Source organism: Arthrobacter sp. UYCu511, from assembly GCF_040547105.1.
Classification (GTDB): Bacteria; Actinomycetota; Actinomycetes; order Actinomycetales; family Micrococcaceae; genus Specibacter; species Specibacter psychrochitiniphilus.
On the sequence record NZ_JBEPPB010000018.1, the window covers coordinates 1 to 56383 of the forward strand.

The 56383-nt window shown below is 60.5% G+C and carries 42 protein-coding genes and 1 pseudogene; 27 read left to right on the forward strand and 16 right to left on the reverse strand.

Annotation, left to right across the window (positions count from 1 at the left end):
• Nucleotides 1–126: 126 nt before the first annotated feature.
• A complete protein-coding gene (locus tag ABIB48_RS17560) occupies nucleotides 127–666 on the reverse strand; it encodes an inorganic diphosphatase (RefSeq protein WP_315914305.1) in 540 nt (179 codons plus the stop codon).
• Nucleotides 667–1155: 489 nt separating this feature from the next.
• Between ABIB48_RS17560 and ABIB48_RS17565 the strand changes: the two genes are divergently transcribed.
• Nucleotides 1156–1323 (forward strand): hypothetical protein, encoded by a 168-nt coding sequence (locus ABIB48_RS17565; protein WP_308467758.1) that lies wholly within the window; start codon nucleotides 1156–1158, stop codon nucleotides 1321–1323.
• Nucleotides 1320–2230: pseudogene (locus ABIB48_RS17570) on the forward strand (enolase C-terminal domain-like protein). The gene ABIB48_RS17565 and the pseudogene ABIB48_RS17570 overlap by 4 nt, the downstream one beginning before the upstream one ends.
• Here ABIB48_RS17570 and ABIB48_RS17575 read toward each other — a convergent pair.
• A complete protein-coding gene (locus ABIB48_RS17575) occupies nucleotides 2195–3553 on the reverse strand; it encodes an MFS transporter (protein WP_354213771.1) in 1359 nt (452 codons plus the stop codon). The pseudogene ABIB48_RS17570 and the gene ABIB48_RS17575 sit on opposite strands and share 36 nt — an antisense overlap.
• 295 nt (nucleotides 3554–3848) lie before the next feature.
• Between ABIB48_RS17575 and ABIB48_RS17580 the strand changes: the two genes are divergently transcribed.
• Genes ABIB48_RS17580 through ABIB48_RS17595 form a run of 4 tightly spaced genes read left to right on the forward strand, consistent with a single transcriptional unit; the run spans nucleotide 3849 to nucleotide 7467 of the window.
• Entirely contained in the window at nucleotides 3849–5402 is a 1554-nt protein-coding gene (locus tag ABIB48_RS17580; RefSeq protein ID WP_354213772.1) for a MutS-related protein, read from the forward strand.
• Nucleotides 5399–6784 carry a MutS-related protein gene (locus tag ABIB48_RS17585; RefSeq protein ID WP_354213773.1) on the forward strand — a complete coding sequence of 462 codons (1386 nt, stop codon included), beginning with the start codon at nucleotides 5399–5401 and terminating at the stop codon, nucleotides 6782–6784. The genes ABIB48_RS17580 and ABIB48_RS17585 overlap by 4 nt, the downstream gene beginning before the upstream one ends.
• Nucleotides 6768–7184: a hypothetical protein gene (locus ABIB48_RS17590; protein ID WP_315914299.1), complete on the forward strand. Its 417-nt coding sequence runs from the start codon at nucleotides 6768–6770 to the stop codon at nucleotides 7182–7184. Before ABIB48_RS17585 ends, ABIB48_RS17590 begins: the two co-directional genes overlap by 17 nt.
• A gap of 52 nt (nucleotides 7185–7236) precedes the next feature.
• Nucleotides 7237–7467 (forward strand): biotin/lipoyl-containing protein, encoded by a 231-nt coding sequence (locus ABIB48_RS17595; RefSeq protein WP_146212980.1) that lies wholly within the window; start codon nucleotides 7237–7239, stop codon nucleotides 7465–7467.
• Nucleotides 7468–7554: 87 nt separating this feature from the next.
• On the opposite strand, the gene ABIB48_RS17600 is transcribed toward ABIB48_RS17595, so the two are convergent.
• Nucleotides 7555–9036, reverse strand: coding sequence for a sodium:solute symporter family protein (locus ABIB48_RS17600; RefSeq protein ID WP_110104955.1), 1482 nt, complete (start codon nucleotides 9034–9036; stop codon nucleotides 7555–7557).
• A 186-nt stretch (nucleotides 9037–9222) separates the two neighbouring features.
• Here ABIB48_RS17600 and ABIB48_RS17605 point away from each other — a divergent pair, with 186 nt between their 5' ends.
• On the forward strand, nucleotides 9223–9810 hold the full coding sequence (locus ABIB48_RS17605) for a helix-turn-helix domain-containing protein (protein ID WP_315914298.1): 588 nt from the start codon (nucleotides 9223–9225) through the stop codon (nucleotides 9808–9810).
• Nucleotides 9811–9860: 50 nt separating this feature from the next.
• Here the strand turns inward: ABIB48_RS17605 and ABIB48_RS17610 are convergent, their stop codons facing one another.
• Complete coding sequence (locus ABIB48_RS17610; protein WP_354213774.1) at nucleotides 9861–11840, reverse strand: APC family permease; 1980 nt, start codon at nucleotides 11838–11840, stop codon at nucleotides 9861–9863.
• A gap of 298 nt (nucleotides 11841–12138) precedes the next feature.
• Here ABIB48_RS17610 and speB point away from each other — a divergent pair, with 298 nt between their 5' ends.
• The 3 genes from speB to ABIB48_RS17625 all read left to right on the forward strand — a co-directional run bounded on the left by speB (nucleotide 12139) and on the right by ABIB48_RS17625 (nucleotide 18405).
• Nucleotides 12139–13221, forward strand: a complete 1083-nt coding sequence (gene speB / locus ABIB48_RS17615; RefSeq protein ID WP_354213775.1) for an agmatinase — start codon at nucleotides 12139–12141, stop codon at nucleotides 13219–13221.
• The gene (locus ABIB48_RS17620; protein WP_354213776.1) at nucleotides 13218–14873 is read left to right on the forward strand and encodes a thiamine pyrophosphate-binding protein; all 1656 of its coding nucleotides are present in this window, start codon (nucleotides 13218–13220) and stop codon (nucleotides 14871–14873) included. Before speB ends, ABIB48_RS17620 begins: the two co-directional genes overlap by 4 nt.
• 322 nt (nucleotides 14874–15195) lie before the next feature.
• On the forward strand, nucleotides 15196–18405 hold the full coding sequence (locus ABIB48_RS17625; RefSeq protein ID WP_354213777.1) for a family 16 glycosylhydrolase: 3210 nt from the start codon (nucleotides 15196–15198) through the stop codon (nucleotides 18403–18405).
• A 142-nt stretch (nucleotides 18406–18547) separates the two neighbouring features.
• Here ABIB48_RS17625 and ABIB48_RS17630 read toward each other — a convergent pair whose 3' ends face one another.
• From ABIB48_RS17630 to ABIB48_RS17645, 4 genes are read right to left on the reverse strand one after another with little or no spacing between them, the layout of a single operon-like run.
• Nucleotides 18548–20017 (reverse strand): sulfatase-like hydrolase/transferase, encoded by a 1470-nt coding sequence (locus ABIB48_RS17630; RefSeq protein ID WP_354213778.1) that lies wholly within the window; start codon nucleotides 20015–20017, stop codon nucleotides 18548–18550.
• Nucleotides 20014–20931 carry a carbohydrate ABC transporter permease gene (locus ABIB48_RS17635; protein WP_245932022.1) on the reverse strand — a complete coding sequence of 306 codons (918 nt, stop codon included), beginning with the start codon at nucleotides 20929–20931 and terminating at the stop codon, nucleotides 20014–20016. The genes ABIB48_RS17630 and ABIB48_RS17635 overlap by 4 nt, the downstream gene beginning before the upstream one ends.
• Nucleotides 20928–21830: a carbohydrate ABC transporter permease gene (locus ABIB48_RS17640; RefSeq protein WP_354213779.1), complete on the reverse strand. Its 903-nt coding sequence runs from the start codon at nucleotides 21828–21830 to the stop codon at nucleotides 20928–20930. The genes ABIB48_RS17635 and ABIB48_RS17640 overlap by 4 nt, the downstream gene beginning before the upstream one ends.
• A complete protein-coding gene (locus ABIB48_RS17645; protein WP_354213780.1) occupies nucleotides 21817–23139 on the reverse strand; it encodes an extracellular solute-binding protein in 1323 nt (440 codons plus the stop codon). Before ABIB48_RS17645 ends, ABIB48_RS17640 begins: the two co-directional genes overlap by 14 nt.
• Before the next feature lie 175 nt (nucleotides 23140–23314).
• On the opposite strand from ABIB48_RS17645, the gene ABIB48_RS17650 reads away from it, so the two are divergent.
• The 5 genes from ABIB48_RS17650 (at nucleotide 23315) to ABIB48_RS17670 (ending at nucleotide 30508) form a co-directional block, all read left to right on the forward strand.
• The gene (locus tag ABIB48_RS17650; protein WP_354213781.1) at nucleotides 23315–24508 is read left to right on the forward strand and encodes an ROK family transcriptional regulator; all 1194 of its coding nucleotides are present in this window, start codon (nucleotides 23315–23317) and stop codon (nucleotides 24506–24508) included.
• Between the two features lie 93 nt (nucleotides 24509–24601).
• Nucleotides 24602–26443, forward strand: a complete 1842-nt coding sequence (locus ABIB48_RS17655; protein ID WP_110104793.1) for an HSP90 family protein — start codon at nucleotides 24602–24604, stop codon at nucleotides 26441–26443.
• Nucleotides 26444–26533: 90 nt separating this feature from the next.
• Nucleotides 26534–29425: an ATP-binding protein gene (locus tag ABIB48_RS17660; protein ID WP_315914291.1), complete on the forward strand. Its 2892-nt coding sequence runs from the start codon at nucleotides 26534–26536 to the stop codon at nucleotides 29423–29425.
• Between the two features lie 66 nt (nucleotides 29426–29491).
• Nucleotides 29492–30127: a CG0192-related protein gene (locus ABIB48_RS17665; protein ID WP_315914290.1), complete on the forward strand. Its 636-nt coding sequence runs from the start codon at nucleotides 29492–29494 to the stop codon at nucleotides 30125–30127.
• A gap of 39 nt (nucleotides 30128–30166) precedes the next feature.
• Complete coding sequence (locus ABIB48_RS17670; protein ID WP_354213782.1) at nucleotides 30167–30508, forward strand: hypothetical protein; 342 nt, start codon at nucleotides 30167–30169, stop codon at nucleotides 30506–30508.
• Here the strand turns inward: ABIB48_RS17670 and ABIB48_RS17675 are convergent.
• The 3 genes from ABIB48_RS17675 to ABIB48_RS17685 form a co-directional block, all read right to left on the reverse strand.
• Nucleotides 30505–30873, reverse strand: a complete 369-nt coding sequence (locus ABIB48_RS17675; RefSeq protein WP_354213783.1) for a hypothetical protein — start codon at nucleotides 30871–30873, stop codon at nucleotides 30505–30507. The two genes, ABIB48_RS17670 and ABIB48_RS17675, sit on opposite strands and share 4 nt — an antisense overlap.
• 101 nt (nucleotides 30874–30974) lie before the next feature.
• The gene (locus tag ABIB48_RS17680; RefSeq protein ID WP_354213784.1) at nucleotides 30975–31493 is read right to left on the reverse strand and encodes a hypothetical protein; all 519 of its coding nucleotides are present in this window, start codon (nucleotides 31491–31493) and stop codon (nucleotides 30975–30977) included.
• A 10-nt stretch (nucleotides 31494–31503) separates the two neighbouring features.
• On the reverse strand, nucleotides 31504–32076 hold the full coding sequence (locus tag ABIB48_RS17685) for an RNA polymerase sigma factor (RefSeq protein WP_354213785.1): 573 nt from the start codon (nucleotides 32074–32076) through the stop codon (nucleotides 31504–31506).
• 300 nt (nucleotides 32077–32376) lie between these two features.
• Here ABIB48_RS17685 and ABIB48_RS17690 point away from each other — a divergent pair, with 300 nt between their 5' ends.
• Nucleotides 32377–32583: a hypothetical protein gene (locus ABIB48_RS17690; protein WP_146212979.1), complete on the forward strand. Its 207-nt coding sequence runs from the start codon at nucleotides 32377–32379 to the stop codon at nucleotides 32581–32583.
• A gap of 108 nt (nucleotides 32584–32691) precedes the next feature.
• Here the strand turns inward: ABIB48_RS17690 and ABIB48_RS17695 are convergent, their stop codons facing one another.
• Entirely contained in the window at nucleotides 32692–33306 is a 615-nt protein-coding gene (locus ABIB48_RS17695; RefSeq protein WP_110104785.1) for an RraA family protein, read from the reverse strand.
• A gap of 566 nt (nucleotides 33307–33872) precedes the next feature.
• Between ABIB48_RS17695 and ABIB48_RS17700 the strand changes: the two genes are divergently transcribed.
• From ABIB48_RS17700 to ABIB48_RS17715, 4 genes are read left to right on the forward strand one after another with little or no spacing between them, the layout of a single operon-like run.
• Complete coding sequence (locus ABIB48_RS17700; protein ID WP_245932021.1) at nucleotides 33873–34538, forward strand: TetR/AcrR family transcriptional regulator; 666 nt, start codon at nucleotides 33873–33875, stop codon at nucleotides 34536–34538.
• Nucleotides 34535–35428, forward strand: a complete 894-nt coding sequence (locus tag ABIB48_RS17705; protein ID WP_110104784.1) for a TIGR01777 family oxidoreductase — start codon at nucleotides 34535–34537, stop codon at nucleotides 35426–35428. The genes ABIB48_RS17700 and ABIB48_RS17705 overlap by 4 nt, the downstream gene beginning before the upstream one ends.
• Nucleotides 35421–35954: a hypothetical protein gene (locus tag ABIB48_RS17710; RefSeq protein WP_110104783.1), complete on the forward strand. Its 534-nt coding sequence runs from the start codon at nucleotides 35421–35423 to the stop codon at nucleotides 35952–35954. The genes ABIB48_RS17705 and ABIB48_RS17710 overlap by 8 nt, the downstream gene beginning before the upstream one ends.
• Nucleotides 35955–35997: 43 nt before the next feature.
• On the forward strand, nucleotides 35998–38025 hold the full coding sequence (locus ABIB48_RS17715; protein WP_354213786.1) for a DUF5107 domain-containing protein: 2028 nt from the start codon (nucleotides 35998–36000) through the stop codon (nucleotides 38023–38025).
• A gap of 60 nt (nucleotides 38026–38085) precedes the next feature.
• Here ABIB48_RS17715 and ABIB48_RS17720 read toward each other — a convergent pair whose 3' ends face one another.
• On the reverse strand, nucleotides 38086–39297 hold the full coding sequence (locus ABIB48_RS17720; protein WP_354213787.1) for an FAD-dependent oxidoreductase: 1212 nt from the start codon (nucleotides 39295–39297) through the stop codon (nucleotides 38086–38088).
• A 148-nt stretch (nucleotides 39298–39445) separates the two neighbouring features.
• Between ABIB48_RS17720 and ABIB48_RS17725 the strand changes: the two genes are divergently transcribed.
• The 4 genes from ABIB48_RS17725 to ABIB48_RS17740 all read left to right on the forward strand — a co-directional run bounded on the left by ABIB48_RS17725 (nucleotide 39446) and on the right by ABIB48_RS17740 (nucleotide 44262).
• Nucleotides 39446–40147 carry a FadR/GntR family transcriptional regulator gene (locus ABIB48_RS17725; protein WP_315914282.1) on the forward strand — a complete coding sequence of 234 codons (702 nt, stop codon included), beginning with the start codon at nucleotides 39446–39448 and terminating at the stop codon, nucleotides 40145–40147.
• Between the two features lie 2 nt (nucleotides 40148–40149).
• Entirely contained in the window at nucleotides 40150–41121 is a 972-nt protein-coding gene (locus ABIB48_RS17730) for an asparaginase (protein WP_354213788.1), read from the forward strand.
• A 108-nt stretch (nucleotides 41122–41229) separates the two neighbouring features.
• Complete coding sequence (locus ABIB48_RS17735) at nucleotides 41230–42651, forward strand: aspartate ammonia-lyase (RefSeq protein WP_315914280.1); 1422 nt, start codon at nucleotides 41230–41232, stop codon at nucleotides 42649–42651.
• Nucleotides 42652–42723: 72 nt separating this feature from the next.
• Complete coding sequence (locus tag ABIB48_RS17740; RefSeq protein ID WP_354213789.1) at nucleotides 42724–44262, forward strand: amino acid permease; 1539 nt, start codon at nucleotides 42724–42726, stop codon at nucleotides 44260–44262.
• Nucleotides 44263–44399: 137 nt separating this feature from the next.
• Here ABIB48_RS17740 and ABIB48_RS17745 read toward each other — a convergent pair whose 3' ends face one another.
• Nucleotides 44400–47360 carry a glycoside hydrolase family 2 TIM barrel-domain containing protein gene (locus ABIB48_RS17745; protein WP_354213790.1) on the reverse strand — a complete coding sequence of 987 codons (2961 nt, stop codon included), beginning with the start codon at nucleotides 47358–47360 and terminating at the stop codon, nucleotides 44400–44402.
• A gap of 303 nt (nucleotides 47361–47663) precedes the next feature.
• Between ABIB48_RS17745 and ABIB48_RS17750 the strand changes: the two genes are divergently transcribed.
• Nucleotides 47664–51437, forward strand: a complete 3774-nt coding sequence (locus ABIB48_RS17750; RefSeq protein WP_354213791.1) for a right-handed parallel beta-helix repeat-containing protein — start codon at nucleotides 47664–47666, stop codon at nucleotides 51435–51437.
• A complete protein-coding gene (locus tag ABIB48_RS17755; RefSeq protein WP_110104776.1) occupies nucleotides 51437–52219 on the forward strand; it encodes a peptidylprolyl isomerase in 783 nt (260 codons plus the stop codon). The genes ABIB48_RS17750 and ABIB48_RS17755 overlap by 1 nt, the downstream gene beginning before the upstream one ends.
• A gap of 80 nt (nucleotides 52220–52299) precedes the next feature.
• Here ABIB48_RS17755 and ABIB48_RS17760 read toward each other — a convergent pair whose 3' ends face one another.
• Together ABIB48_RS17760 and ABIB48_RS17765 are read right to left on the reverse strand one after the other, a co-directional pair.
• A complete protein-coding gene (locus ABIB48_RS17760) occupies nucleotides 52300–53901 on the reverse strand; it encodes a sulfatase family protein (RefSeq protein WP_354213792.1) in 1602 nt (533 codons plus the stop codon).
• 10 nt (nucleotides 53902–53911) lie between these two features.
• Nucleotides 53912–54520 carry a PadR family transcriptional regulator gene (locus tag ABIB48_RS17765; protein WP_110104774.1) on the reverse strand — a complete coding sequence of 203 codons (609 nt, stop codon included), beginning with the start codon at nucleotides 54518–54520 and terminating at the stop codon, nucleotides 53912–53914.
• 162 nt (nucleotides 54521–54682) lie between these two features.
• Between ABIB48_RS17765 and ABIB48_RS17770 the strand changes: the two genes are divergently transcribed.
• Nucleotides 54683–56221 (forward strand): ABC transporter substrate-binding protein, encoded by a 1539-nt coding sequence (locus ABIB48_RS17770; protein WP_110104773.1) that lies wholly within the window; start codon nucleotides 54683–54685, stop codon nucleotides 56219–56221.
• The last annotated feature ends 162 nt before the right edge of the window (nucleotides 56222–56383 follow it).

Below are 56383 nucleotides of genomic sequence, written 5' to 3' on the forward strand. Positions count from 1 at the left end.
GGGTGGGTTTGGGGTGGGTGTTTGTGGGGGGGGTTTTATTGTTTGTGTCACACCACCTCTTGGCGTTCTTTTGGGGGGGGGGTTTTTTTTTTTTTCCCCCCCCCCCCCCCCCCCGCCGCTGCAGGCCTAAACGGCCTGGCTTGCTGCCCAGCGATCGCTGCAGGCAGCCACAATGACAATGGCGTCCTCGAGTCCGCCCCACCCCAAAACCTGTGTCTGTGTGTCCGTCTGAAAGTCCTTGTAATGGTTGAAATGGTGTTCGATTTGCTGCTTCAGACGCGAAGGAACATCATCGATGGAACGAATGGCGCCGCCGGAGTCACGGTCGTCCACCGGGACGGTGAGAATTTTGTAGTCCATGTCCTCCCCGTCGCGGAAGTTCAGCAGGCCCAAGATCCGTAAGTGAACAACTACCCCTGTTACGAGCGGCTCCCGGGTGATGCACAGAATATCGAGTTCATCGCCGTCCTCATCCAAGGTCTGTGGAATGAAACCATAGTTGACAGGCTTGGCGAAGATGCCCGGATCTACCCGGTCAAGATGGAACAGGCCAGTGGTGCGGTCCCATTCGATCTTGTGGCTGGAACCATGCGGGATGTCGATGACGCCGGTGAGAAGTCCTTGCTGATAGTCGCCGCAGCTTAGAAGCTTGTTGTAGTCAGGCATGGAAAGTTCCTCTCACCCGGATGGCCCGGAGCTTGTCCTTGCCGCAGGGCCTGCCGTCCTGGTGATGGAGGCTGCCCGCTACTTGTTGACCGTTGCTGGTAGCCGCTTCTGCGCAACCCTGTGGCGTAGAACTTCAATCAATCACAACCACCACGTTTCTGACAAGATGCGCAAAGCTGAGAAATGCCGCTCCCCACCGGAAAGCGAATGAAGCATCGTAAGCGACTCAATGGCAGCCAATGACCACATCCAATTATCTGGATCGTTTGCACCATCTCAACTGACACTGGAAAGGCGAGGGGATGGGGGGAGTAGCCTCAAAAGCGAAGGCATGAGGACCGTGCAAGCGAAATATTCTCGAAAAGGAGCCGATGATGGGTGACCTGCGGATAACAGCCGTGAAGGCCATGCAAATTCTTGATTCCAGAGGTTTTCCCAACGGTGCAGGTCCAACTGCGTGACGGCGGTGTGCGCTGGTCCGGGCGCGGAGTGAGCCAAGCCGTTGCTGCTGTCACGGGTGAAATGGCCGGGTTGCTTGGCTCCCAGGCGTGGGGCTCGCTGGCACAGCTGTATGCCGCTTTGTGCGAGCTGGACGGAACGGCAAACAGGGGCAGACTGGGAGCGAGCAGCGGCTGCCCATTCCCCACTTCAACGTGATCAACGGCGGCGAGCACGCGGCAAACGAACTGGCATTCCAAGAATTCATGATCGCCCCGTTGGTGCAAGCAGCTTTCCGGAAGCGTTGGAATGGGGCTCCGATGTCTACCACGCATTAGCGCGAGTGTTCCGTGGCAGGGGTTTGGCCACGGGCCTCGGCGATGAGGGCGGTTATGCGCCGGAGATTGCACGCCTGGAGGAGGCGCTGGACCTGATTCTGGCAGCTATCGAGGCCTCGGGACGTACTGCCGGGGAAACCGGCATCATGATCGCTCTGGACCCAGCAGCTAATTCTTTCTTCGCTGACGGGGCCTACCGTGTCAACGACCAGGTACTTACACCTGAACAGATGACCGACTATTACGGAAAGCTCCTGGATAATTACCCGATCCGCAGACTGGAAGACCCCCTGTCAGAGGACGATCGCCAATCATGGCCCGCGTTGGTCCAGAGCCTTGGGGCCCGCGTGCCGATTGTGGGTGATGATCTCTTCGTCACCCAAGCAGCCCGTGTCCGCGACGGCATTGCGGTAGGGTCCGCCACGGCGGTACTGATCAAGCCCAACCAGGTGGGCACAGTCACCGAAACCCTCGAAACAATGACGGTTGCAAAAGCCGGTGGATTCACCGCAATGGTCTCCCACCGCTCTGGGGAAACCCTCGACAGCTTCGTCGCCGACCTTACCGTGGGTTCCGGCTGCGGCCAGCTCAAGTCAGGGCCCCAGCTCGAGGTGAAAGACTCGCCAAATACAATAGATTGTTGGAAATTGCAGAAGCCAACCCGTCGTTGGCTTTTGGCCTGGCGCCCGTGCCAAGCCGTAGCTGAGTGGCTCAGACAGCGCCAGCGTGCGTGTCGTAGTAGCCGCCCGCCGTCACGAGATCTGGCTTTCGGCCTGCTGCTCCCGTGAGGGGCGCAGCAGACCGGAAGCGGCGATCGAGGCGGCCATCCAAGCAGCCGCATAAGTGAAGGCTACAGCCGGGGAAAAAAGGGCCCACAGAATGCCGGCAGTCATTGTTGCGCCCAGATCGCCAAATGATTGCACCAGGCCCAACAGGCCGTAACCATTGCCGCGGAGCCTCTCTGGTAGCGCTAGTGCAACAGCAGTGGACTCCGCTGTTTCGGCAAAGCCGATGCCCACCCCGGCCAGCAGGAACCCGGTCAGAATCAGTGCCGATGACGAGGTGCTGAAAGCGAACAGTAGGTAGGCGCCCACATACACTGCACTGCCAGCAGCGAACACGGGACCCGCACCGATCTTGTCCACTAGCGGACCAGCTACGAGTGAAGCAGCAGTGGCTGCCGCATTATGGGCGGCGTAAAAGAAAATGGCCAGTGCTGCGGCCGCAGTCGCAGTTCGTCCGCCGCTGCTGAGCACTTCCGTGGCACGCAGAATCAGAAGCGTTGTGGCCAGGTTCCCAAGCTCGAAAAAAGCAACCGGCACTAGTGCACGGGCCGCACCACTGCGGCGAAGTTCTCCAAGGTTGAAGCTTAGCCGGGTCCTGTTGGCTGGTGCCGACAGCATGGTCCGGGCCTGGCGTGCGGCGATGGATACGGCAACGGCAGCTAACACGCCAGGGATGATAGAGAAAAAAATTGCTTGGCGGATGCCGATCACACCCACGAGGAGCCCCGCCACGAGCGGACCGGCAATGGCGCCGGCATTGTCCCCAGCCCGTTCAATGCCAGCTGCCCGCCCATAGGCGGCGCGCGGCGCCAAGGAAACCAACATAGTGTCTCTGGCGGGGGACCGAACGCCACGCGCGGACCAGGCAAGGGCACGCAATGCAGCCACCTGCCACACCATGGTGCAGAGGCCGATCGCCGCCGTGGCCACGGCTGTCAGCAAGTACCCGGCTGAGGCCACTTTGGACCGGCGCGAGGGTTCATTGGCCAATGGGCCACCAGCCAATTTACTCAGTCCAAGCAATGCATCGGATGCTCCTTCAATGGCGCCCAAGGCAGCCGGTCCGGCATGCAGCGTGGAGGTCAAAAAAGATGGGAGTAACGAGGTGACGAGTTCATGCCCGGAATCACTGAGAAATGATGTGCCACCAATGGCAAGAATGCCCCTGCTGAGCCACTTTTTCGGGGCTGTGGAGGATGACGGGCTGGGTTCCATGCTGGGAGATGGGCGATCATCACCTCGCCCATCGATTGAAGCATCCCCATTCATGGCAGCATCCCCACCCTTGTTCTCATCCACCGCCAGTGCCGGATTCGTTAGTGCCACATTCCATGATTTCTTTTCCTCTCACGGCAGTGGTGTGAACAACTAGTTGTCATGATCCGCGCCCCCGGAGTAGTAGACAAGATGCCGACTAAGGAAAACTTTTTCTCACGCGCAGACGCCTGCTGCGATAAAATAGCAATTACCGGCGATGGACCCCGCCCGAACCACAACTCGGTTCGAACCGCCTCTTGGCTCATGGTTCCTGTCTCAACTGCAGGATAGAGGCACGGTCATGTTCACGGATGAAGGAATCTTGGGGACGAGGAAACCAGCCCCAGAGAACTTAGCAACACTCGTGGGAAGAGAGCCGAAACCTGAAGGTTTTGTCAGCATTCTTTTCCCCACAGGCAGCCCAAGGGAGCTCGTAGAAGGACCGGCAACGAGATTTCTGGTTGACCTACAAATCAACCAGATCATCGCGGCGACTGTGGCAGGACGGGAGCAATACCAGCTCAAGCCGTATTTCTACCTGCCGCTGCAGGACCTGGATGTGATCAGCTACAGACACGAAGTCTTCAATGACCTCGCCCAGGCAAAACTGCGCAGGGTTGTGGATGGCTTTGCCCGGGCAATGCTCGAGATGCGCCGGGACCGCGCATTGGCAGACGGATTTCGGGACGAGCGCCAACGTCAGGCCATGCTGGTTGACGCCGCCAGTATTTATTGTGCAGCCGTGACGGAGCTGAATGAGACCTTGGCTGATGCAGCCCCGGCTTCCCGGGGTCTGCGGGCGTTCGGGATCTATCTTGCCGGATATGTGAAGTCTTCCGGTTTCCTAGCAGTAGTCAGCGATGCCGCGCAGGTACAGGAAGCCTTGGCTAAAGTCCGCTACTGCGTAGGCATCAAAGGAAACCGTGTCACCGTCACACGCGAAGAAGATAGCGCCGATTACACTGCCGAGGTGCGCCAGACGTTTGAGAGATTCAGCCAAGGACAGGTCAAAGATTACCGCAGGCAAAACGGTAAGACCATCGTGGACATGAACCACGTTGAGAGGTGGATTCTGGACGGGGTGGTGCAGCTTTTCCCTGGTGAATTCTTGGCCCTTCAGAGCTTTGAATTAACCCATGCCGAGTTTGGAAATGAACTGGTGGCGGCCTTTGACAGAGAAATCCAGTTTTATCTTGCCTATCTTGATTTGGTGGCCAAGCCTACTGCGAAGGGGCTTTCCTTTTGTATGCCGGCGGTGAGCCATAACAAGGAAGTCCACGCAAAGGAAACATTCGATCTAGCACTGGCAATACAAATCGTTGCCCGGGCACGGTCGGTGGTCACCAATGACATAGATCTGGGCGGAATTGAACGCATTCTTGTTGTCTCCGGACCAAACCAAGGAGGCAAAACAACGTTTGCACGTATCTTCGGCCAACTGCATTATCTGGCAGCCCTTGGCCTGCCAGTGCCAGGAAAACAGGCGAGGCTGACGCTTCCCGATGCGATCTTCACGCACTTTGAATTGGGTGAGAACACTAAGGACCTGCAGGGGAAATTGATGGATGATCTGGTCCGGATCCATGACATCTTGGATGCGGCAACTCCGCGAAGCCTTCTAATTCTCAACGAGATATTCACCTCCACCACCTTGGGTGATGCCATCGACTTAGGCACCAGAATATTTGCGCAGATACAAAGTACCGACCTTGTCTGCGTATGCGTCGCCTTCGTGGAGGAACTTTCGTGCTTGGGCCCAACAGTGGTCAGTATGGTCAGCACCGTTGAAGCCGAAAATCCCGCACAGCGCACCTTCAAGGTCGTCCGTCAACGAGCTGACGGTTCGGCCTATGCCATGGTGTTGGCACAGAAGTACGGCCTGGACTACGGATCCCTGAAAGGGCGGATCAACTCATGAAAACTTTTCTGCTGTTCAAGGATCGGGACTTTCATCCTGATGCGCGGTGGAGCGCCAATGATTCGGCAAATTCGGACTTTGTTCGCGAACTGTACGCGTTGGCGAGAGAAACCATTGAGGGGGAACAAAAGATATACCGCAGTATCTTCAGTCGTTCTCCGTCAGCACTTCGGAACCAGTCAATACAGTCCCTGGAAATGTTGGTCGGCGTCCTTGGACGGCTCAAAATCATGTGCATTGAAACCCAGGACGGGTTTCACTCGCAAGGTTTTACCCGATTCGTGGGCATGGTGTTGGCGGAACTTGATGAAAACTACCTTGCAGAGATCAACGAACACTTACGGCATTTGCGGTTCAAAAATGGGACGTTGCTGGCAGCTGGCTTGGGACGGGCAAACAAGGGCCACGACTACACACTCTCAAATCCGGGCCCGGACACCCGGAATTGGTTGGCGCGAATGTCCGGCAAGAGGCCGCAGAGTTTTTCTTTTCACATCAACGATCGTGATGAAGAGGGGTTTCGGGCATTGGGCGAGCTGGCAGATCAGGGAATCGGTTTGGCAGCTGATGTCTTGGCACAATCGGATGATCACATCATGAATTTCATCAAAATGATGCGCCAGGAACTGGCCTTCTTTGTGGGGTGCATCAATCTCGAAGCAGCGTTTTTAGATGCAGATGCCCCGCTTTGTTTCCCCAAAGCGGAGACATCCCCCGCGATGGCACTCTCTGCGGTGGACTTGCGGGATGTGTCCTTGACAGTGGCGCGTAAGGGGCCAGTGGTTGGGAACAACATCAATGCTGACGGCAAGTCCCTGATCATGATCACCGGAGCCAACGAGGGCGGAAAATCAACGTTCTTGCGCAGCATGGGAACGGCGCAACTAATGATGCAGTGCGGCATGTTTGTCTGTGCCCGGTACTTTAGCGCAGGCATTGCCGCTGGCCTCTACTCGCACTACAAGCGAGAAGAAGTTCTCGGTCTCAAGAGCGGAAAGCTGGATGAGGAATTGGAACGCATGAGCGGCATCGTAGATGTTGTGAAGCCCCATGCCATGGTGCTCTTCAATGAGTCGTTCTCTTCCACGAATGAGCGAGAAGGCACAGTTATTGCCCGTGACATTATTCAGGGCCTGATAGACAGCGGCATGCGCGTGGTGTTTGTTACCCACTTCTATGAGCTTGCCGAAAGCGTCCATGCCTTGCATGCGGCAGGGTCACTGCTGCTAAAAGCGGGACGCACCGATTCCGGGGGCCGTACCTTCACGGTGGTGGAGGGTGCACCAGAACGCACCAGCTATGGGAAGGACCTCTACGCCAAAGTGTTCATGGATTCTGGTTCGGTACTGATGAAAGAAGCTGATCATGACAGCGGGCAATGAATCACCCATCTCAGCCGTGGATTCGATGAACCTTGGGCTTCCGTTCTGGCTGCCGCCCTTCGGCCGGGGCAATGGACGCCAGGCACTGTACTGGGCCGCCCTGGCCGATCTGCCCGAACGCATGGTAGACCCGGCCCTTGCCGCACTGGGTGCTGAAGACATCCCTGCATGGGCATCTCCCGTCCATTCCGGACCCATCCATTCGGTGCCAGCAAATTCAGGGCCCAGCCATCCCGAACCCAGCCATCCCGAGCCACGCCATCACAGGCGCGGCCACTATGGGGCATCCCACCATCATGAGCCAGAACCTGGTGAAGCTCCCTACCGGTTGTGGGTTGCAACCATGAGATACGAGCGGGCAGAGGACATCATGCTGCGGGTCCTCAATGACGGGCGCTAAAATGCCGACGCAAGGCTAGGCTGGGAATCCCAACGAGGAAGCGGTGCCTGCCTTGAGTGAAATATTCTTTCCCCAGATGTCCGGAGACGCCAATGAGCTGGGCGTCCTCGTTGAATGGCGCGTACCGAACGGGCAGAAAGTTGCTCCCTACCAGGTTGTTGCTGAGGTGACGGTGAATAAGTTCGACGCCGAAATCAACTCCCCGGCCGCTGGCACCTTGAGCTGGCTCGTGGCCGCAGGCGAGGAAGTACGCCAAGGCGATCCCATTGCCACCGTTGATTGAGTAGCCAAACCTTAAAGCTCGACGGCGGGAGGTGAGCTTGGTTGCCCAAGCTCACCTCCCGCCGTCGTACTTCTCTAAGTGGCGCGCTTACTTCTGCAGTCCGGCGGGGACGTCATCCGGGTTGGAATCGGTGACTGCCGCAGCTAGGCGGTCATCCCAAATCTTGCGGATGTGCGCCGGGGTAGCCGGGGTGAGCAGCGAGACCACCACGTAGACCACAAGAGATGCGGCGAGGCCGAAGTAGATGGGCTCGTTCGCGTAGATGCCGTCGGCGCTGGGGATGACGGCCGTGGCGTACAGGACTAGCAGGACGATGGTGAGCAGGCAGCCGACGGCGATGGACCAGGCAGCGCCCAAACCGGTTCCGCGCTTCCAGACCAGGCCGCCAATGATGGCCACGAGCAGGCCGCCAACAAGGATGTCGTAGGCGATGGTCAGTGCAAATACCACATCGTTGACCACGATGGAGATCAGCACAACCAAGATGCCCAGAACCAGCATGTACCAACGGTTGGATTTGAGATCGTGCTCGGGGTTGGAGGTGTCTGAGGTGTCAATTTCCTTGCCGAACCAGCTGGCAACGAAGGGGACAACGTCCTTGCGGGCCACGGTGGCGGCCGCGATCAGGGAGCCGGAAGCGGTGGACATCATGGCTGCCACAGCGGCGGCGAGAACAATGCCGCCAATGCCGATGGGCAGCAGGTTGGTAGCTACCTCGGCGTACACAACGTCCTTGCCCAAGGCTGCGACATCAATGGAGGGTAGTGCCACGCGGGCGGCCAAACCGATGAGGGCACCGGCCACACCATAGAGGATGCAGTAGATTCCAGCCGTCGCGCCGCCCCAGCGAGCCACCTGCGGGGTGCGGGCGGTGAAGACGCGCTGCCAGATGTCCTGGCCAATGAGCAGACCCAGTGTGTAAACCACAAAGTAGGTGATGATGGTCTGGATGCCAATGCCGTCCCACTGGAAGAAGCTTGCATCAACGCGTTCCTTGATGCCGTCAATGCCGCCGGCGGCATTCCAGGCGAAGGGGAGCATGAGCAAAAAGACGCCCACGGTCTTGATGATGAACTGCACCTGATCGGCCAGGGTGATGGACCACATGCCGCCAATGGTTGAGTACACCAGCACAATGACACCGCCCACCGCGATGGCCAGCCAATGCTCCCAGCCGAACAGCACCACGAAGATGGTGGCGTAGGCGCCTGTTGACGTTGCCGAGATCATGATGGTGTACGCCAACATGACAATGCCGGAAACCTTGGTGGTCTCCTGGCCGTAGCGCAGGCTGAGCATCTGCGAGACCGTGTAGATCTTGAGTTTTTGCAAAGTGGGGGCAAAGAGCAGGCTCAGCAGCAGCACTCCCACGCCAATGGCAACCACGAGCCACATGCCGGAGATGCCGAACTTGTAGCCAAGTCCCACACCACCCACTGTGGAGGCGCCGCCAAGGACCACGGCGGCCATGGTTCCGGTATAGAGGAAGGGGCCTAGCCGGCGTCCTGCCACCAAGAAGTCGCTGTTATTTTTGGTGCGGGATTTACCCCACCAACCAAAGGCCAGCATGGCCACTAAATATAAGACGACGATGGCTATGTTTAAGTCCACGCGATGCTCCAGTGTGCGAAGTAGTAGGATCCCCAAGAAATATTGCCTATAAAGCAACGTTTGTTGTCTATTAGGCTAAACTGTGATGGTAGTTACAGTCAATGTGCCGTTTAAAAATGGGCTGTCGAGTTATGAGGAGCCGCCATGAAAGCTTTGCCCCTAGAACCCAGTGCCGACCCGGTAGCCATTGGTTCGCGCCTCCGCGCGGCCCGGCAAGATCAGCGGCTGACCATTGAGCAAGTGGCCGATGCAACAGGTCTGACGAAGGGGTTCCTCAGCAGGGTTGAACGCGATTTAACCTCACCTAGTGTGACTTCTTTAGTGACGTTATGCCAAGTTCTCTCCATCTCGATCGGTGATCTCTTCGCTGCCCCAGAGATTCATGTCAGCCGGAAGGGTGAAGGCCCGCGCATCTCTTTGGGCGGCGAAGGCATTGTGGAACGGCTACTGACGTCCCGCGCCGAACGGCGTTTGCAGATCCTCGGGGCCACCATTGAACCTTTTGGTCGAGGTGAATCCGAGCTGTACGCAGTGGACTGTGACCTTGACGTCTTGCACATTATCAGTGGGGAATTGACCCTGCGGATGACGCATGAGTCCTTTGATCTGAAGGCAGGAGACACGCTCTCATTCCCGGGACGGGAACCGCACAGCTGGGAAAACCGGACCGCCCAACCCGTCGAAGCCCTGTGGATCTTGGTGCCAGCAGCCTCGGGCTCTGGCGGCTCCTGACGCTAACCGAGCGTTGGCCCGAAACGGCTCGAATCTAACCGAGCGTTGGATTAGCCTACGTGGACCCAGGGGCGGCGGGTGAGATCTGGCTCGGCCTCGCGCAGTACCTCGCGAGTGACCGGGGCAATTTCACCCTCGCCGATGAAGACGAACTTAATCATGTTGGTGATGGGGTTGCCCTCGTTCCAGCGGAAATAAATGTGCGGGATCAGCCCTGTGGCGTCGCAAATATGGAGCAGTACGGCGGCAATGGTGTTGGGCACGTTGGAGGCGTGCACCTGCAGGATCTTGTAGCCGTGCCGGGTGATGCCTCTGACCTCCAACACGGTTTCAAAGTCCGAGGAATCATCCACAATCACCTCCATGAACAAGGCGTCGCGCGGATTGCCGATCCCGTTCACAGTTGCTGCGTGGCTTAGCTTGCGCCGGTACGCTGCGGCACTGCGGGTCTTTGGATCGTGGGAAATAATGCGGATGGTGCCCTCATCCACGGCGGCAACGAAGCCCATGGCCGCCTCATCCATGCGGATATAGCTTGCCCGCAATTCGAACGAGCGGCGCAGCCTGGAGATGAAGCTGACAACCACAATGCCCAAAATGAACAGCAGGGCAATCTTGAGCCCGTCGGGGCGTTCTATTGAGTTGGCCACGGTGGTGTACACGAAGACCAGTGCCACGGCGCCGAAACCAATCGCCTTCTTGCGTTCGCGCTTGCGCTTGGCGGAGAGCGTCACGGCAATGGCCGCAGAGGTGATGAGCACCAGCACACCGGTTGCGTAGGCGCCTCCCTGGGCATCGACGTCGGCCTTGAAAATGAGGGTGATCAGGACAGCGATGGCGGCAAACACCAGCACCAGGGGCCGGACCGCTGCGGCCCATTGTGGGGCCATGCCAAAGCGGGGGAGGTAGCGCGGGACGAGGTTGAGCAGGCCTGCCATGGCGCTGGCACCGGCGAACCAGAGGATCGCGATCGTGCTGATGTCATATGCGGTGCCGAAGCCCTCGCCGAGGAGATCGTGGGCAAGAAAGGCCAGTGCGCGGCCATTTGCGGCGCCGCCAGGCTGGAATTCGGCGGCCGGGATGAGAATAGTTGTGGCCAGCGAGGAGGTGATCAAGAAGGTACTCATGATGACGGCGGCTGTTGTCAGCAGCCGTTGGGCGCCCTTGATGCGGCCCTCGGGGTTCTCGTCCGTGTCGGTGGGGTGGCCCTTGATCTGTGGCATGACGGCCACACCGGTTTCAAAGCCGGAGAGCCCCAGAGCCAGGCGTGGGAACACCAGCAGGGCCACGGCCACCACCATGACGGGGTTGCCGTGCTGAGTTGTCAGGGCGCTCCACCAATCGGTGGTCAGCAGTGGGCTTCCCACCACGTGGACAAGGGAGACTGCGATGACCACCAGGTTCAGTGCCAGAAATACCGCAACCAGCACCACCGCTATGCTGATGGCCTCCTTGAAGCCACGCAGGAAGACGGCCGCCAGGGCCGCGATCAACACCAACGTGATGATGACGTTTTGTCCGTGCAAAAAACTCGGGGCGAAGGGATTTTGAATCACGTGAGCTGTGGCGTCCGCGGCGGACAAGGTAATGGTGATCATGAAATCGGTAGCGGCGAACCCGAGCAAGGCCAGGACAAAGAGCTTGCCCCACCACCGTGGCAACAAATTTGCCAGCATGGCAATGGAGCCCGCACCGTACGGACTTTCCCGTGCCACCCGCTTATACACGGGCAGGGCGCCAAAGAGGGTGACCAGCACCAGCACAATGGTGGCCAACGGTGCCAGTACCCCGGCAGCTAGGGCAGCAATGGCGGGCTGATAACCCAAGGTGGAAAAGTAGTCCAAGCCCGTCAGGCACATGACCCGCCACCACGCGTGCCGCTTGTGGCTCTCATCTGGACGGCCGTGCGGTCCCTGCTGGGTGCCTGATGCTTCCGGTAGCCCCTCTAGTAGCCACTGGCGCAGCGCGGCCTTGCCCCGAAGTTTCTCAGGTCCGCAGGGGTCTGCAGGAGCTTTGGAGAGGGATGTCACGGGAGGCCTTTCTCATCAATGGCCACCGAATGGCGGCTCATGGAGACTAACACCGGCGTAGAGGTAAAAAGCCCTCTCTTGACGAAATCTATACGGTCTTCTCGCGGCATTGAACCGGAGATGTTGTATACGCCACACAAAAGTGCTTCAAGGCGTGAATAAAGTATCTTCTATGAAACTTTTGGTTCCCATTAGTGAACATCGGTTGTACGATGGTGAAGAGCTGCCAGATGTGACGCAGGTCTACTGTCACTACGGCTTTTTTGTAAAAAATTCTCGCAAGAAAATGAGGACGTCCATGAAAGAGATCCGCATCGAAGCCAATGGCAACCTGGGGCCCATTGATTCCTCCCAGATCCCGCGCTACGCTGGCGCCGCAACGTACGCCCGCCTGCCGCGCCTGGACCAGGTGGCACAAGCCGACGTGTCCGTGGTGGGCGTTCCCTTTGACAGTGGCGTTTCCTACCGGCCCGGCGCGCGGTTTGGCGCCAACCACGTCCGCGAGGCCTCTCGGCTGCTGCGCCCGTATAACCCGGCCTGGGATGTTTCCCCCTTTGAAAACTGCCAGGTGGCCGATGCCGGCGATATGGCCGTGAACCCGTTCAATATCAACGAGGCCATTGAAACCATCCAGCAAAATGCGCTGGATTTGACGGCGGGCGGCTCGAAGCTGCTGACTATCGGTGGCGACCACACCATCTCCTTGCCGCTGCTGCGCGCTGCCGCCGAGCGTGCCGGCGAGCCCGTGGCCATGCTCCACTTTGACGCGCACCTGGACACCTGGGATACGTACTTCGGTGCCGAATACACGCACGGTACCCCGTTCCGCCGTGCCGTCGAGGAAGGCATCCTAGATACGGAGGCCATCTCCCACGTGGGAACCCGCGGACCGCTTTACGGTAAGAAGGACCTCGATGACGATCACCGCTTTGGCTTCGGGATTGTCACCGCGGCCGATGTCTACTACCAGGGCGTGCTGGAAACCGTGGCGAAAATCCGTGACCGTATTGGCAAGCGCCCCCTGTACATCTCCGTGGACATTGACGTGCTGGACCCGGCCCACGCCCCCGGCACCGGCACCCCTGAGGCCGGTGGCATCAGCAGCCGTGAACTTATCGAGATCATTCGCGGCTTCCGCGGCATGAACCTCGTAGGCGCTGACATCGTGGAGGTGGCCCCCGCCTATGATCACGCCGAAATTACCGGCATCGCCGCAAGCCATGTGGGCTTTGAACTGGTCACCCTTATGGCGGATAACCACGTTGCGGGGGACCGCTTCGGCGCCCCCAACGGTTACGCAGCCCAAGCCCTTGATGCCGAAGAACGACGCCGGCCTGCCGGCTTTGCCCCTGACCTCACCACCGAAGGCGGTTCCAAGTGACTCCCCAGCGCAACGGTGGCGATCTCGTTGTCGAGACTCTGACAGCCCTGGGTGCCAAAACTGTTTTCGGCATTCCCGGCCAGCACGCACTGGGCCTCTTTGACGCCCTGAGCCGCTCACCCTTACACTTTGTTTCCTCCCGCGTGGAGAATAACTCGGCCTTCGCCGCCGACGGTTACTCCCGCGCCACGGGTGAAGTGGGCGTATTGTTCTTGTCCACCGGTCCCGGCGCACTGACCGCCCTGGCTGGCCTGCAGGAAGCCTATGCCACCGGTGTGCCCATGATCGTGGTGGCCAGCCAGATCCCCCTGGAGGGTTTGGGCGCCCGCCGTAAGGGGATGTTGCACCAGCTCGATGATCAGAAGGCATCCGCCGCGAACGTGACCAAGAGCCAGCGGCTCATCCAGCATGCCTCCGGGATTCCTTCGGCGATCCAGGATGCCTGGACTGAGGCCGTGTCCTCGCCGCAGGGCCCTGTTTGGGTGGAGGTGCCGCAGAACGTGCTGCTGGATCCCATCTTTGTGCCGGCTGTAGAGGACGCGCTCGCCGAGCCGTTTGATAACCCGCCGCGGGTGGAGTTAATCCGGGAAGCCGTGAAGTGGCTGAGCGCCGCCCAGCGTCCGGTCATTGTGGCTGGCGGTGGCGTACGCCGCGGTCATGCCAAAGAGCAGCTGCTCTCCGTGGCGCAAAAACTTAACGCCCCTGTGGTTTGCACACCGGGCGGCAGTGGTGCTTTCCCGTGGAACCATGAACTCTCGCTGCAATCATGGGTTGAGGACCGCCATGTCACCGAGGTCCTTGAAGACGCTGATGTGTTGGTGGTGATCGGGTCCTCCCTGGGTGAGGTCTCCAGCAACTACTTCACTATGGAACCGCGTGGGCGCATCATCCAGATTGACGCAGAACCGCGGGTTCTAGAATCCAACCGGCCAGCACTGGGCATCCGTGCCGACGCCGGCCAGGCCTTGAGCGCGTTGGATGAGGCCCTTGATGCTTCCCTCAGTGCCGATGCGAACTGGCACGGAGCAACCCCGCAGGCCGTCGTGGCTGACACGCTCGCCAAGGTCCAGGCCCGCCTGGACGGGCAGGATCTGGCCCTGGAACGCAAATTCATGGCTGATATCCGAGACGCCGTCCCGGCCGATATGCAGACCTTCTGGGACATGACCATTTCCGCGTACTGGGGCTGGAGCTGTTGGGATTCCAAGGATGGGGAGTTCCACTCGGCCCAAGGCGCCGGAGGCCTCGGCTACGGTTTCCCGGCAGCAATTGGTGGGGCGCTCGGGCTGCAAAGCCACGGTAAACCCGCCCGCGTCTTGGCAGTGGCCGGGGATGGCTCCTCGATGTACTCCATCTCGGAACTGGCCACGGCCAAGCAGCACAACGCCCCCGTCACCTGGCTCATTGTGGATGACGGCGGCTACGGCATCCTGCGCGAATACATGATCGATACCTTCGGCAAAGCCACGCACACGGAGCTGGCCCGCCCGGACTTTGTGAAACTGGCGGAAGCCTTCGGTGTGCCCGCCCGCCGGGTTGCCCCCGAGGACGTGGGGGACGCGCTGCGGGAGGGTTTCGCCGCAGACGGACCCAATGTTGTGGTGGTTGATGTGCTGCTGAAGATGTTCGGCCCCACGCACCTGAATCTCTAACCCGCTTCTCCACCTACAGCGCCGGGAGGTAGTAGTTATGTTTGGAGGCCGGTCCACCGGCCTCCAAACATAACTACTACCTCCTAGCAGGCTATGAACCTGACGTTCGACGGCGGGCGGTCACCTTTCAGCGCGAAGGTGGCCGCCCGCCGTCGTTGTGCCAGTGCAGGAGGCCTGTGTGAGGCACTGGGAGGGATGGCCAGCTGTCATATAGGGAGTATCCGTTGACAAGATGTGATGGATCACATCTACTTTAGGTAACATCATGTTACCAATGGGTGCGTGGTGTCGGAATCATCCGATCGTATCTATAAGGGGAAGCATGCTGAACTCCGAACTCGTGGCGCGCGTCAGCGCTGCAGGGATCAATCCACCACCACCTCCGCAGCGGCGGCGCCAGCGCAAGCGCCGCGCCGCCATCGGTTCTGCTGTGGGAGCGGTGCTGCTGGCAGCTTTTGTCATTCCGCTGGCCGGGACGCCAGCACAGGCTGCCACCGAGACACTCTTCGAAGCCGAGGCTGCCACGAACGTGTTCACCGGAAAGGCTGTGGTGCAGGACCGCCCCGGCGCCTCCGGAAATAAAACAGTGGGATACGTGGGCGGCGGGAACGGCAAAATTGGTGTCAAGATCAACGTCATTGACCCTGCCCGGACCAAATTGCACCTGCAGTACGTCTCCGGTGAGGACCGGGATGTCTCCGTCCAATGCAATGACGGCGTAGCTACTTTGATTGATCTGTCACCGAGTCCCAGTTGGGAACAGTCCAAACGGCATCAGCTCAGTTGCGCCAACCTGGTGGCAGGAGAAAATATCATCACGTTCTTTAATGCCACAGGCCCGGCCCCTGACATTGATGCCGTGATTGTTGAGACGGCTGCGCAAACACTTTTTGAGGCCGAAGCCGCCGGAAATGATTTTGTTGGCAAGGCCGTCATTCAGAACAACACAGCGGCCTCCGGTGGCAAAACCGTGGGCTATGTGGGCGGCAACAACGGCCAAATCGGGATCAAGGTCAGCATGGAAACCGCAGGGGACAAGGAGTTTGAACTCCAATACCTCTCACCCGATTCAGGCAAACGCAATGTCAACGTCCAGTGCGAAGGCAGCGAGAAGGTGTTGCTGGATCTGGCCGTGGCACCTAATACCAGCACGCCCCTGCGCAAAGCCTTCTCCTGCTACCTGCACGTGGGCATCAACACCATCACCGTGTGGAACGCCAACGGCCCGGCCCCTGACATTGACGCCATCATCTTGAAGACGGACGGATCCGACGGCGGCACGCCCACGAACGTACCTACCGACGGAACCGGGGGTGAGACTCCTGATCCGTATGCGGACAACCCCGCGGCGGCTATGCCTATGGCAGATCAGGACAATGCTGGAAAATGGACCAAGATTGAGGATTACTCCTCCGAATTTAATGGTGTTGATCTGGATGAGGGCTTCACCCGCTTCACCGATCAATGGGGGTGGCGTGCCGAATGGCGGTGGGAAGATGATGCTGCCGTGGTCAAGGATGGGAATCTGGAACTGACCCAGTCCTACGATCCCACCTCGGAATTCAACATCACCCCGAGCAAGTGGCAGACCAACCTCATCGATGTGAACCTGCAGAACAACAATGCGGACACCGTCACCTCCTATGCGGCACACACAGGCAAGACCGGGCTACGTCACACGTATTACAACCAGTACGGCACGCGCACCCAGCAGAGCTTCTCTGGGCTGGCTGCTGGAAGCTACACACTATCTGCCTGGGCAAAGACCATGGGAACCCAAGGCTCCGTGGCTCTGGCAACCCAAGGCTGTGATGGAAGCTCGGAGGTGAACAGTGCCAGCATTCCGCGCAGCAATGGTGCCTGGACCCAGTATTCGCTGGCGGTATCCGTCACTGCGGGAAGCAACTGCCAGGTGGGGCTGCAATCGAATGGCGCTGACTTTGCAGACGTCGCCATGTTTGACGATGCCTCCTTCAGCGCCGACTCTGCCCCTGCAATCAACAAGCTGGCCAACCCCGGTTTTGAGGAAGTCGCCACAACGTACAACAAGTCAGGCGGCGTCCAGCACAAGGAAGCCATCAAGTTCGGCTACTTTGAAGTCCGTGCACAGTCCGGCACCCCGTTCCCGGGGACCTGCCTAGCCTTCTGGCTGGACGGGCGCGAGGGCGACTACGCCACCGAGCTGGACATGGTGGAGCTGGGGCAGAACCCGAGCCGGCCCGGATCCGTCGACTTCGCCAAGCACCGCTGGCCGTCCAAGGCGCTTGGACCCAACCATCAATCCGACGGCGGCTCCACCTTCCAGGCGCCCTGGAACCCGTCAGAGAGCATGCATAACTACGGTTTCGAATGGGGACCGGGCGTTCAGCGCTGGTATGTGGATGGTGTGTTGCGCCGGGAAAGCAAGGACCCTGTCTACGACCCCGCCGAGCAGATCATGATCCTCTCGGTCGGTTTACGAGCTCCTTACGTCAATAACCCCGGCGCTTACCCCAACGCTTACGACAACGCTGAGCCGTCCAAGTTCGATTACGTGCGTGTATGGAAGAAGCAGTCCATGACCATTGACAGTGCGGTGGAGGGGAACTATCAGTCCTCTTTCGTCTTCCCCGCAGAGTGGACCGCGAAGCCGGCAACAGGAGCCCTGGGCGGTACGGTGCGCACCTCAAGCACCGCAGGCTCATCCTGGAGCATGCGCTTTGACGGCGACGGCGTGGCTGTCACCGCACCGGTTGGTCCCGGCCAGGGCCAGGTGGCCTATGCCATTGACGGCGGGGATCCCGTCATCGTCGATCATGCGGCGGCCGCTGATGCCATCTCCACGGTGTGGACCAGCCCCACGATCAAGCGGGGTAAGCACGTTCTGACGGCCACGGTGGTGGGAGTTGCGCGGGCCACGGCACTTCCCGTGTCCGTTGACTCCGTAGCCGTGCTGAACAGCGGTGACGCCGTCGTTGCCGACATCACCGTCGTTCCGGAAGCAGTAACCTTCGATGCAACCGCAGGCACCTACACGGTTCCCGGCACCACAGGAATCGAGTACGTGGTGGATGGTGCCGTAGTTTCGGCGGGCAGCCACCCGTTGCCCAAGCTGGTGACGGTCACTGCGCGAAGCGTGAGCGGTTACGCCATTGCAGATGGTGCTGAAACCTCGTGGAGCTACGCTGCCGAGGTAGTTCCTACTGAGGAGCCCACGGTTGAGCCGACTGTGGACCCGACGGTTGAGCCGACTGCAACAGTCACTCCGACTGAGGAGCCCACTGTTGAGCCGACTGAGGAGCCCACGGTTGAGCCGACTGTGGACCCGACGGTTGAGCCGACGGTGGAGCCCACTGAGTCGGCGCTGCCGAGCCCGAGCCAGAGCCCGAGTGGAACCCCGAGCCCTGCGCCCAGTGCCACAACAGCCACTGCGGCCGACGATGGGCTGGCCAGTACGGGTGCCAGCTCGCCTGCGCTCGCACTGGGCATCCTGGTCCTGCTGCTCGCAGGAGGGGCCTTGGTGCTGGGAGGTAAGGGCCGTCGCAAGGCCTGATCAGTAGCCGGATGCCGGCAGGCCAGTAGTCGCTGAGCCTGCCGGCACTGATCCGGTTGGAGAAGTTAAAAAAAGTGCGGGGCCAGCTTTCCCAGAAGGGAAAGCTGGCCCCGCACTTTGTGCAGCTCGCTGCGGAAACGGCTCAGGCGCCCGGGGTGGCAGGAATGCCAGGCTCCACATAGCGCTGCGAGTCGGCCATGGGAACCCAGACGGGGGAGGTCTGGCCAAGACCGGTGACGGGACGGTCGAAGGCATCAAAACGGGGCTCGGAATGCGCGGCAAACCAGTCCGTCAGCTGCTCCTGCAACTCTTGCCGGCGAGTCGCGAAGGCGGGATTGTCAATCTCGTTTCGGCTTTCCTGCGGGTCGGCCAGAAGATCGTAGAGCTCACAGACGGCCCCGCCATAGCGCACCACTAGCTTGTGGGACTCGGTACGGATCATCCGGGTGCCGCCGTACTCGTCGAAGATCACAATGGCATCCTTCCTGCTGGCATCCTTCGCGCTGGCATCCGCATCTGCGACGTCATTCAGGAACCGGGGAGCCATGGACTCGCCGGCAATCAAGGGATCCAGCGGGGCCGGGGCTCCAGCCAACTCAAGCAGTGTGGCGTGCAGGGACGCCGCGGAGGTCATGGTGTCATCGAGCCGCGGCACAATGGTCCCGGGCCGGTTGATGATGAACGGGACCAGGATGGAGTTATCCCACACGTTGAGGGGCGTGGTGCCGTTGCCCTTGCCCCAAATGCCGTGGTGGCCGCAGCTGAACCCATTGTCGGAGGTGAAAATGACATAGGTATCATCGCGGATTCCGGCGTCGTCCAAAATGTTCAGCAGACTCCCCACGCCCCGGTCCACCGCCGTGAGTGCGGCACAGAAACCGGCCAAGTTTTCCTGCGGGTTCCGCATTGCTGCAGCCAGATCGCCGTGGTCCCAGTTGAACCAGTCATGGGCGGGAGGCCGGGGAATGCTGGGGAACTCGCAGTCTTTGTACAGGTCCACATATTCCTGCGGGTGGTTGCCGTCCGTCCAAGGGGAATGTGGTGCTGTGTAGTGCACCTGCAGATAGAACGGTTCTTCCGCCTGGGCCAGCTCAGTCAGCATGGCGGCGGCATTTTTGGTGATCGCGTGCGTGATGTAGCCATCCTCGGATTGCTCCTTGCCGTCAGCAATGACAGGTGCACCAAAGTAGGATCCGCCGCCATCCCGGTGGCTATACCAATGACTGAATCCGGGGGCGGGCGTGCGGGCGTCGCCCAGATGCCACTTGCCCGAGTGGGCGCACGTGTACCCGGCCTCATGGAGTAGTTCCGGGGTGGTGGCAAAATCCTGCAAGTAATGCACGCCTCGTGTGCTGACACCGCTGTTTTCACTGCGCAACCAGTCATGCACACCGTGGGCCGAGGGCATCCTCCCTGTCACCAACGACGCGCGTGCCGGTGAACACACCGGGGAGGTGCAGAAGAACCGGGTCAGTTCCAATCCGGTCTCGCCCAGTTCATCCAGAACAGGGGTGATCAATTCGGGCATGGTGCGCCCGCGGGCCCAGGCGCCTTGGTCGTCAGTCATGACAACAATGAAGTTTGGCGCTTTGGCTGCTGTTTGCTTACTCATTTATCCGATCCTGCCACGATGCCGCTTTGGAAGTAGCGCTGGCCGAAGAGGAACAGCACCACTACGGGAATACTAATGATTAAAACGGCTGCCATGAGCAAGTTCCACTGAGTGGAGTCCTGTTGGAAGAAAACCGTCAGGCCAAGCTGGAGTGTTTGCATGTCATTGGAACGTGTCATGATCAAGGGCCACAGGAAATCGTTCCAGGCGCCCTGGAATGCCAGTACGGCAACGACGGCGACGGCTGGGAACGCCAGCGGCGTGTAGACCTGCCAGAAGATGCGGAACTCCCCGGCGCCGTCCAGTCTGGCGGCCTGGCCCAGTTCATCGGGTAGGTCAATGTAGAACTGACGCATGAGGAACACGCCCAGGGCGCTGGCCAGATGGGGGACCATGAGACCGAAGTAGGTGTTCAGGAGTCCGCCGCCACCGGCGCCCAGGATGTCGTTTCCGCCGAGTAGCGGGAACTTCGTCAAGATGATGAACAGTGGCACCATGATGACTTCTGGAGGTACTACCAGAAGGGCGATGAGCCCGCCCATGACCAGGCCCCGGCCGCGGAAATTGATCCGGGCCAGCGCATAACCTGCCATGCACGACAGGGCGACTTGGCAGGCCGAGGAGACCACGGTGACAATGGTGGAGTTGGCAAAATATAGGGCGAAGTCGGCGCTTTGGAAGGCGTTGAGGAAGTTCTCGGGGTGCACGCCGTCGGAGAATAGCGCCCCGCCGGAGGCAGTGGGCCCGCCTAGGGAAACCCCCACCACATAGAGCATGGGGACCAAATACATGGCACAGACCACCAGCGCGATCACGTACAGCCGTGCGCGGCCGGGTTTCCGCCGTCGGGCCTTCTGCATGCGGGGTGGACGGGCCTGCGACTTTTCGTCGATTCGATCAAGGACGGTGCTCATGGTGTGGACAGCTCCTGTCGGGAAAACAGCTTCTGGCCAAGCTTCAGCAGCAGCGAGGCCAACACAACGGCCAGGAACAACAGGACGGCGATGCTGCTGGCGGCACCAATGTTTAGTTCCGTGAAAGCCGAGTCATACATGCGGTAGACGAGGGTGCGGGTTGCGTTGATGGGCCCGCCCTGGGTCATGACGTAGGACTGGGTGAACATTTGCATGGCGCCCAGGAACCAGGTGACGAAGACGAACAGCAGGGTTGACTTCAATTGTGGAATGGTGACGAGGAAAAAGCGCTGGAATGCATTAGCGCCATCCACGTGAGCTGCCTCATTGATGGAGGTGGGGATGGCTTGGATGCCGGCTAGCAGGATCACCATGAAATATCCCAGATTGCGCCACAGGCTCATGACCATGATGGAGGGCATGGCCCAATTTTGGTCGGTCAGGAAGTAAATGGTGTCAATGCCCAGTCCGTTGAGTGCTGCGTTGATCGGCCCGATAGCCGGATCAAAAAGGAACGTCCAGATCAGTGAGATCACTACGTAAGAGGCGGCCTGCGGAATATAGACTACGGTGCGCATGGCGGCGCCGCCCTTGAGGGCCTGACTGAACAGCATGGCCACCATGAGGGCCACAACAACGCCGACAACCACCTGCCCGAACGCAAAATAGAACGTGTTTGTGGCCGCTTCCCAAAACGCCTCGTCGCCAAAGAGCCTGCGGTAGTTTTCCAGGCCCACCCACTGTGGCTTGTTGATCATGTCGAACTTGGTCAAGCTGAAGTAGCCGGCCACGATCAAGGGGATGATGCTGATAAGCAGAATGACTGCCACTGCCGGGGAGACCAAGGCTACGCCGGCACGGCGCATTTTCCGTTCGGCTAGTGAACTAGGCGACGCCATTGATTTCATTCACCTTCTTATCAATTTCAGTCAGGGCTTCCTCGGTGGTGGCCTGGCCCAAGATGGCCTTCTGGAGCACAATCTTGATGGCCGGGCCGATGGCGAGCATGTTGGGACTTGAGGGTTGGGTCACCACGAATTCGCTGGCCTTGCTGAATCCCTCGGGCAGGCCCTTGAAGAAGTCTGAATTGACGGCGTCGGTACGGGTGGGAAGGGCGCCGACCCGCTCATTGAGGGTTTCCATGGTGCTGACGCTGGTGAGCAGCTTAACCAGTTCCCAGGCTTCGTCTTGGTGCTTGGTGCCAGCGGCAACGCCGAACTTGTTGACCCAGGCCGAGGAGACGGGCGTGCTGCTAGAGGTGGCCTTCAACGGCGGGCCGGCAACGATCTTCGGTGTGGGCTTGTCCGCAAAGTCCTGGGTGTTGCGGTATACCAGCAAGCCCGAATATTCGGCACTGGAGCGTCCGGCAGCCACGGCTCCCGCCCCGGTGCCGGTGAACACATCATTGAAGTCGGAGAGGCCGTCCTTGTAGAAGGAAACAAGGTAGTCAAGAGCGTTCTTGCCCGCGTCGCTGGAGAACGTGGCCTTTCCGGAGGAGTCCCAGTAGCTGCCGCCAGCCTGGAACATCAGCTGTGCAAAGGACTGTTGGATGCCAATGGATTTGTCATTGAACCAGGAGATGGGGCTCTTGGCGGGCCCGCCGTTCTTGGTGGAGAGCTTCTCGGCCATGGCCTTGTATTCATCCCAGGTGGTGGGCAGTGTGTCCTCTGTGTAGCCGACACTTTCTAGATGGTCCATGCGGTAGCAGGCCGTGCGGGTATCGGCGGCGAAGGGTAGCGCGTAGAGCTTGTCCTCGTAGCGGGCGTCCGTGAGCATGTTCTTGTTGAACTGTGCGCTTTCATCCCAGGCAGCAAATTTCTCATCCAGCGGTAGCAGGGCATTCTTGGACGCCAGCGGTGCGGTCCAAATGCCACCCAGTGTCACCACATCGGCCAGGGAGCTGCTGGCTGCGGCTGTGACCATCTTCTGAAAGCCGGAGGCCCAGTCTGAGGTGCGCAATTCCAGCTCAAAGCCCGTTTTGGTCTTGAATTGTTCTGCCACAGTTGTTTTCAAAAAGTCGATGGTCTTCTCATCTGCCCCCAGCAACTGCAAGGAGAGTGTCTTGCCGCCTCCGCCAGTGGCCGATCCTGTGCCCGTGCCGCAGGCCGAGAGGGCAGATAGTGCCCCAAGCCCGGCGGCGAGCGTGCCTGCCCGGAGAATGGTGCGGCGGGAGGGAAGATGGGAGGTAGTGTGCGCTGCGTTGGGCATGTCTCTTCACTTTCATGACGGTTGGGTGTGCCTGGAGCGGATGCACCATGTTCCGCGCTATGTTGGTAACATGATGTTACTAAGGGTGCTGTGTTATGTATCACTCTGTCAAGGTGGCCGAGTAACTTTCAAAATTTGAACGCGGTCTCAGATAGCTGTTGAACGGTGGGCGAACATGATTTCCATGACTCAGGGCGGCGTTAAACGTCACAACCAGGTCCGGGTGCTGCGCGCGGTCAGGGACGCCAGCGGCATTTCCCGCGCCCAACTTGCCGAGGTCCTGAACCTGACCAAGGTTGGCGTGTCACGACCCGTGGCTGAACTGGTGGCTGCAGGTCTCCTTGTGGAAGGGCAGGCCCCGCAATCCGGTCCGGGGCGCCGGCCCATCGGCCTGCAGCTGGCCCTGGGTAAGTTTGCTTCCATCGGGTTCGACATTCGTGTGGACCGGGCCATCGAGGTGGTCAGGGATGTGGACGGAACAGTGGTTTCTCAGCAGGTCATTGATCTGCCACCCGGTGTGACTGCCCCCGCGCTGCTCGCCATTTTGGCGCAACGGATTCTGACCGCAGCCCTCCTGCCCAGATACACCATCATTGGCATAGGCGTTGCCCTGCCCGCCGAGCTCGATGATTCGCTGCGCACCGTCAAGTTTTCCCTGCCACTGGGGTGGGGAAAGGTGCCATTTTGTGATGAGTTGGAATCCCTGATTGAGAACAGGTACCAGGTGCGTCTGGCCGATGTCTCCGGCGCAGCAGCCCTGGCGAACAGCAGGATGGGCCTGCCTAACCTGGCCCACCTACAAATTGGTTATGGAGCCGGCCTGTCCTATATCCGGGACGGCTCGTTGGGCAGTCTAGGGCTGGTGGGCGAATTCGGACATATGCCCATGCTGGCCGGCGGGCCGCAGTGCTTGTGCGGACGCTTTGGCTGTCTTGATGCGGTGGCGGGGTTCCAAATCCTCGTGGACGGTGCCGCCAGGCTCGGCCTAGCCCATACCACCGGCCCCGGCGGCATGAACGATCTCAGCCGGAGGTTGTCGGAGGAGGCCGGCCAGGGAAATCAGCAGGTCTGCACGCTCATCGAATCGGTGGCACAGTGGCTGGCCCGGGTTGTTGCGGCCGTCATCACCATCCGTCCAGCGCAGGCCATGACAGTTGGCGGCTACCCTCTGGCCTTGGGTGACGCGTTCTGGCAGCCCTTTGTGGCAGCACTGGAGCAATTGCATCCTCAGGCTGCCCAGCTGATGGTGAAGTCCCCGCTCGGTGATGAGGCCTCCACCGTGGGGGTTGGGTTGCTTGGTGCGGAAATCCTCTTTAGTGACCCCATCGGCTGGGCCGCATTGCACTCGGGACTGCCGCAACTGATCTGAACACCGCCATCGTTCCGCAGCGCCGCGGCTGAACACCGGTCTGAACGCCGGGCCCGGCACCCGCCGGGCGTGGTGGCCGATAGGATTGAGGGCATGAGTTCTGCTGTTGGGTCCCAGGCCCGTCCGTTCCAAGTTGACCTGCACGGCGTTGTTGATTTGCTAAGTCGGCACATTTATTCGGGCCCGCAGGTCTATCTGCGTGAGCTGATTCAAAATGGGTGCGACGCCATTTCCGCTAGGCGTGCGGAATCCGGCTACGGGGACGGCGAAGGGCGCGGGGAGATCCGCATATTCCCCTCGAGCCCGGACAACCCCGAATTTCGCATTGATGATGACGGGATCGGCTTGAACGCGGAGGAAGTGGCGCAACTGTTAGCCACGGTGGGCCGCAGCTCCAAACGAGACTTCTTTGACATGCCCCGCCAGGATCTATTGGGGCAGTTCGGGATCGGCCTGCTCTCCTGCTTCATGGTGGCTGATGAAATTGTGGTTGTCTCCCGCAAAGCCGGCGAGAGCGCCGTGCGCTGGGTAGGGTCCGCGGCCGGGACTTTCAGCGTCAGTGTTCTGCGCGGTGCCGAGCTTCCCGTGGGGACCAGTGTGAAGCTGCGCCCGCGCGCTGACGATGCTGAACTGTGCCACCGCGCACAGGTCACCGAGTTGGCCAGCCGCTACGGGCGCTACCTGCCCGTGCCCATCTTGATTGCCGACGGCACCGGCGGATTCGACACCATCAACCAGTCACCCGTGTTTGCGCTGGGCGGTCAGGAGCGTCTTGATCGGCGCGGCGAGATCATGGAACTGGGCACCGAACTTCTGGGCACCCGCCCGCTGGACGCCATTGAGCTGAGTAGCCCCGCCACCGGCACGCGCGGCACCGCCTACATCCTGCCGTTCACGCCGCCACCGGCAGCCCGTGCCGCGCATTCGGTGTACCTCGGCGGCATGCTGGTGGAGGAGCGCAGTCAGGACCTGCTGCCTGAGTGGGCGTTCTTTGCACGCGCCGTGGTGGATTCCACCGGTCTGAAACCCACGGCGTCCCGGGAATCGCTGGTGGCCGATGAATCGCTGGAGATCACCCGGGCTGAGCTGGGTGCGGCCCTGCGCGCCTGGATCATCCGCATGGGTACCGGGAACCCGAACAAGCTGGCAGAGTTTGTCTCCATCCACCACTTGGGCTTGAAATCGCTGGTGGCCTACGACGACGAACTTGCCTCATTCCTGACGCGTTGGCTGAGCCTGGAGACCACTGCCGGACGGATGAGCATCGAGGAGCTGGTGTCCCGCAAGCAGCTCATCCGCTACACAGAGTCGCTGGAAGAATTCCGCCAAATTGCCGCGATTGTCCCTGCCGAGGACCCCGTGGTCAATGGGGGCTACGTGTATGACGCGGAGATTATCCGCCGCCTGCCATTCCTCTTTGACGGGGCCACCGTGGAGAAGGTTGCCCTGGCCTCGCTGCTGGATACTCTCGCCGTCCCGGCCCTGGCCGAGCGTGCCACGGTGCTGGTCTTCGAACAGCGCGCCAGTGCCGTACTGGCCTCCTTTGACGTACAAGTCAGTGTGCGCAGTTTTTCACCGGCCAACGTTTCGGCACTGTATCTGGCAGATGATGCGGTGCTGCGAGGACTCCAGCGCAGCGCCGCCCGCAGGGTGTCCAACTCGTTATGGAACGGTGTGCTGGACCAGGCAGGAAAGTCGCTAGACGCTGCAACGGAGCTCAACCGCCGGCTGCCACAAGCCACACTGTGCGCCAACTGGGAGAACCCACTGATCCGCACATTGGCCCGCAGCAGCGACGAGGCAGTGTTTAACCGGACCATGAAGCTGCTGTATGTGCAGGCCATGCTCGCAGCTCATCTGCCGTTGGGAGCCGCCCAGCGCAGCCTGCTCACCGAATCGCTCAGTGACCTGGTGCAGTTGAGCCTGGAACATTAGCGCCGCCCGAATTTTAATCGCTGGTTGATCCATTGCCGGCACCGCCCGTAGCCCGGGCGCCAACAACCTGCCACCGTGAGGGAACTTGAAATGAACACGAGCGAAGGACTTGAAGGCCTCATCCACGAGGCGGCAACCTCCTCTTGGGGGCCCGAACTTGCTGCCATTGTGGAAAAGGCGTTGGCGCTCGCAGTGGAGCAAGGCGATGAGTCCGGTGAATACCGGGTGCGCTTGATCATGGGCAACAATGCCCAAATGTCAGGAGACACGGACATGCTCCTGACCAATTTTGCCTGGTGCCTGGCTAAGCATGACCAAGACCCGCTGCGGTTCCCGGCAGAGCCTGATGAGGGCAGCGACCTCATGTGGCAGTTCAAATGGATGGCGGGCGTGCTGGGCGCCGACCCCCGATTTTCCAGAGAACAAATAGCGGCCGTCATGGAGGACATGGACCAGCATTACCGCAGGGCCAACCTGGGGATGTCCGGGGTGGCCATGGCACGCTTCGAATTGGCCTTCTATGATGGCCATCTCGAGGACGCCCGGGAAGCGTTCGCCACCCTGAATGCCACGGAGCGTGATGACTACTCCCACTGTGAGGCTTGTGTCCGCTCGGTTGCCATGGACTACTACCTGAGCATTGGGGATGTGGAACAGGGTATTGGCGCCTTTGCGGAAATCATGGACGGCGGCTTCAGTTGCGGTGAAGAGCCGGAGAACGCAATTTCCATGGTGCTACTTCCCTTACTGCGCGCCGGTGACGTAGATGGCCTGGATTCCTTGCACCGGCGCAGTCTGCGCGCAGCCCGGAACAACGCCGATAACTTGGGGATCATCGCCAACCATGTGGTGTTCTGTGCCGTAACAGGCAATGAGGCCCGTGGCGTGGCACTGGCCGAACGGCATTTGGCCTGGCTGGCCCACGATCCCTTGTCCCACCGGAAACACCTGAACTTCCTCACCGCGCTGGGCTTGCTGATGGAGAAAGTGGTTGCAGGCGGCAACGGCGAGATCCCTATCCGGGGCTCGGACAGCGCACTTCTGAATCCCTTCTTGGGGGAGCGTCAGGGTGTTCTTTCCGCCCAGGAACTGGCGCCCTTGTGCTGGGCTGCGGCGGAGGCCCTGGCTGCAGATTTCGATGATCGCAATGGCAACAGCTGGCACGCCCAGCAGGTGCGAGCACGCCGGGAGCTGGTGGCCGAAACCCACCCGTTGCCGCTCGGGGACGAGGCGCTCACTACCTTGGCCCAGCCGGCCGCCGTCGAACCTCAGGGCACTGAAGAGTGGCGTATTCGGGCTATAGATTTAGCAGCTACCGGCCAGTATGACGCAGCGCTGGCGGCCTATGCCAGCGGTGTGCGCGGCACCGAAGACCCCCGGGAGCTGGCCTCCCTGCACCGGGTTGCTGGCGGAATTTACGCCAGCTTACCGGGGGAGAAGAATACGGAGTTGCTGCGGGAATCCGTTTCGTTGCGTGCTGCTGCGCTGCGTGCTGCCGGGGATGAGACCATGGCGGCTTTGGCGGAGCGGACCACCGAGCTGCTGGACGGGCCAGGCAATGCGGACAATGCGGAAGGTACTGAGGCGAAACTGGCCCTCATCACCAAGGAACTGGCGTCCCTCACAGACCACCCCGAAGCTTGCTATGACCTTTATGCCGACCGTGCCTATCTCTTGATCGCCGGCGGTCACCTAGAACAAGCCCGGGTAGCCCTGACGGAGACGGAGGCGGCCATCAACGAATGGGCCGTTTCTTTCCTGGCACCATCGGAGCAAGTGCTGCGCCGGGCCAGGGCTTATCACTCCTCGCTCATGCTGCGCCTTGCCGTTGAATCTGATGACCTCGAGGAGATGAGCCGTTGGGTGCAACGGAATCTGGAGTTGGAGACGTACGTGGTCCGCAGGGCCACCAGCTTGGGGATGCGGGCGCGGCTGGCGGCACAGCGAGGTGAGCTCGTCAGCGCCTTGGCCGATGCCGAAGAGTCCACGGATTTGCTGTTGAGTGTGGGAGCGCGTGAGACTGCGGCGCAGTCCAGTGCCCTTACGGCGGCCATTTTGGCCGATATGGGCCGTACCGAGGAATTCCGTTCGCGCCTGCGCTTTGGCATCGCGCAGGCCCGGTTGGCCGAGTCCCCGCAAGTGCTGGGCCTGGCCTACACACTGTCCAGGGATCTGGTGGAACACGGCTCCAACGAGGAAGCCATTGAGATCATAGATGAGACCCTGAATAATTCCGGGCTGGACATAGGGGACCATGACCGCGGGGAACTGTACGAACTTCTGGGTATGGCCCTGCGCGGCGCCGGTGAACTCGGCGGTGCGGTGAACGCCTGGGCTGTGGGAATTACGGCCTTTGCGGCCAACGGGGAAGCTGACCGGGTGGCACAGCTGCACCTGGCGCTCAGTTCCACTTATCAGGAAGCGGGCTATCTTGAGCTGGCTGCCCAAAGCGCGCGGCAAGCCGTTGACACGTTGGCGAGTGCTCTTGAATCAGGGGCTGTTGGGATAGAGCCGCAGGCCCTGATCGCCGCCCACATGCAGCTAGCGGAAGTGCTCAGCCTGGACGACGACGATACCGCCGCCGCCACGATTGAGACCGCCAGCACGCTTGCCGTACAGGCCGATTCGGGCGTGCAGGCGGCGCAGATCCAGCTGATCCGTGCCCGCCACCTGTTCCGGGCAGAAGAGGTGGATGCGGCGGTGGCGCAGGCACTGCAAGCCGCCAGTGCCTTGGAAACTCTTGATGATGGGCAACAGCAGTCCGTCTTGGCGCTTTTGCAGGCTGCGCACATGCTGGACAATGCCAAACGCCATGACGACGCCGTGGCTATTTACCACAGCGTATTGGAAGAGCTGCAGGGGGATCCTCAGGGGCAGGAAATTGTCCGCCACCAATTGGCCGACTGTCTTGAAGCCGGTGGCAGAAATGCCGAAGCCGCAGCTGTGCGCGCAGAGGCGGAAGAAGGCCAGCAGCGCGGCTAGCTACCTCTGCGCGCTGGGCAACTTAATAGGGTGCCACTTAGTACTGGGCCACCTAGACTGGGCCGCATGGCTATTATTCATGACGCGCAGCTGCACCCGTCCAAGTCTGAGCTCCTCATTGAGTGGTTGCCGTCGCAGCCGTGGTTTCAGGGCGACGCCGCCACTCTCGTGAGGGTTGGCGCCTACCGTTTCGATGACCCTGCGGGTGAAGTGGGGATTGAAACCCACCTGGTGGCGGTAGACGGCCGCACCTATCAGGTGCCGCTGACGTACCGGGGCGCGCCGCTGGCCGGGGCGCAGGATTTCCTCATCGCCACCATGGAGCATTCAGTCCTGGGCCGGCGCTGGGTCTACGATGCTACAGCCGATCCCGTCTACCTCGGCGAACTCGCTGCTGCGATCCTGACTGACAAACCGCAGGCCGTGGAAACCCTTGCCGCCGCTGGTGGGGGAGTCCTTCCGGCCACGGTCCAGCTGGCCAGTACGGGAACACCCGCCACGTCCGACGCCGGGCTGCCGGACTTGCGCTGCGGGTTCCCGGCGACCACCGGGGTAATCACGAACGTTCCCTGCGGAGCAGTGAACTTTGCCATTTTGCGAGAATTGGACACCACCGGGACGGTGCAGCATGAGCACTCATTGAGCGCGCGCTGGGACGGGCAGGAAGTACCGGTTTTGCTTGCCGCTGCTATCGCTGCCTGAGCTCAGAGCGGGGAAACGATACCCGAGAGTGGCTTGACCGTGCCCAAGCCCCGGAAGAAAGTCCTGGGATTCTGCTTTCTGGTGCTGATTTACGCCGCGGCGTTTATCCTATTGATCATCCCTGCCGTCTTCTTGTTCATTGGCCTTCAAGCGCTCGGCAGCACCATGGGTCTCTGGGCGGGGGAGCCCACTACCAACGACGGCGAAGAGTCCTGGGCGACCATTGCCGGCCTTGTTGCCTTCGCAGTAGTGCTCACCGGAGCAGCGCTCGGAGCGTGGCCGCTGGCCCGGCGTTTCGGCATGCGTCCGTGGCGGAGCGTTGCCATTGCAAGCGGCGCCGTGGTCATGGGATTTGCCGTGTGGCTGATTCCCGGTTTTTAGTAAGGCACAGGTTCCGGTTCTGCCCGTGGGAGCAGCGCGGCGTGAGCAATTGCTGCCGCAATGAACAGGAGCAGAAAGCCCAGTAGACCCATGGCCACCGAGTTGCTGGAGGCCTGCTCTTGGGCGACGCCGATCAGGAACGGCACAGCTGCCGCACCAAACAGGACGGCCAGCACAAGGATTGTGGGGCTGTACCCAACGCCGTCGGGGCCCACATGTCTGGCAAGGTGCCTGGGCAGCAGTGGGTTGAGAATTAGCCACAGCACAATACCCGCGATCAGGGCGCAAGCCGGTATGACAACCAGCAAAGGCAAGGCTCGCGTCGCTGTTCTTGATGTACTCGGCTGCTTGGAATTCACAGACAAACTTATCCCCTTTTAGCTCTGCCCCGGTGTCATCCGGCATCCATTCACCGTACCGAAGGGGCCCCTGACTAAAAGGCCAGGGACTGGGAGCGCGGGCCAGGCTATCTGGCTGCCAGGCGTAGATTGACCTTCTGGCAGAGCTGTTCCTCAGTCAGAACGGTCCCACGCTCGTCCTTAAGCGGGGACACAACCACGGTGTTGTTGGGATTCAGGCAGGCACCTAAAGCGGGGGATGTGGTGACGGGGCCATGATTCGTGTTCTCGGGGCCAACGAATTTTCCGGGAACCATGAATCCGTAGGCCCAGGTGGCTTCGCAGGAACTGATGGCACCGGCAACTCCAAGGGGGTCCATGCCATCAGCCTGTGCGGCATCCGTATATTCAGAAGTGGTGGATTGCGCGCTGTAACAACGGGTCGTGTTGTCGATCTGGAACTGGGTTGCGGGAATAACAATTGCTGCTGCGCTAATACCGAGCACCAGTGTTCCCGTGCCGGCCAGGAGAGTCACCTTACGCATCTTGGCCGTGTGCTGTTTCCGTGCGATTTCATTTTGGGTGCTAGACCAAACCCGGTCCATGTCAGCGTCAGTGGGCCAGTGATCGTGTTGTTCATTGTTCATGATGCATCCTTTATTCGCTGGCGGGTAGTAGTTTACGCAGCCGTGATCTCAGGCGGGAGAGCCGGTTGCGGACTGCTGAATGGGTGATTCCCAATGACTGCGCAGCGGCTTCGTAGCTGAAAAGCGTTGACAAGGCAGAGCCGAAAAATCTCTCGGTCCGTGGCCGAGAGTGCCGCGAGCTCGGGTTGCACGCTTCGCAGCAGCGCGGCATCCATGGCGTGGCTTTCGATGTTGTGCCCCGGCTGGTGGAGGTGGGGTGATCTGCCAGATCCGCGTGGTCGTTTCGCCATTCCTTCCTACGGATGTTCCGGCACTGCAGGCGGCACACCGTGGCCAGCCAAGGCATCAGCGAGCCGCCGGGCAAGTCAATGTCGTTGGATTTTTCCCACAGCACTATGAACGTGGCTTGGACTGCGTCCTCAGCAGAGTTCCTAGACCCGAGAAAGCGATGGGCAACGGTGGCGGTCGCCTTGAAATGACGTTCGTAGATCTCCCGAAAAGCTCCGTGGTCCCCTGTTTGGAGGCGTCTGAGTAGCTCATGTTCCGAGACCTGGCGGGCAGCTTGGGCAGCTTTGGGCTTCATTGCTGCACACTCGCTTTCATTGGATTTGTTGACGCTTACACCTGTCTATGTCCGTAGCCGAGTAATCGTCTCATCACTGCGGCGTAGTATTTTTTCGCCGGCGGATGCAGCAGCGCCGTTGTCAGTACTCGACTGCATGGCTCGTTTCAGAGCAACGAAACGAACCCTGCCGCCCGATGAGAGGACTACTGAGAGAGAACCACTGGGCAGGGGTTGGCAAAAACCCGCTTCACGTTCATGCAGTGGGATGCGGGGGCACATACTTCGGCATAAATCCGAATGATTTGTACAGTGGGAGGCATGTTACTAAGCCGAACCGCACTGTTGACCTTGATTCTGTCCATTGGGTTGCTCGTTGGCGGGGCGCTCGTCGTCACCTTCACGGCTCTGGGCATATTAGGGTGGGCCCTGCTTGTAGTAGGCATCGTGGCTGCAATCGTCGCCGTCACCACGTCAAAGCCGGAGCGTCTGAGCGAGAAAGCTGGCACTGCACAGAATCAAAACTGAGCTTCCTTTTAGAGCATCAGAATTCCATAACGGCAAGCTCTTGCGGGAGCCACCAGATTACAGTCTCTGACTGTTAGGTGCTGCGGGCCCTGTATCTTGGCGCACCTTTTACCAATCGACGCCTGCTGCGCGCAAAATCGAGTTGATCTTTTCATCATGTTCGGTGTTCCAAGCATCAAGTGTCTGGGCATCCTCTTGCTGGGCTTTCGCCGAGACCGCTTTCAATACCGTTTCCAGGCGGTCAGCTGGCACAGCGACGATCCCTTCCTCATCCGCAACGATGAAATCACCTGGGTGAATGAGTACGCCACCGCAGTTCACGGGTTGTTGCAGCGGAAGTACCACAGCTTTCAGCCCTGGCTTAGGCACTACGGCACGCGCAAATACGGGAAACCCGAGTTCACGGATTTCTTTGACATCACGGATCGCGCCGTCGACTATCAAACCGGCAATCCCGCGCCGGAGTGCGACAGCACAAACGTTTCCGCCTGCGATTGCATGGGAAGCATCACCGCCGTCAACTACCAGTACAGACCCAACGGGGGCACGGTGAATCGCTGCGTGGAGCATCAAATTATCTCCAGGGGCGCAGCGCACTGTATAGGCCGGTCCGTTTAGTTGCGCACCGTCCCACAACGGCCGAATTTCAGAACTAAGGATTTGCGACCGGTTAACCTGATCGGCGACTGCTGTGGGCGAGACAAACTGCGGCAAGGCTGACATGAGGACTCCCTAAAGTGATCGGATGCACTTTGAGCCTACTGGCCAATGGTCGTGGACGTGTCTGGTGAGTGTTGCTTGGGCGGGTACAGCTGGTGCCGAACGAGGATCCGGAAGGCTAGCTGTCGATGTGCCTCGACGACGATCAGATCGATCACCAGAACCTCGTCTCCTGCAGACTGTAATGGCCTCACCGGAGCAGGACCTCTCCTGCGCCAGCACACCTCCACCGGGCTCAATGCGCGGGTCAGCTGCTCTACTGTGTTCCGAGCGGGGACAGGCAGTTGGTGAGCCCGTCATGAAGCAGTGATATCACGTTTAACCGCCTTCAGCGAGTGTTCCTGCCGAGTCAAGAACTGCTTGCCGAACCATCTCGCGGGTCAGGTCTCCGACTTCCTCCGACAGCCGCGCTGTACGTTTCTCCCCGATGAACGGCCGTGCAGGCGAGTCTTGAAATTTGTGCAGACGAGTACTGGAAACGACATACATAGGCTCACTAGTAATATTTGAACGTGTTCAAAAAGAGTGCTTTACTTTGAACTGAACACGTTCAAAAGATGGGACTCGGCATGAATGACAACCGGTTGGAGCGCAAGAGCGATCAAACGAAGGCTCTGGTGCGCCAGAGTGCCCTTGGCTTGTTTCGGAGCCAGGGCTATGCCAAAACCACCATGCGCGCTATCGCGGAGGAGGCGGGTGTTTCACTGGGGAGCACCTATTACTACTTTGCATCCAAGGATGAACTGGTCCTGGAGCTGTACCGCGAGTCCGTGACGGAGCAGCGGGCTGCTGCCAGCGCAGCCTTGCAGGACAAGTCAGGCCTGGGTGAGCGGCTGAAGGCGGCACTTCATGCCGGTGTTGATGCAATGACCCCCTATCACGCGTTTGGCGGTGCCTTCGTTGGTAGCGCACTGCCCCCGCAATCTGCGGTCAACCCCTTTGGTCCGGCTTCCGCTGGGGTCCGCGAAGACGCTATCGGAATTTTTCGCAACGTTGTTGAGGGAACCAAGGTGCCAGCGTTCCTGCGTGCCCAGCTGCCGGAACTGCTGTGGCTCGGCTACATGGGTGTAGTCCTGTTCTGGGTGTACGACCATTCCGAAGACCAACGCCGCACCCGCGCCCTGATCGACGGCGCCGCCCCTCTGATTGCCAAACTGGTGGGACTTTCGAGGCTGCCCGTGGTGAAGCCGCTCATTGAGGAAGCGCTCGCGCTGAAGGCCCGGGTGCAAGGATGAAAAGTGTGGTGATTGCGGGTGCCTCCGGTTTCATCGGAACGTATTTCCGCCGTGAGTTTGCCGCCGGTGGGTGGCAGGTACGCACCGTGGGGCGAACGGGCGACGCCGTGTGGGGCGATACCGCGGCCATCACAGAACTCCTCGAGGGTGCGGACTTGCTGGTGAACCTGGCCGGGAAGTCTGTCTCCTGCCGTTACACGCCAGCGAACAAGGCCGAGATCATCCGCTCCCGCCGCGAGACCACCGCCGAGCTGGGCCGCGCCGTTGCCGGCTGCACCCGCCCACCCGGGGACTGGTTCAATGCCAGCACCGGGACCATCTACCGTGACGCGCGGGACCGGCCGCAAGACGAGTGCGACGGCGAACTTGGCTCCGGCTTCTCCGTCGAGGTGGCGCGGGGCTGGGAAGAAACGCTGGCTGCCGCAAATACCCCTGGCACGCGGCGGATCCCGCTGCGCATCACGATCGCGATGGGGCCCGGCGGCGGTGCCATGCGCCCCTTCAACACCCTGGTCCGGCTGGGGCTTGGCGGGCGCATGGGCGGCGGCGAACAGAAATACAGTTGGGTCCACATCGAGGATCTGTTCCGTGCCGTGATCTTCCTGCATTCCCACCCGGAGATTACCGGACCGGTCAACATTGCCGCGCCCGGGGTCGTGAAAAATGCCACCCTCATGGCAGCCGTGCGCCGGGCTAACCATGTGCCTTTCGGACTGCCTGCCCCTGCCTGGCTGCTGCGGATAGGAGCCGTGCTGATTTGCACGGAAACCGAGCTCGTGCTCAAGAGCCGCTGGGTCTCGGCGAGCAAACTGCAGGACGCCGGGTTCGAGTGGAAACACCCGGAACTGGCTGGTGCACTTGCCGACATCGCAGGCGGCTCCCGTGGCTGAGGAAGGGCAGTACCCGCCCAGACAGGCGCAGAGCGCCCAGTGGGCCAAGAAGGATCGTTTCAGGATGCGCTACGGTGCAAGCGCCCTGATCATCGGTTGGTTGGGCACTTTCCTCCTCTTTTGCCTAGGGCTGACTGTTGCAAATTTGATCGCCGAGGGCCCACACGGGTTGGGAGCGGGCTTCTTCTTCCTAGCGGTGATGTTTGGTTTTCCAGTTGCCCTCTTGGCTGGCCTGCCACTGGCTGTTCTGCTCGCCTGGCCATTGCGGAGGGTCCGGGACCAGCGCCTTCATGTTGTGGCCTTCGCCCTAGCTATGGGGGTGGTTGCAACAGGTGCTGTTCTGTTTTTCTATGCACCGGACTCTGCGGAAATGGGTGGGCTCATGGTCGCTTTGATCCTATGGACCGCAGCGTGCGGTGCTATAGGCCGGGCGTCCGTCATCAAGCTTGTGACGCGCCGTAACCCGCTTGTTCCTGGAGGCCTTGAAGACGGGCTGAGCCGCACCGATCCGGTAGGCTCGCCATAACACTGCCTGCCCCCGCTACTTGCCGAGAATGGATGACCGCGACGTGTCTGCCTCCACCCTGAGAATCACCACCCGGACCATTGAACTGGCAGAACTGGGTAAGGATTCGCCCCTTCCCTCGGTGCAGTCTTTGCTGGAACCTCCCTACACGGTGGGGGAGGGTATCCCGGAAGAAATTTCAGCCGGTGTGCGCTGGGGCAAAGTTGCAAACATTTTCCCCTACTCCATGCAGGAGAGCTACACGCGAGAGACAAGCGCAACGGCCCTGACCGCCGTCGTACTTGAAAATGCGCACGTGAAGGCGACGTTCCTGCCGCAGCTGGGCGGGCGGCTGTGGTCGCTGGAAGACAAGGCCACCGGCAAGGAATTGCTGCACACGAATGAGAAGATCCAGTTCGCGAACCTGGCGCTGCGCAATGCCTGGTTCGCCGGCGGGATTGAGTACAACATTGGCACGCGCGGGCACTCGCCCACCTCCAGCGTGCCCCTGCATACTGCCATGGTGCGCACGCCGGAGGGGCAGGAAATTCTGCGTATGTGGGAGTTTGACCGCCTGCGCGAGGTGGTTTTCCAGATCGATGCGTGGCTGCCGGAGGACTCCCGCGTGGTGCTGGTGGCTGTGCGCATCCGCAACCCCAACGAGCGCACCGTGCCCATGTATTGGTGGACCAACGCCGCTATTCCACAGACGCCGGACACACGCGTGATTGCCCCGGCGCGGGAATCGTACGCCACAGATTATGACGGTTCCATGATGCGCGTGGACACCACCAACTTCCGCGGCGCCGATGCCACCTGGCCCGTGCGGAATCCTCAGGCTGTGGACTTCTTCTTCGACATTGCCCCGCAGGAACGGCGCTGGGAGGTTGCCACGGATGCCGACGGTGACGGGCTAGCGCTGGTGTCCTCGGCGCAGCTGCGAGGGCGCAAACTTTTTGTTTGGGGTGAAAGCGTGGGCGGGCACCGCTGGCAGGATTGGCTCACGCCCACCGATTCCGGGACGCCGCGGCACTATGCCGAGATGCAGGCGGGCCTGGCCCAGACACAGTTTGAGCACGTGCCGATGCCTGGCGGCGCCAGCTGGCAGTGGGTTGAGGCGTATGGCAACGCCTCCCTTGACCCGGCGCTGGCAGCCGGGGAGTGGGATGGTGCCGTGGCTCATGGTGCAGAGCGCGTGGAGGCCCTGGTTTCTGAAGAGGCCATTGCCACTGCCCTGTCCGACGCCGGACGCTGGGCTGATCTGCCACCTACCGAAATGCTGGTGGCTGGCAATGGCTGGGGTGCCTTGGAGCGAGTGCGCCGCGAACATTCACAGACTGACTGGCTTGATGAGACTGGCACCCCGTTTGGGGTTGAGACCCTGACCAACGAGCAAGCGCCGTGGCTTGATTTACTCAATGCCAATGAAGGCGTTGTTGAAAAGCCCTTCGAGTCCACCGCGGGGCAGGTTCCGAGCCAGCCGTTCGGCGGCGCGCATTCCTTTGTGCGCGGCCTGGACTGGGAAGACTTGCTGAGCGCAGGGCGGAACACGAGCGCCGAGGGCGCGTTCCACCGTGCAGTGATGGTGCACGCGCGGGCGTCGGACTCGGCCGGGGACTTGGCGGTTGTGGCGTCCTTGTATCGGCAGGCGTTAGAGGCAACGTTTGTGGCAGGTGCCGCCTTGGGCGGTTCGAGCCGGGCCTTGGCCCATCGTGGACTGGGCCTGGCCCTGTTGGTGGCTGGGGATGTTGCCGGCGGGTTAGCCGAACTTGCTACAGCCTGTGCTCTGGCACCGGAGGGCCGGGAACTGCTGATCGAGGCCATGACGCTCGCCCAAAATAATGGGCAGCCGGCCCTGTCTCTGGAGCTACTGGGCAAAGCGCCAGCGCAGTTGGCCGAGGTTGGCAGGATCAAGTTCCTGCAAGCCAAAGCGCATGCGGACCTTGGCGAAATTGAGCCAGCTGCTGCGATTCTTGTGGCAGGGGTCGAGGTGGTGGACCTGCGTGAAGGGGTCAACTCGCTCACCGATCTGTGGCGCCAAGTCTGCCCCGGCCAGGACGTGCCGGAGGCATACCAGTTCAACATGCACTAACCCACCGGCCTGGACGCTCGGTTGGATTCGGGTGGGTTTTGCGCAACGCTCGGTGGGAGTCTATTTATTCAGGGACTCGGGCAGGAACCCTCTGCCCACCACGCGGGCGGCCACCGGGCGGATGAGTTTTGAGCCCAGCGTTATCGCTCGCGCCCGCCAAGGCTCCATGGTGTCCAGCGCTGCCAAGTTACCTGAGGATAAGAAAGTGTGGACGCTCTGCTGGAGTGGTTGCATGAGGCGCACGGGCCATTGGCGACGGCGCTGGAGAAGGCGGCAGGACGGCGTCGTACTTTGGCCTCCAAGCAAAGGTGGAGCTAGGAGGCGGGCAGCGGCTACGGCATCCTGAACCGCATAGTTTACGCCAACCCCGAACACTGGGCTCATGGCATGGGCGGCATCGCCAATGCAGAGCAGGCCAGTCTGGGACCATTGGGGGAGCCGATCGAGCTGGATGGAGAGCAGTTTCACGTGCTCCCAGCTCTGGACAGACTCCACTACCGGTTGTAAGAAGGGGGCATTGGCGCCAATCCGCGCCCTGAACGCGGCAAGTCCCTCTGCCTTGATGGCGGCGAAACCACCTTTGGGAATCAGTATGCCCATTTGGTAGTAGTCGGTGCGCGGGATGGTGATGATCATGGTGCTGTTGCGCAGGTAGCCGAGAGTGTCAGGTGGTGCGGACGTGGGAGTGGGAAGCCGGAACCAGAGCACACCTATTGGCACGCCGCGCGCAATGGGGTGCAGACCGGCGGATTTTCGAAGTGTTGAATCGCGCCCATCGGCGGCTACGCTCAAGGCGGCTGTGATGTGGAGTGGGCCCTCTGGTCCTGTGGCCTGAACACCGGTCACCGTGGTTCCGGAACGCGTCACGGCTTCTGCCGTGGTGCCCATGAGCAGATGAAAGTTCGGCAGCGACTTGGCCTCTTCCGCTAGCAAGGTCAAAAAATCCCACTGGGGCATGAGGGCAATGCGCTTGTTAGGTCCGCGCAACAAGCCAAAATTGACGGGCGTCAGGCGGGTGTTGCCTAACACCACATCCAGGGTGGTGATGCTGTGCTGAGGGATCTGCAAAAACTTTTCCCGCAAACCCAACTGGTCTATTAGGTCCAAGGTGGAGGGGTGGATGGTGTCGCCGCGGAAGTCACGGAAAAAATCTGTGTGCTTTTCCAGTACCGTGACGTCTACTCCGGAACGCGCCAGCAGAAGGCCCAGCATTATGCCCGCGGGGCCGCCACCGGCTATGCAGCACGTTGTTTTCCGCTGATTTTCAACCACGATGCACCTTTCTGAAGGCCCCGATTCCCGGGACCCCGATGCGCTCGATGCTACGCCTGCGGAGCCAGCCGTGAAAGCTTTCAGTGAGGGAGCGGGTGTGGGTGGGGGCGGATTGACAGCTCGTATGAGGCGTGCCATAGTTTTTAGTATGAACCTGTCAGACAGCTGGACAGCCGGACAATCTCAAATAGTTCGTGTCAGCGCCGCCGAAGCCGTCTTCCAAGCCATCCGCACCGCCATTGAAGACGGTGAATTGCGCGTAGGCACCAAGCTGAGCAGCGAAACCGCGCTCGCCGCCCAATACGGGGTCAGCAGGTCAGTGATCCGCGAGGCACTGCGCTCCTGCACGGCGCTAGGCCTGACTGAAACTCTCACGGGCAAAGGCACCTTCGTAATCTCCGCCCGTGTCTCCAGCGATCTGGTCCTGGGACACTATTCGGCGCGTAGCCTCATGGAAGCCCGCCCCCACATTGAAGTCCCGGCCGCGGAGTTTGCCGCGACCCGCCGCAGACCCGAACAACTTGAGGAAATGCGCGGCATCCTCGAGCTCATGGCCGAAGAGGACGACCCCCAAATCTGGGTCAACCTTGACGCCGCCTTCCACGGCGCCATTGCCCGTGCCAGCGGAAACGGCGTGTTCGAACGGGTGGTCAATGACATCCGCGACGCCATGGTCAACCAGTCCGAGACCATTAACTTGATCACGGGGCGGGCACGCCAATCAGACCACGAACACCAAGAAATTCTGGCGGCCATCACCCGCGGTAGCAGCGCAGACGCCGGCCACGCCATGGCGATTCACCTCTCTGCCGTCGACACCGCCCTTAGCCTCATCATGGGAGAGAAGTAATCATGAGCACCACCGAATTTCCCCGCCACACCCCGCTTGCCGTGCAGACTCGAGGAGAACTTGTTGAGAGTGTCCACTACGGCTCGCTCGTCGCACTGGATCCCGCAGGCAAAACCGTTCTGGAACGCGGCGATCCCGAGGATCGCATGTACCCACGATCGGCGCTGAAACCACTGATCGCAGTGGCACTTCACCGGGCGGGCCTGCGTTTAACGCAAGAGCAGCTGGCCTTGGCCGCAGCCAGCCACTCCGGCTCAGCGGGCCACCAGCAAATAGCACGGGACATCCTCGCTTCAGCCGGTTTGAGCGAGGACGCGCTGGGCAATTCCACCGACCTGCCCTTCGGCGTCAGCGAGCGCGAGGCGTGGCTGAGTGCCGGTCACCGCCCCACCCAGTTGGCACAAAATTGTTCCGGCAAGCACGCCGCGCTGCTGGCCACCTGTGTTCGCAACGGCTGGCCGCTGGCGAGCTACCTCGACGCCGGCCACCCCCTCACCGCATTGATCCGCGCCACCGTAGCCGAGCTGACCGGCGATCCCATTACCGCCATCAGCACCGACGGTTGCGGCACCGAGGTGTTCGGCCTCTCACTGACCGGCATGGCCCGCGCCTTCAGCAAGCTCACCACGGCGCCGGAGGGCACTGCGGAGTACTGCGTCGGCGCCGCCATGCGCGCGCACCCCATGGTGGTTGCCGGGCTGGGCCGGGATGTCACTACCTTGATGCAAGCCGTTCCCGGGCTGCTGGCCAAGGACGGTTTTGAAGGCATTCAGCTCATTGCCCTGGCTGACGGCAGCGCCGTGGCATTGAAAATTTCCGACGGCGGCGACCGCGCCCGCATGCCGGCTGCCGTTCCCGCGCTCCTGGCCTTGGGTGTAGATCCGGCCCTGCTAAAACCCTTCAACCACCTGCCCGTTTACGGTGGCGGCCGGCCCGTGGGGCAACTCTTCGGACTCCAAACCCTGCCCGCTTAGCAAACCCTGCCCGCTTAGCCGGCCCTGCTAGTAAAAGCAGCCCTGCCCGTAAAAGCAACAGTCAACTACCTTTTCAACTACGGCGCCACGAAGCGCCCAAGGAGCATCATGAGCATCACCGAGCTACTTTCTGCCGCCACCGTCCGGCGTGAACACGATTTGATTGGTGACCGAGACATCCCTGCTGATGTCTACTGGGGCGTGCACACCCTGCGTGCCGTGGAAAATTTCCCCATCACCGGCATTCCCCTGAGCAACAACACGCATCTGGTCAACGGCCTGGCCATGGTCAAACAGGCGGCTGCCCAGGCCAACCATGAACTGGGTCTGCTTGATGAGACACGCGCCGGAGCAATCATTCAAGCGTGTCAGGAGATCATCGCCGGGGAACTTCACGATCAGTTCGTGGTGGACGTCATTCAGGGAGGTGCCGGGACGTCCTCAAACATGAATGCAAATGAGGTCATTGCCAACCGGGCACTGGAAATCCTGGGACACGCCAAGGGGGATTATCAGTTCCTGCACCCGAATGATCACGTGAACCTGAGCCAGTCCACCAATGATGTTTATCCGACGGCGGTCAATGTTGCCACTATCTTTGCCGCGAAATCGCTGGTGAGCGCCATGGAACACCTGTGTGTTTCCTTTGCCGCCAAGGCCGTGGAATTCCGGACAGTGGTGAAAATGGGGCGCACCCAGCTCCAGGATGCTGTGCCCATGACGTTGGGGCAGGAGTTCAATACTTATGCTGTGACCATGGGGGAGGACCGGGCCCGTCTGGCTGAATCCACCCTACTGGTCCACGAGATTAACCTGGGTGCCACGGCCATTGGCACCGGGCTCAACGCGCCTCTGGGATATTCCGCGCTTGCCTGCACCCACCTGGTGGAAATCTCAGGGCTGCCGCTGACAACCTCCATTGACTTGATTGAGGCCACCCAGGATGTGGGCGCCTTTGTGCACCTCTCTGGTGTGCTCAAGCGCGTGGCCGTGAAACTATCCAAGATCTGCAACGATCTTCGCCTGCTCTCCTCCGGCCCCCGGGCGGGTTTCGGCGAGATCACCTTGCCGGCCGTGCAGGCCGGGTCCTCGATCATGCCCGGCAAGGTCAACCCTGTAATCCCCGAAGTGGTTAACCAGGTGGCGTATGAGGTGATTGGCAATGATGTCACCATCACCATGGCGGCCGAGGGTGGGCAGTTGCAATTGAACGCCTTTGAACCCGTCATTGTCCACAGCCTGACCAAGAGCATGCGCCACCTGGAAGCCGCCTGCATCACCTTGGCCGATAAGTGCATTGACGGCATCACCGCCCACGAGGACAAGCTGCGCGCCCAGGTGGAACACTCGATCGGTCTGGTCACTGCACTGAATCCGGTGTTGGGATATGCCACTTCAACCAAGATTGCGCTCGAAGCGCTGGCCACGGGGCGCGGCGTGGCCGAACTTGTCCTGGAACACAAACTGCTGAGCGTGGAGCAGCTCAATGAACTTCTACGCCCGGAACACCTCGCTAATCTGGGCGACTGAGACGCCCGCACTGTGCGCTTCGCCGCCCTGCAATGGCGCAGGGCGGTACCCAAAGACTAAAGGATCACCAGAATGGCCCATCAGGACATCATTGAGAGCGTTGAACTAGTACAAGATCAGCCCAACGCCGCATTAACAGCGGAGGACGCCGGGCTTCATAAGGGACTCAAAGCCCGGCAAATACAAATGATCGCCATTGGTGGGGCCATTGGCACCGGATTGTTCATGGGGGCTGGAGGGCGCCTGGCCGGGGCTGGCCCGGCACTGATGTTCAGCTACGCGATTTGTGGATTCTTCGCCTTCTTGATCCTGCGGGCCTTGGGTGAGCTGGTTATTCACCGCCCCTCCTCAGGCTCCTTTGTCTCTTACGCCCGCGAATTCTTTGGAGAGAAGGCAGCCTTCGTCTCCGGCTGGCTGTACTGGCTGAACTGGGCGATGACAGCAATTGTGGACATCACCGCCGTCGCACTCTATATGCATTTCTTTGCTAAATACGTGCCCTGGATTGGTGCCGTTCCCCAGTGGGTGTGGGCGCTGGGTGCCCTGATGCTGGTGCTGGGTCTAAACCTAGTATCCGTGAAAGTCTTTGGTGAGTTGGAATTCTGGTTTGCGCTGATCAAGGTGGTGGCGCTGGTGAGCTTCTTGCTCATTGGCACGTACTTTGTCATTTTCGGCACCCCCGTGGCCGGCCAGGAGGTGGGCTTTAGCCTGATTGCAGACAACGGCGGATTCTTCCCCAACGGGCTGCTGCCGGTGGTGGTTGTCATGCAGGGTGTGGTCTTTGCGTACGCTTCGATTGAGCTGATTGGCACGGCTGCCGGGGAAACCAAAAACCCGGAAAAGATCATGCCCAAGGCCATCAATACCGTCATTATCCGCATTGCTGTGTTCTATGTTGGCTCCCTGGTGCTGCTCTCACTACTGCTTCCGTACACGGCGTACAAGGCGGGGGAGAGCCCCTTTGTTACCTTCTTTGGCTCCATCGGCGTTGAGGGTGTGGACTCCATCATGAACTTGGTGGTGCTGACTGCGGCGCTGTCCTCGCTGAATGCTGGGCTGTACTCCACGGGGCGGATCCTACGCTCCATGTCCCTGGCGGGTTCGGCGCCCAGGTTCGCAGCGAAGTTGAACAAGGGCGGTGTTCCCTACGGCGGCATTTTGCTGACGGCGGCCGTGGCGTTCCTAGGCGTGATCCTTAACGCGGTGGTACCCGCCCAAGCGTTTGAGATTGTGCTGAATATGGCGGCGCTGGGCATTATTGCCTCCTGGGCCATGATCGTACTATGCCAGCTGGCGCTGTACCGATTAGCGAAAAAGGAGCAGGCGATCCGTCCCTCGTTCCGCATGTTTGGTGCGCCGTACACCGGCTACCTGACACTGGCATTCCTGTTTGCCGTGCTGGTTTTGATGGCGTTCGATTCACCGGTGGGCACCTGGACCATCGCCTCCATTGTTCTCATTGTGCCGGCGCTCATGGTTGGTTGGTACCTGAGCCGGGGACGGATCAATGAGATTGCGGCCAGCCGGGACGGATCCACCGGGGCTCACCCCGTCAGTGCGCACCAGGTCAGTGTGCACCGCCGCGATACCCACCCGGATTCTTCAATCTAGGGGCTGGCGGTTGGGGAAGCTCACCTCGGTGTGAAACAGCAGCTGATGCGGTATTTTGGCAAAAATACCGCATCAGCTGCTGTTTGGATTTCAAGAGGCGGTGCGGCAACCTCACTCAGAGAGCTAGAACTGCTCCGCTAGGACAGCAGTACCGTGAAGCTCAGCGGGGCCGGCGCCAGTTGGTAGGGCGGGAGTACCCCGGGCCCGCAGGATGCGGTGCCGATCCCGTGCACAGCAGCATCAAGAGTGAGGTAGCTGATGCCGTCCGCCACCAAGTCAGGGGTGTGCCGTGCTGCGCTGAGCACTTCCTGGGACCACGGGCGCAGGGTGAAGGAGAAGTCCGTGCCCTGGAAGGTCAGGCTCTGGCCGCCGCCTCGCTCCGTGGTGAGCTGCAATTGCGAGACCCCTGCCCGTGCACCATTTTCCTGCGGCCGGACGTAGGGCACCTGCAGTTCCTCGAGTGAGGCGCTGAACCAGCCAAGCTGCGCGGCCATGCCCGTGTCCGGATACTTTTGGCCTGGCCCAAACCCTGTCCACGAGGCCTGCGAAAATTCACCGGGAAGCTGGAAATCGAAGCCCACCCGCGGCCAGGTCCGGCCCCATCCCGTGCTGGGAGTAAGGTTCGCGCTCAGCTCCATCGCCGTGCCGTCGGTGCGCCAGAGGTAGTCAACATCCACATGGTGGCGGGCCACGGGCACACCGTAGCGCACCCGCACATGCAATTCCCCGGCGTCGTGGGCCATTGACTGCAACCGCCCTTCTAGCAGGGGTAAACCGGCGTCTTCCCATGTGGTGGCGGGACGGGGTGAACCCGGCTGGGCATGGTCCTTGCCGTTGTCATTGTCCGTGGGGGAACGCCAGAGCGTCAGGCGCGGACCGTTGAGCGGGATGCCCTTGAAACTGCTCAGCTCACCGGTCATGAGGCTGAAAGTGGCGGGCCCGAAACTTAGCACGTGGCCCTGCCGCGCAATATCCGGGGCGCCATGTGCGAGCAGTGCGGGCCGGGGTGCCTGCGGGCGCCCTTGTTGCGTCCAGGCGATCTCGTGGCCAGCCAGCCCCCACGGCTGATCCGTTGCGAGCACGGCACTGATGGTCAGAACTCGCTGAGCGGCCAGTTCCGCGTGAACTTCCAGGGGAAGCACGACGCCGGTCTGCTCGCCTGCCGCTGTCACCGGCACCTGAAGCGTCCCGTGAGTGATGCGGCCGCTGGCACTCTCCACCCGCCAGGTGAAAGCTAGGGCGGAGGTGTCGAGGAAGTCGTACTTATTGCGCACGGTGAGGGTGCGCCAGTCGTGGGAAACGCTCAGGGCGAGAGGCTCCACAACCTTCTTGTAATCGAGCAGTCCCGGCCGGGGTTCCAGATCTGCTGAGATCATTCCGTCAATGACGAAGTTGCCGTCATGGACCTTTTCGCCAAAGTCCCCGCCGTAGGCAAAGTACGCTTCACCGTCAGGGGTGTGTTGGCGGATACCGTGTTCAATCCACTCCCAGACAAACCCGCCCTGCAGACGCGGGTATTTATCGAACAGATCCTGGTATTCCTGTAAACCACCCGGGCCGTTTCCCATGGAATGAACGTATTCGCACAGGATGAAGGGCAAATTGCGCCGATGCGTATCCTGGATTGCATCCGGCAACGGACTTTCTTCCTGGCGCCCAATCAGCTCAACGTCTGCGGGTTTGAGGTACATGCGTGAATACACGTCCACGTACGGGCAGGCCCAGTCTCCTTCGTAATGGACCAGCCGCTCGGGATCGCGGGCTTTTGTCCACTCTGCCATTGCCGCCAAGTTTTCACCCTTGCCAGACTCATTGCCCAAGGACCACATGATGACGCAGGGGTGGTTCTTATCCCGCTCCACGAGCCGTTGCATACGGTCCAGCAGCGCCGCACGGTACTGCGGTTCAGCGCTGGGATTGCCAGCCCACTGTCCATCTTCGAAACCGTGGGTTTCATAGTCACACTCATCGATAATGTAAAAGCCCAGCTCATCCGCAGCCTGGAGCAGGAACGGGTGCGGGGCATAATGCGCGGTGCGGATGGCATTGATATTGTGTTGCTTCATCAACTTCAGTTCGCGAAGCACTTGCTCCGCCGGGACGGTGCGGCCCAAATCGGGATTGTGCTCATGCCTGTTCACCCCGCGGAACAGCAGCGGGACTCCATTGAGCTTGATTTGGGCATCCTGAACCGTGATGGTGCGGAACCCCACGTTCAAACGCAACGTTTGTGCCGGTGTGCTGATGCGCAGTTCGTACAGGGATGGGGACTCGGCACTCCACGGCTTCACTACCCCCACATCCAAGGCTGTGCCTTGAAGAGCTGCGCCATTCAAGGGTGCTTTGAATCCCAATGCAGCAATCTCCACCTTGGCCCCGGGCATGGGTGGGTCGAGCTCCACCCGCAGCGTCCCGGTCCCTGCAGCGGTATAACCGGCGTGCACAAACACGTCTCTGACGGCGCCCGCCGGGTGCGCCAGCAAGGTCACATCACGGAAAATTCCCGTGAGCCACCAAGCATCCTGATCCTCTAAATAGCTTGCCGCACTGAATTGGGCCACCCGGACCACCAACACATTGGTGCCGAGGCGCAGAAGCCCGGAAACATCAAATTCCGCAGGCAGCTTTGACCCTCGTGTGGTTCCCAGCAATGCCCCGTTAATCCACACGGTTCCGGCATTATCAATCCCATCAAAACGCAGGAGGGCACCGGCAAGGAACTCTGCACCCACCTCAAAAGTAAGCCGGTAGTCACCCACTGGATTTGCATCCGGAACAAAGGGAGGATCCAGCGGGAACGGAAACTGCACGTTGGTGTACACAGGAGCACCGTGACCATGGAAATTCCAGTTCGACGGGACAGGCAAACAATCCCATACGCCATCATTGAACGCCTCGCTCTCGATGCCCTCAGGTGCCTGCGCCAGCGAATCCGAGTAATGGAAACGCCAGTCCCCATTGAGTGAAAGCGTGGGCAGACCATTCTCCACATGAGCCCGGGGTGGAAGGCTCCCCGTGCCGGGCCCAGGGTTAGTCAGGTCCATGATCACTTCATAGGGGCTGGCGGCAAGGTTGGCACGCGAAGGTAGCGGGTTCACAACAGTGGTTCCTTTGCAGGTCAGAGAAGAGTGAAGAACACGCACCAAGTATATGCAAAGTGTCATAGTCCGTCTGGGTTTGACACCGCGGCAGCTAAGAGGGCAATGTGATCTAAGATACCCAGCTCAACTCTGTCCCCATTTCTGTCTCCTGCAGTGAAATGGTCACAAAAAGTTGAGCATTAGGCGTAAATTTCAGACCCCGCTGCGGGGTTTGTGCAATCCTTTTCCCTTCAACAATGGTGGTGATGGCGAATGAAGTCAAGAATTATCACGTCAATTGCATTATCGGCTCTAGTGACAATGTGTCTTAGTGCCCTTCCGCTCAGCAGCGTCTCAGCAACAGCCCAGACCGGAACCGGAGCGGCTACCACACTGCACACCGAGACCGCCCTGATGGCGGAACCGCGCGTACTCTTCAGCGATGATTTCCAGGCCAACGACGGCGCAAAGTGGCTCGAAGCCAAGGCCAATGCAGCTACGGAGATCTTGTTCGCCGGCGGCATGGCGAGCGTCAAGGGCGGCGGCCCGGAAAACCGGATCCTGTCCAAGGCCGAAATTCTGTCCAACAACTTCACCCTTGAGCTGGACTTGTTTATCAACGCTGGCAACACCAACAGTGCCGTGAAGATGGGCTTCTTCGCCTCAGAAGGCGCAGCCTCGCGCTACCAGCTCACCTACGACGGGCCGAGGAAGGTCCTGCGGCTCGAAAAAGTCGAGGGACCCCTCGTGACGGTCCTTGGCACCCCGGCCAACATTGACCTGCCCGTGAACACCGACGGCGAGTCACACCACATCAGCATCGAGGTGGCAGGTGACCAGGTGCGCGTCCTCGTGGGTGGCACGGCCGTGCTGGACGTTCCCGACGCCGGTACGGCCTCCGCCGTGCAGGGCCGGATCATGTTCGCCAGCCAGTTCCCGAACCAAGACTTCAGTGTGGACAACGTCCAGGTAAGCACCACAGAGGCCGAGAAGGCCGGTGAATACACGGTGGAACTAGCCACCGAGACCAACAAGGTCCTGGACGCGGACCCGGCAACGGCTGGTGGCACGGTCTCGGCCAACCGCAGCTCTGGAGACCCCGGCGATGTTGTGACACTCTCCTACACGCTCAAGCCCGGCTACGTGTTCAACGGCTGGGAATCCAAGCGTCTGGACACCAACACCAGCACTGACGGTTTGCTAACCATCACCGACAACCGTTTTGCTTTCAATGACAAGACCGGCAGCGTGCTGGTCATTGCAAAGTTTGCCGATGAACCCCACGACCCGAATGTGTTGTTCAAGGACTACTTCGACACGGCACTGAACGCCCATGGGCAGTACACGATCCCCACGCCGGAGGATGCGGCCATTGTCGACGGCGAATTGGTCCTCTCACCTGCCAAAGGCCCGGCATCAGTGCAGCTCAGCAGCGTAGCGCTGGCCGAATTGGTCAACTACCGTATTGAATTTGATACGCACAAGGCCAACGGCACCCCCGGCACCATGCAGGTGGCTTTCCGCATGGCCGGCTTCACCGACCGCTACGCCCTGGTCCTGAACGGTTCCAAGGCCATGCTGCGCCGCTTTGACGCAGCAGGTGGGAATGTTGAACTGGCCAGCACCATGTACGACTTCAACCAGGCCCGCAGTTCGGTCCTGATCGACGTCTCCGGCGACACCGTCTCCGTCTCAGCCGGCGGCGCCCCGCTGCTGTCCTACACGAACAAGGACGACGGCCCGAAGGACAGCGCGGACTGGTCAGGTGTTGCCCCCGGGTTCGCGCTGATCAACATGACCCCTGGAGCCCCTGTGGCGTTCGATAACGTCAAAGTGGCGGCGACCCCGGTCTACGTCAAGGCCTCAGTTGAGGTGAGCAACGCAGGGGTGCCGGACCTCGATCAGGCAAGTGGCGCCGTCGTGCTTTCCAAGTATTCGACATCCGCCGGGGACACCATCACGTGGCAGAGCTACCCCAAGGGCGGTTACACGTTCGCCGGGCTTTCGTACAACGGTGTGCCGGTGACGGGGGAGGCGTTCACCGTTCCCGCCGGCACCACAAGCGACATCACGCTCGTGGCCCTGTTCGAGGCGCAGACCGCCTCAGCCACCACGTACTACATTGATTCCGTGGCTGGCGACGACGCCCGCACGGGCAGCTCGCCCGCACAGTCCTGGCGCACCCTGGCCAAGGCCAACCGAGCACTGAACCCGGGAGATGCGATCCTGCTCAAGCGCGGCAGCAGCTTCGAGAGCGCCGGTGCGGCTCTGTCCTTCACCGGTTCGGGAACGGCCGCACAGCCGATCCGTGTTGGGGCTTACGGCGAGGGCGAACGGCCCGTTCTCAACGGTGCCGGAGCGGTTGAGAATGTGGTGACGCTGCACAACCAGGAATACGTGGAGATTTCCGGCCTGGAAATCACCAACCTGGATGCACGCTACAACACCAGTTTCGGCCTAAACACGAGCACCAACACAGTGAAGAACCTGCGTGCGATCAACATCTCCGCCCGCGACTTCGGCATTGTGAACGGCATTTCCCTCACCGACCTGTACATCCACGACATCAACGGCAACCTCAACGCCAAGTGGAACGGTGGCATCTTCTTCGACGTCGGCGCCACGGTGGACAACGGCGAACTGCTCGGTGTGCCAACAAAGTTTGATGACGTGCTGATCGCCGGCAACAAACTCGAAAGGGTGGACCGTTCGGGCATCAAGCTCGTGAGCTCCGCCTGGTCCAACCAGTCGCTGGCGAACTCACCCGGGACACCGCTGAACTGGTACCCGTCAACGAATGTTGTGGTCCGTGACAACCAGTTCCGCTACATGGGCGGTGACGCCATCACCGTCCGCGACACCGACGGGGCACTGATAGAACACAACCTGGTGCGGCACTCCCGCTACCAAAACACCGGATACAACGCCGGGATTTGGCCCTTCCAGGCCACCAACACTGTGATCCAGTACAACGAGGTCTCCAACACCCACGGCGTACAGGATGGTCAAGGCCTGGACACCGACCACGTGTCCTCGTACTCGGTCATGCAATACAACTACTCGCACAACAACGAGGGAGGCTTCATGCTCATCATGAACGGCTTCCCGCACACGGCTCCCACCATCCGCTACAACATCAGCCAGAACGACGCCGATAAAACCTTCGAGTTCGCCCGAGGGACCGCCGCCGGAACCATGATCTACAACAACACCATCTACTCCGATTCCACCCTTCGGGGGCCGCGTGGCGGCGTGCTCGACCTTGCCAACTCAGGTGCAGGAACGGGCAACCGCGAGGTGTTTATCTTCAACAATGTTTTCCACTACCCGGAGGGGCAAACCTTCTACGTGGGGGAAGCCGAAACCATGAAGACGAAGGCGATGCTGCTCAACAACGCCTACGCCGGCGGAATTACACCTCCCGCTGCGGAAGAGCACGCCATCACCGGCGAGCTCGGCCTGCCTGGCGTTGGCACCGCACCTGAAGACGGGGCTAGCCTGCCGCTGACGGGCACCAACGTGGGCGGGCACTTTGCCGGCTACATGCCCCAGGAATCTTCGGCACTAAGAAATTCAGGGCTGAGCATCGACGAGGTGGTGGCGCATTATGGCGGAACGGTGACTGACCGCAGGGCCATGAGCCCCACCCAAATCCACGCCTTGGCACTGCAGGGTAAGAGCATCGATTTCGTGGCAGGCCCCAACATGCCTGCTATTGACGGAGTCCGCTACGGTACCGACTTCCTCGGCACCACGCTGCCAGGCACGCTGCCAGCGCGGGATGCACAGAACACCGAGGGAATCACCGTTGGTGCCATCCAATTCGTGGTTGATGAGCCCGCCGTTGAACCGGAGCCGGAAGAGACACCCGCACCGGATGTAACGCCCGCACCGGGAGAGGCGCCCGCTCCTGGGGAGACCCCCACTCCTGAGGAGTCGGCAACGGCTACGCAGCAGGCACCCGCTGGTTCTTCCGCTAGCGGGCCGTTGGCCTCCACCGGTGTGAGCGGCTTCTTTGAGGGCGCCGCCATAGCGGTAGCACTCATGATGCTCGTTCTAGGTGTTGCACTGCGCCGGATCCGGACACGGGCCTAGTGCGCAGCCGCAAAACAACTACTTTGGGGTGGGAGGTGCGCTCGGTCAGTGTTGTCATCGGAATTATCTTGATGGCTTGGCTGACCGGGTGCACCGCCCCGCCCCCAGGGGGTGGTGCGGTCATCGATGCGGTCTATGTGCACGCTGAGGGAATTCACGACGGCGAGCTTGCGCAACGGAAGGCCTACGATCTTGCGGTCTTTGAATGGGCTGCTGAGAGTGGTCTTGCTGGCGTGCCCTCCTACAGCGAGCTGGAGCAGGACTATACGGATGCGGTGTCCTCTCAAGTTGCCGGCAAGGCGACGGGAACCGGTGTCTACGGTGCCCGGACCATGACGCTATGGGACTTCTATCTGGAACAAGTGGAGCGGCGTGTGCAATTGCTCAAGCCTGAGATTCGCGAGGCCTTGAGCATGGATGAGGTGCGTGAATACTACGAACAGCACCCGGAGGCGTTCAAGCGGCAAGAGCTCATCACGCTCAAAGTCACTGATTGGCAGGGCGGCCGGGCGCTGTCAACCCGTGAGGTGGTGATTGATGAGACGAACGTGCGCATGCTCCAAGAAGGGGACGACGCTCTGATCTCCGCCGCGCTTGATCTGGGGCAAGGTGAACTTGCAACGGTTCAACGCCCTGATGGCAGTTTTGCCCAGCTTGAATGTCTCTCGCGGAAGGACAACGGGGTACAACCATTAGATGCCGTGGTCCAGGCCGCGGCTAGTCAGCTGGCAGACCAGCGCTTCGGCAGCGAATTGCAGCGCAGAATCAGCGCAGCCTCCTAGCAGGCACAAAGAGGGCGGCAACCACGGAACAGTGGTTGCCGCCCTCTTTACATCTGCTTTTCTTGAGAGGACCGTGAGTTCTAGTGGGACACGGCCGGTTCCAGACTTGCCCCGAACAAGTGCGCGCCGGTGTCCGGCAGGATCTTCTTCACAACGGGGCCGTTGATGCGCCCAGAGTTGTCCGGGTCCACGGGGGCCTGCCAGGAAACGTTGACGGCACCCGTGCCCGGATTGAGCCGGGCGTACAGGTCATCAGCCAAATGCTCCCGTCCGGTGCGGCGCAGATGCTCCATGTACAACACCGGGTCATTGTAAAGTGCGGGACCATTTTGCAAGGTGGTCTGCATGGGGTCCGGCAGGGATCCGGGCATGCCAGCATAAGTGTTCCACCAGACGGCCAGTTTGGAACGCATCTGATCTACTAGATCCGGCTCCTCCGTGAGCAGGTTTTTGACCAGGTAGGGATCTTCCGTGACGTTGAACAGCGATTCCCATTCGGCGCGGAAAGCCCCAGGATGGTAGGTGCGGATGTACAGGTGATCCCGGGTGCGTACGGCGCGTTGGTAGGTATGGGCGCCGTGCCCCAGCACCAGGTAGTCGCGTGAATCAATGGATTCTCCGCGCACAGCGTCAGCGAAGGACTCGCCCTGCCACTTTTCCGGGATGGGCAGGCCCAGCAGATCGCAGATGGTGGGAGCGTAATCAATGTTGTAGAGCAAGGCATCGCAGCCGGCTCGGCTACCAGCTTCTTCGGTTAATCCGGGCCATTTCACCAGCATGGGGAGGTGGTGGGTGGGTTCGCTGGCTAGGCCGTGCTCCGCATAGGAGCCTTGTTCCCCGAAGGCCTCGCCATGATCGGCGCTGACTACTATTGCTACTTCTTCATCCAGACCTAGAGCCGCCAGGCCCTCCAATAGGCGGCCGAACTGGCTGTCCCAGAAGTGAATGGCGCCGTCGTAGCCGTTGATGAGTTTTTCGTAGTCCGCACGGGTGCGGATTTCTTGGGGGAAGTTATAGGGCACTCGCCGTTCAAATAAACCATCTGAGTACATGAAATCAAGGGCAGAGCGCGGGCCGTAAATTTCGCCATGCCCGTCAATGGCTTCTTGATCTGGCCACGCCGGAGCAGGGCCGGAAGCGGCTGCTTTGTCCGTCCATTCCTGCTCTTGGAGGTAATCCATGTGCGGATCCCAATACGTCAGGTGCAGGTACCAGTCATCGGTGTCCTTGTTCCGTGCAATCCATTCCAGGGCAGTGTCCGTGACAATGTCCGCCGGCTCGTCGCCAACATCCGGGGTGGCGCGGATGCTTTCCCGGAAGTTGCCCAAAAAGTACCAGGCCCGGTGCCGTTCGGCGAAGGAGGAGACTGCTGCCGTCAGGTAGCCGTGTGCGCCCAGGTGCTGGCCCAGGAGCGGGCGCCCTTCAACCAGGCCGTGTCCGGAGTCTGCCCGGAAACGTGCCGCCTCACCGTGGTGGCCGATCACGCCGTTGGTGATGCCGAACTGGCCGCTTGTCAGGGCCGTCCGTGACGGCATGCAGGGGGAGTCTGAGGCATAGTAGCGGTCAAAACGGGCCGCGTCCTTGGCAAAGACATCCAAATTCGGGGTGATGGGACGCTGGTAGCCGTAGGGCCCGGTGTGGTCGGGTCGGAGAGTGTCGACGTCGACATAAATAATCTTCATGGGTTCCTCTTTAGACGTGGCCCGTGACGGGGCCGCCGCCAGTGGCAGCGTAGTCAGCAATTTGTTCAGTCAGCCGGGCGTGGGTCAGCTCCAGCCAGGTCAGGTAGGTGGTGCCCAATAGGTAGGAGCGTTCGCGGCCCAGCCGTACCAGTTCCTTGTGCCAGGTGGCGTCTACCTCAATGGCGGCATCCTCCGGGTCTAAATCATCGCTATAGGCCTTCACCCGCTGTTGATCGCGGCGGTAGTCCAGCTCAGTGCTCAAGATCTTCAGCGCTACTTCCGGGCCCAAAATGCCGGTGAGTAAAAACCGCATCTGGAAATCGGAGTCGAGCGGACGCACCGTGGGCACATGGGGGGACAAAGCCCACTCTTTAAACGTTGCAACACCGGCATCGGTCAGCCGGTACACCTTCGCGTCGGGCCCCGTGTTGCGGTGATCGATCACCAGATTCACCCAGCCCTTGTCAAGGCATTTAGTCAGTTGCCGGTAGATCTGGGACGGCTGGGGGGTGTAGCCGAAGAAGGGACCTTCTTGATTGAGCCACTTGTGCAGGTCGTAGCCTGCCATGGGCGTTCGCACCAAATGACCCAAAATAATGCACTCAAGCTTGTTAAGCACCGTGTTGCCTCTCCTCCTACTATGTGCTTAGAATCATAGCTGTCTAATGAACAGCTCGCAAAGAGTCAGGCAATATGTTCAACTTTGTACATGAAAATGTACCTAGTAGGGATATTAGTGCGTCCAGCGTCACCCATGCAGATGTAAAACAAAGGAGTTTCCATGAAGGCACCTAAGCGGGCCTACCGGGTCTTAGCCCTGGCAGCTACGGCCGCAATTTTTCTATCCGGTTGCGGCGGCGCCAATGATAAACCGGCGGCAAACCCGTCAGAAGATGCCGTTCTGACCCTGGCCTCCGGTGTGGAGCCGCAGTCACTGGATCCCGCAATGTCGCGTGAAGCCCAGTTTGTACAGTACTTTCAGCCGGTTTTTGACACGCTCATTCGCCGCGATTCCAACGGTGACCTCCAGCCCATGCTGGCCACCAAGTGGGACATTGCCAAAGACGGCAAGGCTCTCACGTTGACTCTGCGCGAAGGAGTGAAGTTCACCGATGGCGGTGACGTCACCGCAGAGGCCGTCAAGGGTAACCTTGACCGGTTTAAGGCAGCTGGCGGACCGTTGGCTGGCGCCCTGGGTGCCGTGGAGAGCGTTGATGTCCTGGATCCTGCGACAGTGAAGCTGAACCTCTCCACCCCTGACCCGGCACTGCCGTACGCGCTGGGCGGGCCCAGCGGCTACATCCAGTCACCGGCCAACTTCGATGCCGCCACAGTGGACACCCAGCCGGTTGGCTCGGGCCCCTATGAGCTGGATCGCTCCGCAACCACCCCCGGTTCGCAGTACACGTTCGTGAAGAACGAGGATTACTGGGACAAGGACCTGGTGAAGTTTGCCAAGATCGTCATCAAGCCGATCAAGGATGAAAACGCACGCTTCAACGCTGTCCGTTCCGGCCAGGCTGACGGCATGATCGCCACAGCCAAGACGGTTAAGGCCGCCGAGTCCGCTGGCGTCACGGTCAAGATGGTTCCGGGTGACTGGCAGGGCTTGACGCTGCTGGACCGCGCCGGCAAGCTGTCCCCTGAGCTCGGCAAGGTTGAAGTCCGCCAGGCCATCAACTACGCCATTGACAAGGACGCAATATTGAAAAATGTTGCCCAAGGCTTTGGCAAAACCACCAGCCAGGTGTTCGGACCGTCCTCATCAGCGTTTGTTGAATCTCTGGACGGCGCCTACAGCTACGACGTTGACAAGGCCAAAGCCCTGCTCAAGGAAGCTGGCCTCGCCAACGGGTTCACCCTGAAGATGCCCACGTCCTCTGACATGGACCCCGCACTGGCACCGGCCATCAAGGATCAGCTCGCCAAGGTGGGCATCACTGTTGACTGGGTGGACATCCCCTCGGCCCAGTACCAGCCGGAGCAGCAGTCAGGCACGTACGCTGCCGCCTTCACAGCGTTCGGCCAGCCGGTAGTTGCTTGGTCTGCAGTGAACTCCATGGTGACTGAAAATGCGCCGTGGAACGTTTTCCACTCCAGCACTCCGGAGACCAAGACGCTGATTGCGGATGTTCTCGCCAGTGATGAGGATGCTGCCGGCGCCAAGTTGGCGGAACTGAACAAGTACTTGGTGGACAATGCCTGGTTTGCACCCTGGTACCGCATTGATCAGCCGTACTTCATCTCCAAGAACGTCACCGTGACTGTCCAGAACGGCCAGCCGGTTCCGTCGATCTACAACTTCGCCCCGGCGAAGTAAAAACCCGCACCACAGACGGCGGGGGGCGGGCGCCCCCCCCCCCCCCCCCCAAACAAAAAACAACAAACCAGGGAAAAAAATAAACAAAAAAAAAAAAAACTGCGTAAAATCTGTGAAAAAAAAACCCATAAGGCTCACCGGGTGGTAAAAAACCCCCCCCCA

Bases quoted from the DNA above. Each gene is read 5' to 3' on its own strand.
- ABIB48_RS17560 (WP_315914305.1), bottom strand. From the start codon at position 666: ATGCCTGACTACAACAAGCTTCTAAGCTGCGGCGACTATCAGCAAGGA.
- ABIB48_RS17585 (WP_354213773.1), top strand. From the start codon at position 5,399: ATGAAAACTTTTCTGCTGTTCAAGGATCGGGACTTTCATCCTGATGCG.
- ABIB48_RS17590 (WP_315914299.1), top strand. From the start codon at position 6,768: ATGACAGCGGGCAATGAATCACCCATCTCAGCCGTGGATTCGATGAAC.
- ABIB48_RS17600 (WP_110104955.1), bottom strand. From the start codon at position 9,036: ATGCTGGCCTTTGGTTGGTGGGGTAAATCCCGCACCAAAAATAACAGC.
- ABIB48_RS17605 (WP_315914298.1), top strand. From the start codon at position 9,223: ATGAAAGCTTTGCCCCTAGAACCCAGTGCCGACCCGGTAGCCATTGGT.
- speB (WP_354213775.1), top strand. From the start codon at position 12,139: ATGAAAGAGATCCGCATCGAAGCCAATGGCAACCTGGGGCCCATTGAT.
- ABIB48_RS17625 (WP_354213777.1), top strand. From the start codon at position 15,196: ATGCTGAACTCCGAACTCGTGGCGCGCGTCAGCGCTGCAGGGATCAAT.
- ABIB48_RS17630 (WP_354213778.1), bottom strand. From the start codon at position 20,017: ATGAGTAAGCAAACAGCAGCCAAAGCGCCAAACTTCATTGTTGTCATG.
- ABIB48_RS17635 (WP_245932022.1), bottom strand. From the start codon at position 20,931: ATGAGCACCGTCCTTGATCGAATCGACGAAAAGTCGCAGGCCCGTCCA.
- ABIB48_RS17640 (WP_354213779.1), bottom strand. From the start codon at position 21,830: ATGGCGTCGCCTAGTTCACTAGCCGAACGGAAAATGCGCCGTGCCGGC.
- ABIB48_RS17645 (WP_354213780.1), bottom strand. From the start codon at position 23,139: ATGCCCAACGCAGCGCACACTACCTCCCATCTTCCCTCCCGCCGCACC.
- ABIB48_RS17650 (WP_354213781.1), top strand. From the start codon at position 23,315: ATGATTTCCATGACTCAGGGCGGCGTTAAACGTCACAACCAGGTCCGG.
- ABIB48_RS17655 (WP_110104793.1), top strand. From the start codon at position 24,602: ATGAGTTCTGCTGTTGGGTCCCAGGCCCGTCCGTTCCAAGTTGACCTG.
- ABIB48_RS17660 (WP_315914291.1), top strand. From the start codon at position 26,534: ATGAACACGAGCGAAGGACTTGAAGGCCTCATCCACGAGGCGGCAACC.
- ABIB48_RS17665 (WP_315914290.1), top strand. From the start codon at position 29,492: ATGGCTATTATTCATGACGCGCAGCTGCACCCGTCCAAGTCTGAGCTC.
- ABIB48_RS17680 (WP_354213784.1), bottom strand. From the start codon at position 31,493: ATGAACAATGAACAACACGATCACTGGCCCACTGACGCTGACATGGAC.
- ABIB48_RS17685 (WP_354213785.1), bottom strand. From the start codon at position 32,076: ATGAAGCCCAAAGCTGCCCAAGCTGCCCGCCAGGTCTCGGAACATGAG.
- ABIB48_RS17690 (WP_146212979.1), top strand. From the start codon at position 32,377: ATGTTACTAAGCCGAACCGCACTGTTGACCTTGATTCTGTCCATTGGG.
- ABIB48_RS17695 (WP_110104785.1), bottom strand. From the start codon at position 33,306: ATGTCAGCCTTGCCGCAGTTTGTCTCGCCCACAGCAGTCGCCGATCAG.
- ABIB48_RS17700 (WP_245932021.1), top strand. From the start codon at position 33,873: ATGAATGACAACCGGTTGGAGCGCAAGAGCGATCAAACGAAGGCTCTG.
- ABIB48_RS17705 (WP_110104784.1), top strand. From the start codon at position 34,535: ATGAAAAGTGTGGTGATTGCGGGTGCCTCCGGTTTCATCGGAACGTAT.
- ABIB48_RS17725 (WP_315914282.1), top strand. From the start codon at position 39,446: ATGAACCTGTCAGACAGCTGGACAGCCGGACAATCTCAAATAGTTCGT.
- ABIB48_RS17730 (WP_354213788.1), top strand. From the start codon at position 40,150: ATGAGCACCACCGAATTTCCCCGCCACACCCCGCTTGCCGTGCAGACT.
- ABIB48_RS17735 (WP_315914280.1), top strand. From the start codon at position 41,230: ATGAGCATCACCGAGCTACTTTCTGCCGCCACCGTCCGGCGTGAACAC.
- ABIB48_RS17740 (WP_354213789.1), top strand. From the start codon at position 42,724: ATGGCCCATCAGGACATCATTGAGAGCGTTGAACTAGTACAAGATCAG.
- ABIB48_RS17750 (WP_354213791.1), top strand. From the start codon at position 47,664: ATGTGTCTTAGTGCCCTTCCGCTCAGCAGCGTCTCAGCAACAGCCCAG.
- ABIB48_RS17760 (WP_354213792.1), bottom strand. From the start codon at position 53,901: ATGAAGATTATTTATGTCGACGTCGACACTCTCCGACCCGACCACACC.
- ABIB48_RS17770 (WP_110104773.1), top strand. From the start codon at position 54,683: ATGAAGGCACCTAAGCGGGCCTACCGGGTCTTAGCCCTGGCAGCTACG.